This window comes from Vibrio sp. 1CM8B (assembly GCF_023161685.1).
Taxonomy (GTDB): Bacteria; Pseudomonadota; Gammaproteobacteria; order Enterobacterales; family Vibrionaceae; genus Vibrio; species Vibrio coralliirubri.
Genome location: NZ_JALNTU010000018.1, coordinates 1 through 57,671 on the forward strand (window position 1 = coordinate 1; position 57,671 = coordinate 57,671).

The following is a 57,671-nucleotide window of genomic DNA, read 5'->3' on the forward strand; positions in this document are numbered from 1 at the left end:
TGCGCTTAATGTAGGTATTATTTGAAGTAGTCATAATTCGTCCTCAATGTGTAAACACATTTCAGGACGGGACAGAAGTAAGTAAAAAAACACACTACAAATATTGTGGCTAATTTGCATAATGCAAAGCGGAATGCGACTATAATAAGAAATGCAAATTATAAATGGCTAGGATATGCAATCAAAAACGCTAGATAACAAATCGAAGTATTTGTTGATGGTAGAGGATACCGCTTCGGTAGCAGCTTTATATCGCTCGTATCTTACACCGCTCGAAATTGATATCAACATTGTTGGCACTGGCCGCGATGCAATCGAGAGTTTGAATCATCGAATCCCAGACCTTATTTTATTAGATCTACGTCTGCCTGATATGACGGGTATGGACGTGCTATTTGCTGTAAAACAAAAATACCCTGAAGTTCCGGTTATCTTCATGACGGCTCACGGCTCTATCGATACTGCTGTAGAAGCGATGCGTCATGGTTCTCAAGATTTCCTTATCAAACCGTGTGAAGCCGACCGACTCCGTATTACGGTGAACAACGCGATCCGCAAAGCCACCAAGCTTAAAAACAGCTCGGAACACCCGGGAAACCAGAACTACCAAGGCTTTATCGGCAGCAGCCAAACCATGCAGCAGGTTTACCGAACTATCGATTCTGCTGCATCGAGTAAGGCGAGCATTTTCATTACTGGTGAAAGTGGTACCGGTAAAGAGGTATGTGCAGAAGCCATTCATGCGGCGAGTAAGCGTGGCGATAAGCCTTTCATCGCGATTAACTGTGCCGCTATCCCTAAAGATCTGATTGAAAGTGAGCTGTTTGGCCACGTTAAAGGTGCCTTTACCGGTGCTGCGACCGATCGCCAAGGTGCTGCTGAGCTTGCTGATGGTGGAACACTGTTCCTTGATGAGTTGTGCGAAATGGACTTAGAGCTGCAAACTAAGCTGTTGCGCTTTATCCAAACCGGTACCTTCCAAAAAGTGGGCTCTTCGAAGATGAAGAGTGTGGATGTTCGTTTTGTGTGTGCGACCAACCGTGACCCTTGGAAAGAAGTACAAGAAGGTCGCTTTAGAGAAGATTTATACTATCGTTTATACGTGATTCCACTGCACTTGCCGCCATTGCGCGAGCGTGGTGAAGATGTCATCGAAATTGCGTATTCGCTGCTTGGTTACATGTCGGTCGAGGAGGGGAAGGCGTTTGTACGTTTTGCTCAGGAAGTACTTGATCGCTTTAATCAATATGAGTGGCCGGGTAACGTTCGTCAGCTACAAAACGTGTTGCGAAACGTTGTGGTTTTGAATAACGGCAAAGAGATTACTCTCAACATGCTTCCACCACCGTTGAACCAACCGATTGAAAACAGTCTGCGATTGAAAGAGAAGCAGAATGAAGACATCACGGTAAAAGATATTTTCCCATTGTGGATCACTGAGAAAACGGCTATCGAACAAGCCATTAAAGCGTGTGATGGCAACATCCCCCGTGCGGCAGGTTTCTTAGATGTCAGTCCATCGACGATATACCGTAAGTTGCAAACGTGGAATGCGAAGCAGTAATCAACAAACAATAAGAAAATAATAATGACGAAAGTATTAAATCAGCAAAAAGTTGATGAGCTTGCCGGCGAAATTGGGCAAGAGAATGTTCCGGTTTTACTGGAAATCTTTTTAGGTGAGTTGAAAGGCTACTACGAGCACTTAGAGATAAATAAAGAGTCGGATACCTCTAAGTACTTGGCTGATATCAGTCATGCACTTAAGAGCAGCGCAGCAAGCTTTGGTGCGGATTCTTTGTGTAGTTTTGCGATTAGCTTAGACGCAAAAGTGAAGCAAGCGTTGCCGGTGACAGAGGTTGATTTTCAAGATATGCAAGACCTCCTGTTATCGACGTACACTGAATATCAGCAGTTGATGACGGATCTTTAAAACGGCGAGTTATTACTGAGATTAAAAAAGGAGCATGATGCTCCTTTTTTGTTGTCTGTCGCTTGAACCTATGGCTTAAGCCAACTGAGCTTCAATGGCTTGTTGAAGCTTCACACGGTCGTGTCGCCAATCTCGGTTGGCTGATGCAAGATCTGTGGTCACACAATTCCATTGCCCTTCTAATTCAGGGTGTGGTTCATTGCCCAGTACAATGTCTATTTTCCTTGCCTTACAGGTACGTTCACACCACTCCAATTGCTCTTGAAGCGTCATTTTCCCTGCGGGACCGTGCTCTGGAGACAGGTTTTCAACGAAGATAACTTTTGCCTTGGTGTTCTCAGCTATGGCTTTGCCAATCTCTGGAAGGAGAAGAGGGGGCATCACACTGGTTAAAAAGCTTCCTGGGCCAAGGACAATGCAGTCTGCTTGTTCAACGGCAGCAACCGCTTCTTTGGTTGCAGGCACTTCTGGAGACAAGTCCATCATGCGCAGCTTTTCTGTCATGTCATCAACGTTGGTTTCGCCGGTTACCCAGCGGCCGTCCATTGATAGAGCTGTGAGGTCTGAAGGATGCTCTGTCATCGGGACGATATTGACATCGACCTTGAGCATATTTCGAATCAGGTTAATCGCTTCCAATGGGCGAACGGAAAGGTTGTCTAACGCCGTTAGCATTAGGTTACCCAAGTTATGACCATCTAGCTCACCTTGGCCGCGAAAGCGGTATTCGAACATCATCGAACTGATTGAAGGTTCTGTGATTAATTGGTTGATACAGTTGCGTGTATCTCCCCATGCGATGCCACCTTGGCAATCTCGAATACGTCCGGTGGAACCGCCGTTATCTGTCGTTGCAACAATGCCAGTTGCATTGTTACCAAAGTCTTTTAATGCAGCTAACATGCGACCTAAGCCATGGCCACCGCCGATTGCTACGACTTTCTTTGAAGAGTAAATATTCATTTATTGTTCTTGTTAGGTTATTACCAACTATAATTTAGGTTAAATGCTTCTCGCTATATACTCAACAAGAGTTATTTTGAGCGTTTGATACGTTTTTTTTGCCGATGTGACCCGTTTTTTACCATCAGAGCTAGATTCACGTACAAATATTAAGTATTTTATTACTCAGCTACTGCGCGTGTGAATATAACGCTCAGTTGCCATAACTCCGAGCTCTCGCATGCTAAGTCGCACAGTGGTATTTGCTGTACCGATACGCATCAAGAGCCAGTGACATGTTGTCACAAGGGCTTAATTGGAAATGATTATGCCTCCCGTGTTTGGAAAGGTGTTCCGTGGCGCAACAATTCGAAGATAGATTCCATCGCAAGTTTTATTACTTGCGCTTGTCGGTTACAGACGTCTGTAACTTTAAATGTACTTACTGCTTGCCAGATGGTTATAAACCATCAGGGCAAAAAAACTCGTCTTTTTTAAGTGTTCCCGAGATCAAACGCGTTGTTAAAGCGTTTGCAGATTGTGGTACCTCAAAGATCCGCATTACAGGCGGAGAGCCGAGTCTGCGTAAAGACTTTCCTGAAATCATACATACCGTTGCTTCTACTCCAGGCATCGAAAAAGTAGCCACCACAACGAATGGCTACCGCATGGAGAAACAAGTAGGGCAATGGCGTGATGCTGGTTTAACCCATATAAACGTGAGCGTGGATAGTTTAGATTCGCGCATGTTCCATCAGATCACTGGTGAGAATAAGTTTACTGAGGTTATGCGAGGTATTGATAAAGCGTTTGAGGTTGGCTTTGAACAAGTCAAAGTCAACGTTGTATTAATGAAAGACCTCAACAGTCAGGAATTACCAGCCTTCCTTAATTGGATCAAAGACAAACCTATTCAATTGCGTTTTATCGAGCTGATGAAAACCGGCGAAATGGACGAGTTGTTCGATAAACATCATGTGTCTGGCGTTGCGATTCGCAACCAGCTTATTGCTAATGGTTGGCTGCTAAAAGTCAAAGCCGTTAACGATGGCCCGGCGCAAGTGTTTGTCCACCCAGACTACAAGGGTGAAATTGGTTTGATCATGCCTTACGAGAAAGACTTTTGTGAGAGTTGTAACCGTCTGCGCGTTTCTGCGACCGGTAAACTTCACCTATGTCTGTTTGGCGACCATGGTGTTGAACTGAGAGATTTGATTCAAGAAGATCAACAAGAGCAAGAGCTCATTGATCGAATTCAGGCTCAGCTTCAAACCAAGTCCGTTAGCCACTTCTTACACGATGGCAACAGCGGCATGACTCCAAACTTGGCGTCAATCGGCGGTTAATCCGCTACACACTCTAAAGCATTTTATCGCTCAGCTTCTTTAAGCTGGGCGAATCAGTCTAATGAAAAATTTATATAGGTGAACAAATGGGTCACGCAGAAAGCAAATTCCAAGCAGCAAACATCGCAGTACTAACGGTTTCAGATACGCGTACAGAAGAAAATGACACGTCAGGTGGTTACTTAGCTGAGCATGCTAAAGAAGCGGGTCACAACGTTGTTGATAAGCAAATCGTTATTGATGACATGTACAAGATCCGTGCGATCGTATCTAAGTGGATCGCTGATGAGAGCGTACAAGCTATCATGATCACTGGCGGTACGGGTTTTACTTCTCGTGACAGCACGCCAGAAGCACTCAAGCCACTGTTCGACAAAGAAGTAGAAGGCTTTGGTGAGCTATTCCGTCAAGTATCTTACGAAGAGATCGGTACATCGACAATTCAATCGCGTGCGATTGCGGGTTTTGCTAACCACACAGTAATCTTTGCTATGCCAGGCTCTACAGGCGCTTGCCGCACAGGTTGGACTAAGATCATTAAGCAACAGATGGATGCTAGTCACCGTCCTTGTAACTTCATGCCACATCTTTCTGTATAAGGTGGTTTGAGTATGAGCCAATTTACACACATTAACGCGTCTGGCGAAGCAAACATGGTCGATGTATCGGCTAAAGCTGAGACAGTGCGTGAAGCGAGAGCAGAAGCTTTCGTACAAATGTCTGCTGAAACGTTAGAGCTGATTGTCTCTGGTAGCCACCATAAAGGTGATGTTTTCGCAACGGCACGTATTGCGGGTATCCAAGCGGCGAAGAAAACTTGGGATCTGATTCCACTGTGTCATCCTCTACTATTGACGAAAGTAGAAGTGCAGCTTGAAGCTATCGAGTCTGAAAACAAGGTACGTATCGAGTCGGTATGTAAGCTTGCGGGTAAGACAGGTGTAGAAATGGAAGCGCTAACGGCTGCTTCTGTTGCTGCACTGACGATTTACGATATGTGTAAAGCTGTTCAGAAAGACATTGTTATCGAGAACGTACGTCTGTTAGAGAAGACGGGTGGTAAATCAGGACACTTTAAGGTGGAATCATGATTACTGTACTTTTCTTTGCTCAAACTCGTGAACTTGTCGGCGTTGATAGCCTAGAAGTCGACGCGCAATTCAGTACTATCGAAGCGATTCGCAGCCACCTTGTAACACAAGAAGGCAAATGGGATATCGCATTGGAAGAGGGCAAGCTTCTGGCTGCGCTTAACCAATCAATCGTACCTTTGACGACTGAAGTGAAAGACGGCGATGAAGTCGCTTTCTTCCCTCCAGTGACTGGAGGCTAAGCATGGATCCAAGAGTATTAGTGACAGCAGAGGATTTCTCTGTAGGCGACGAATACGACTACTTGGCTCAAGGTACAGCTGCCGGAGCGATTGTGACGTTCGTTGGTAAAGTTCGCGACATGAACCTTGGCGACAACGTGATTGGTTTGTCTCTGGAGCATTATCCGGGTATGACAGAGAAATCGCTGAGCGAGATCTGTGATCAAGCTGAAGCGCGCTGGCCTATTCAGAAGATGCGAGTGATTCACCGCGTGGGTGACCTAGATATCGGTGACCAGATTGTTTACGTTGGTGTTTCCAGTGCGCATCGTGGCGCTGCCTTCGAAGCGTGTGAGTTTGTTATGGACTTTCTGAAAACCAAAGCGCCGTTTTGGAAAAAAGAACGTACTACTGAAACAACTCGCTGGGTTGATTCTCGCGATTCAGATACAAAAGCTGCGGAGCGTTGGGAGAAATAATTCTCGCAATATGATGCTGCTTCAAAAATTCGCTCTGTTGATTGAGACAGTAAAAAGCCGACTATTAAGGTCGGTTTTTTTGTGCGTGCTACAAAGTCATTTATAAATAATTGCTGTATTAATAAATGGTTAGTCATTCATGTTGCATATAAATTCGGAGCGTGATTTTGTCTGTCTTGGTGCATTTCTAAATCTGTTTTGGTGCAGTGCTTTATGCTGTTTTGTATAAAGTGATAATCCTCACAAATAGTAGAGTCTATTTAGGGGATATGTGATGTGCAATTAGATTTCATGTGGCATTAATGTTAATTTGCCGTCTGTGTTCTAGCATAAGATGCTAAAAAAAAGTATCAATACAGATACATCAACACTAAAGGCTGTTTTTTAATTAATCCCTATGTGTAACTCACTATTCATTAGGTTTTTATTAGAGATTTACACTATTACCTTAAGTAATTCGGAGAATTATCCGATTTTTTGCGACTTGTTTATGGCAAATTACTTCAATGGTTGATAGTGTGTGCCTCAATCTTTGTAAGGTTTTAGATTTTTATGCTTAAATTTTGAGCTAAATAAATCTAAATCACTGCCGTTCAGTGAACCTAGCAAAGAAGTCATGGATGCAATACGAAAAACTTGGAGTTTATTAAATGTACAAGAATAAAATCACTCAGGCCCTTCTTCTAGGTGCTGGTTTGGCAGTGGCTGCCACTTCTACTCTTTCTATCGCTGCTGAAGTTCCAGCAGGTACAGAACTAGCAAAAGTTCAGGAACTTGTTCGCGGTAACGGTACTGAAGTTGCGACTATCGACCCACACAAATCTCAAGGTGTACCAGAATCTCACGTAATTCGTGATCTTCTAGAAGGTCTAGTGAACCAAGACGGCGAAGGTAATACTATCCCTGGTGTTGCTGAAAGCTGGGAAACGACAGACAACAAAACATTCACTTTCCACCTACGTAAAGACGCAAAATGGTCTAACGGCGATCCTGTAACAGCTGAAGATTTCGTTTACAGCTGGCAACGTGCAGTTGATCCTGCAACGGCTTCTCCATACGCTTGGTACATGGAATATACCAAGATGGCGAATGCGAAGGACATCGTAGCGGGTAAGAAAGACAAGAGTGAGCTAGGCGTTAAAGCTGTAGATGCAAACACGCTTGTTGTTGAATTAGAAACAGCGGTACCATACTTCGTAATGATGATGGGCCACACAACAATGAAGCCAGTACACAAGGCGACTGTTGAAGAATTCGGTGACCAATGGACTAAGCCTGACCACTTCGTTGGTAACGGTGCATTCTCTGTTGATAAATGGGTTGTTAACGAGCGTTTAGTTCTAAAGCGTAACGACCAATACTGGAACAACGATAAGACGGTTCTAAATAAAGTAACCTTCCTACCAATCGAAAACCAAGTAGCGGAAATGAACCGCTTCCTATCTGGCGAAATCGATTTCACAAACGAACTTCCAACTGAGCACTTCAAGCGTCTTCAAAAAGAGTACGCGGAAGATGTATCTGTAGCGGGTAACCTATGTACTTACTACTACATCTTCAACACGAAGAAAGCACCATTTGATGATGTTCGTGTTCGCCAAGCAATCTCTTACGCAATCGACCGTGATATCGTAACAGGTGCTATCCTAGCGCAAGGTCAAAAACCTGCATACTTCCTAACGCCTGAAATCACAGCTGGCTTCGATCCTGAGCTACCAGCTTACGGCAAGATGTCTCAAAAAGAGCGTAACGCAGAAGCAGAACGTCTTCTTGAAGAAGCAGGTTACGGTAAAGATAACCCACTTAAATTCAACCTACTTTACAACACTTCAGAGAACCACAAGAAGATTGCTGTAGCGCTAGGTTCTATGTGGAAGAAAACACTGGGTCTTTCTGTAACACTTGAGAACCAAGAGTGGAAAACTTACCTATCTTCTAAAGATTCTGGTGACTTCGAAGTAGCACGTGCTGGTTGGTGTGGTGACTACAACGAAGCGTCTTCGTTCCTAACGCTAATGAAGAGTAACAACACTACCGGTGGTGTTCACTACGACAGCGCGGCTTACGATAAAATCATCGATAAAGCACTTAACTCAACTTCAGAAGAAGAGCGCAAAGCACTTTACCTAGAAGCTGAGGCGCTAATGGCAAACGACATGCCAATCGCTCCTATCTACCAATACGTGAAATCACGTCTACTTAACCCGCATGTTGGTGGTTTCCCAATCAACAACGCGGAAGACAAGATCTTCTCGAAAGACCTATACATCAAAGCTCAATAATAAGCTTCGATTCTAAAAAGTTAATATAACTATAACGATACAGACACTACATGCGCAGGGCGCGCGTGTAGCGTCTTTCTAATTTTAATTGTCACAGACTGAAAGAGTGAGTTTATGCTTAAATTCATTATGAAAAGGATATTTGAAGCGATTCCAACCATGTTGGTGTTGATCACTATATCTTTCTTTCTCATGCGTTTCGCACCGGGTAACCCGTTTTCAAGCGAGCGTCCATTACCGCCAGAAGTTATGGCTAACATCGAAGCTAAATACGGCTTGGATAAACCAGTATTTGAACAATACACCACGTATTTGACAAATATCTTACAAGGTGACTTCGGTCCCTCTTTTAAATACCAAGATTACACAGTAAATGAGCTGATCGCGGTTGCACTTCCAGTATCTGCGAAGGTAGGTTTCGTTGCCTTTATCTTCACACTATTGATGGGGGTCACCGTCGGGACGATTGCCGCCTTGAAGCACAATACCTGGGTCGACTACACCATAATGTCGACCGCCATGCTCGGGGTGGTGATGCCATCCTTCGTGTTGGCACCGGCGCTTATTTACCTTTTCTCCCTGCACTGGAACATATTCCCAGCAGGTGGTTGGCATGGCGGTACATTTATGTACATCGTGCTGCCTGTTATCGCGATGTCTCTTCTTTACGTAGCAACCTTTGCTCGTATTACTCGCGGTAGCATGATTGAAACGCTAAACAGTAACTTTATCCGAACTGCTCGTGCAAAAGGTCTAAGCTACCGTTATATCATTCTAAAACATGCACTTAAGCCAGCAATGCTGCCTGTTGTTTCTTACATGGGACCTGCGTTCGTAGGTATCATCACAGGTTCAGTTGTTGTTGAAACCATCTTCGGCCTACCAGGTATCGGTAAGCTGTTTGTTAACGCCGCGTTTAACCGTGACTACTCGCTAGTAATGGGTGTAACCATCTTGATTGGTTTCCTATTCATCTTGTTCAACGCAATCGTTGATATTTTGCTAGCGCTGATTGACCCGAAAATTCGCTACTAACAGGGACGCATGGTTATGTTGAAGAAAAAAGAAAATTTAGAAGCGATCGAAAAGTTCTCTGAGAGCTTAGAGATTGAAGGTCGTAGTTTGTGGCAGGACGCGCGCATTCGTTTCATGCGAAACAAAGCAGCAATGGTGAGCCTGTTCATTCTTACGCTTATGGTACTGGCAGTTATCTTCTTACCGATGCTGGCTCAGTACACTTATGATGATACTGACTGGTACGCAATGCACGTTGGTCCGAATGCGGATCACTGGTTTGGTACAGATAGCTTAGGTCGTGATTTGTACGTTCGTACTCTTGTCGGTGGTCGCATCTCATTGATGGTTGGTGTGATGGGTGCATTCGTAGCGGTACTGATTGGTACGCTTTACGGTGCCGCTTCTGGCTTCATCGGTGGTCGTACTGACCGAGTGATGATGCGTATCCTAGAGATTTTGTACGCAGTACCATTCATGTTCCTAGTTATCGTACTGGTAACGTTCTTTGGTCGTAACATCATCCTGATCTTCGTTGCTATTGGTGCGATTGCTTGGCTAGATATGGCGCGTATTGTACGTGGTCAAACGTTGAGCCTACGCAGTAAAGAGTTCATTGAAGCTGCACACGTATGTGGTGTAAGCAAATGGAAGATCATTACACGCCACATCGTACCGAACGTACTGGGTATCGTAGCGGTTTACTCTACGCTGCTTATTCCAAGCATGATCCTTACAGAGTCATTCTTATCTTTCCTTGGTCTTGGTGTTCAAGAGCCTATGACAAGCTGGGGCGCATTGCTTCAAGAAGGTTCGCAAACAATGGAAGTTGCAATCTGGCAATTAACATTCCCTGCGGCATTCATGGTAGTTACGCTGTTCTGCTTTAACTACGTAGGTGATGGTCTGCGCGACGCGCTTGATCCAAAAGACAGATAAAGAAATAGCAATTAAAAGCTATAAAAGATTAAGGAAGCAATAATGAGCTTATTAGATGTCAAAGATCTGCGCGTCGAATTTACCACGCAAGATGGTATCGTAACCGCAGTAAACGACCTGAACTTCTCACTCAATCAAGGCGAAACGCTGGGTATTGTTGGTGAGTCGGGTTCGGGTAAATCTCAAACGGTATTTGCACTGATGGGACTGCTGGCTAAGAACGGCATCATCTCAGGCAGTGCAAAGTTTGAAGGTAATGAGATTCTCAATCTACCTGAGAAAGCACTGAACAAAGTTCGTGCTGAACAGATCGCGATGATCTTCCAAGATCCAATGACCTCACTGAACCCTTACATGAAAGTAAGTGATCAGTTGATGGAAGTACTTATGCTGCATAAAGGCATGGGTAAAGCAGAAGCGTTTGAAGAATCAGTACGCATGCTTGAAGCGGTGAAAATCCCTGAAGCACGCAAGCGTATCACTATGTACCCGCACGAGTTTTCGGGCGGTATGCGTCAGCGTGTGATGATCGCAATGGCACTGCTGTGTCGTCCTAAATTGCTTATCGCTGATGAACCAACAACGGCACTGGATGTAACCATTCAAGCGCAAATCATGGAATTGCTGAACGAACTTAAAGATGAGTTCAATACGGCAATCATCATGATCACCCATGACTTGGGTGTTGTTGCTGGCTCATGTGACAAAGTACTTGTGATGTACGCGGGTCGTACAATGGAATACGGCACGGTTGATGAAATCTTCTACGAGCCAAGCCATCCATATGCGGAAGGCCTGCTTAAAGCGATTCCTCGTTTGGATACCGAAGGTGAAATTCTACCGACGATTCCAGGTAACCCACCTAACTTACTTCGCCTACCAACAGGTTGTCCTTACCAAGACCGTTGTCACCGCGTAATGGACCGTTGTAAGCAAGAAGCACCGATTTTGCAGCCATTCGCTAAAGACCGTCAGCGTGCTTGTTTTTCAGATTGGGAGACTTGGACAAAATGAGTAAAGAATTACTATTAGATATTAAAGACCTGAAAGTTCACTTTAGCATTGCGGCTAAGTCTGCTTGGCCTTGGGCAAAACCATCAAACCTTAAAGCGGTTGATGGGGTTGATGTTCACCTTTACGAAGGTGAAACACTAGGCGTAGTAGGTGAGTCTGGTTGTGGTAAATCAACTTTTGCTCGTGCGATTATCGGCTTGGTTGAAGCGACTGAAGGGCAAGTGATGTGGTTAGGTCAAGACCTAACTAAGATGCAGGAAGTGAAGCGTCGTGAGACTCGTAAAGAGATTCAGATGATCTTCCAAGACCCGCTAGCGTCGCTTAACCCACGTATGTCAGTAGGCGATATCATTGCTGAGCCTCTAGAGACTTTCTTCCCTGAACTTTCTAAACAAGAAGTAAAGGACAGAGTTAAAGAGATGATGGCAAAGGTTGGTCTACTACCAAACGTAATCAACCGTTACCCACATGAATTCTCTGGTGGTCAGTGTCAGCGTATTGGTATTGCACGTGCGCTTATCTTGAAACCTAAGATGATCATCTGTGATGAACCTGTTTCTGCATTGGATGTATCTATCCAAGCTCAAGTAGTTAACCTTCTGAAAGAGCTACAGAAAGAACTTGGTTTGTCTTTGGTATTCATCGCGCACGACTTGTCAGTGGTTAAACACATCTCTGACCGTGTCTTGGTGATGTACCTAGGTAACGCGGTAGAGCTTGGTGAATCAGATGCCTTATTCTCTGACCCTAAACACCCGTACACCAAAGCGTTGATGTCTGCAGTTCCGATTCCAGACCCTCGTCTAGAGCGCAACAAAACGATTCAGATGTTGGAGGGTGATTTACCATCGCCAATCAATCCACCATCAGGTTGTGTGTTCCGTACGCGTTGCCCACAAGCAACAGAGGCGTGTGCGCAAACTAAGCCAACCATTCAAGGCGATGACGTACACGCAGTATCTTGCTTGCACGTACAAGTCTAGAGCCTATTTAAACCGGTTCAGCCTGTGACAGGCTTAAGCGCAACTTGTTTATGAGTTGCGCTTTTTTTGTGTCAGAACAAGCCTCCTTCAAATAATTCGAACAACTAGGCCAACTTCTTCTAGTTTTGAAAAAGTTGGCTTTTTTTATACTAGGGAAAAGCTTGGATGACAGAGGTTTGGATATGGGTAAGTTAGTTGAAGGTGTTTGGCACGACGTGTGGTACGACACCAAAGAAAGCGGTGGTAAGTTCGTTCGTGAAGATGCGGGCTTTCGTCACTGGGTAGAGAACAAACCGGGCGCGCAGTTTCAGCCGGAAAGCGGCCGTTATCACTTATACGTATCGTTAGCTTGTCCTTGGGCGCACCGCACTCTGATCTTCCGTGAGCTGAAAGACCTAACCGATCATATTGATGTGACGGTTGTTTGCCCTGACATGATGAGTGAAGGTTGGCAAATGGGGTTACCTGAACCTCTATTCGGTCACACGCGCATGCATCAAATCTACACTCAAGCCAAACCGGATTACTCGGGCAGAGTAACGGTGCCTGTGTTGTGGGATAAGAAAACCAACACCATTGTGAGTAACGAGTCGTCTGAAATCATTCGTATGTTTAACTCAGAATTTAATGAGCTAACGGGTAACACCGATGATTACTACCCGTGGGAGTTGTCCAAGAAGATTGATGAGTGGAATGATTATATCTACCCAACTATCAACAACGGCGTTTATCGTACTGGCTTTGCGACAACACAAGAAGCCTACGAAGAAGCTTATGACGCCTTGTTTGAAGCCTTAGACAAAGTAGACGCTCACCTTAGCGAACATCGCTATTTGGCGGGTAGCGAGATTACAGAAGCGGATTGGCGCTTGTTTACCACTCTGGTTCGATTTGATGCGGTGTATGTTGGGCACTTCAAGTGTAACAAGCAGCGAATTGCTGACTACCCACATATTCAAGGTTACTTAAAAGAGTTGTACCAAATAAAGGGTATTAAAGAGACGACCGATTTCTATCATATCAAGCGTCACTACTACTACAGTCATACGGGCATCAATCCAACTCAGGTTGTCCCCAAAGGACCGGCGCTAGATTTAGAATCTCCACATGGCAGAGGCTAGGCTTACCAGCTAGTTCCTTTACTCCAGACATAAAAAAACCCTAGATAAACATCTAGGGTTTTTGCTTTCTACAAAAGAAAAATTAGTTAATTACTTTTTCTTCAGCTTGTGCAGCTTGGTCTGCTTGGATAGCCGTTAGAGCTACTGTGTAAACGATGTCGTCTACTAGAGCGCCACGAGACAAGTCATTTACTGGCTTGCGCATACCTTGAAGCATTGGACCGATAGATACTAGGTCTGCTGAACGCTGTACAGCTTTGTAAGTCGTGTTACCAGTGTTTAGATCTGGGAATACGAATACTGTCGCTTTACCTGCAACTGGAGAGTTAGGCGCTTTAGAAGCGGCTACGTTTTCCATGATTGCTGCATCGTACTGTAGAGGACCGTCGATCACTAGATCAGGACGTTTCTCTTGAGCAAGCTTCGTTGCTTCACGTACTTTATCTACGTCTGCACCCTTACCAGATTCACCAGTAGAGTAAGAGATCATAGCAACGCGTGGGTCGATACCGAATGCCGCAGCAGAATCTGCAGATTGGATAGCGATTTCAGCAAGCTGTTCAGCTGTTGGATCTGGGTTGATCGCACAGTCACCGTATACAAGAACTTGATCAGGCAGAAGCATGAAGAAGATTGAAGATACGATAGAAGCATCAGGAGCAGTCTTGATGATCTGGAACGGAGGAACGATTGTGTTCGCCGTTGTGTGAACAGCACCAGAAACTAGGCCGTCAACTTCGCCAGCTTCAAGCATCATAGTACCTAGGAATACTGAATCTTCTAGCTTCTCACGAGCAACAACTTCAGTCATACCTTTAGCGCCACGAAGTTCTACTAGACGAGCTACGTAGTTTTCGCGAACTGATGCAGAATCGATGATCTCAACGCCAGCGCCAAGCTCAACACCTTGCTGTGCAGCAACGCGACGGATTTCTTCAGGGTTACCTAGAAGTACACACGTTGCGATACCGCGCTCAGCACAGATAGCTGCAGCTTTAACTGTACGTGGCTCATCACCTTCAGGAAGAACGATGCGCTTAGCCGCTTTACGAGCAAATTCAGTTAGCTGGTAACGGAATGCTGGTGGGCTTAGACGACGGATGCCTTGAGTACCTTCAGACAGAGAATCAATCCAAGGGCCATCAATGTGGCTTGCAACGTGATCGTTAACGAACTCGATACGCTCTTTATCGTCTGCAGGAACTTCTAGGTTGAAGCTCTGTAGGTTTAGAGACGTCTGCCAAGTGTTACCTTGAGCCTTGAAGATCGGTAGACCTGAAGCGAATGCAGGTGCGCAAAGGTTAGCAATGCTTTCTGGAATGTCGTAACCGCCAGTCAGTAGGATTGCGCCAATCTCAACACCGTTTTTCGCAGCAAGTGCCGCAGCAACGATAACGTCAGGACGGTCTGCAGAAGTTACTAGCAGTGAACCTGGTTTGAAGTGCTCAATCATGTGCGGTAGAGAACGTGCACAGAAAGTGATGCTCTTAATACGACGAGTTGAGATTTCACCTTCGTTAACGATTTCAGCGTTAAGGTGCTTAGCCATATCAACCGCACGAGTTGCGATTAGATCGATGCTCCATGGCACACAGCCAAGAACACGGATAGGGCTAGAGTTGAAGATTTGCATTACTTCAAGGTTCGCTTGCTGAGCGCTGTCTGCATCATCAAAGATTTCAGATAGGTCAGGGCGAGTACGGCCAGCTTCATCAACAGGAGCGTTAAGCTTGTTGATGATTACGCCTTTGATGTTTTTGTTCTTAGTACCGCCGAAGTTAGAACATGCTACTTCGATACGCTCTTTAAGCTGCGTAGGGTTGTCAGTACCAGGAGTCGCAACGAATACGATCTCTGCACCTAGTGTTTTAGCGATTTCCGCGTTCACTTGGTTAGCAAATGGGTGCTTACGAGTAGGTACTAGACCTTCGATTAGCGTTACTTCTGCGTCTTTGTTGATCTTGTTGTATTGCTCAACAACAGACTCAAGAAGCTCGTCCATTTTTTCGCTACCGATCAAAGCTTCAGCTTTAGTCATTGCGATTGGCTCACCAATCTTAATGTCGCTGTTTGCGCTGATGATAGTAGACGTTAGATCTGGTTGGTTACCACCGCTGCGAGGCTGAGCGATTGGCTTGTAGAAAGAAACACTTACGCCCTTACGCTCCATAGCGCGAAGAACACCCATGCTAACACTAGTAAGACCGACACCAGCGCTTGTAGGGATAAGCATAATAGTACGTGACATTGACGAACACCTTTGACTATTGGAAATAAAAAAAGCTCAACTGCTATTCCCACCGATATTTAAATTGGGGTAGGAATAGAAGTTGAGCCCCATTTTCTTGATATGAAAAACTGACTAGCTTCGAGTGAAGCTAGTCAGGAAAATCAATTAAAGACCTGCTAGTTTCGCAGTGTCTTCAGCAATTACTAGCTCTTCGTTAGTAGAGATAACCATTGCAGGGATACGGCTGTTAGCTGTAGTGATAGTACCTTCGCCGCCGAAACGAGCTTTCAGGTTAGCTTCACCGTCAACTTCGATGCCGAAGATGCCTAGGCGGTTAAGAACCATTTCACGGATTGGGCCAGAGTTCTCGCCGATGCCGCCAGTGAAAGTGATTGCGTCTAGACGACCTTCTAGAGTTGCAGTGTAACCAGCAACGTACTTAGCTAGACGGTGACAGAACACGTCCATTGCACGAGTTGCTTCTTCTTTCTCACCGTAGTTGTCTTCAACGAAACGACAGTCAGAAGTAACTTCAGTTAGACCAGCAAGACCAGACTCTTTAGTTAGCATGTTGTTGATTTCTTCAACAGAGTAACCAAGAGCGTCGTGCAGGTGGAAGATGATCGCAGGATCTAGGTCACCACAACGAGTACCCATTACAAGACCTTCAAGAGGAGTAAGACCCATAGAAGTATCTACAGATTGACCGTTCTTGATAGCACAAACAGAAGCGCCGTTACCTAGGTGACAGTTGATGATGTTAACTTCTTCAACTGGCTTGTTTAGTAGGCCTGCAACTTCACGAGTGATGAATAGGTGAGAAGTACCGTGCATGCCGTAACGACGGATGCCGTGCTCTTTGTACAGGTTGTACGGTAGAGCGTATAGGTAAGACTCAGAAGGCATTGTTTGGTGGAACGCAGTGTCAAATACAGCAACGTTTTGTAGACCAGGGAAGTTCTGTTGAGCCGCTTCGATACCGATAAGGTGAGCAGGGTTGTGAAGAGGTGCGAAAGTCGCAGCGTCTTGAATACCCTTAAGAACTTCATCAGTGATAAGTGCAGAAGAAGTGAACTGCTCGCCACCGTGTACGATACGGTGACCGATAGCGCCAAGGTTAGCTTTAAGCTCAGGCTTAGAAGCAAGAATAGTTTCTACCATGAAAGATAGTGCTTCTACGTGAGCTGCGCCCGCGCCTAGTTGTGCTTCATGCTTGCCATCAAGTTTCCACTTCATACGAGCTTCTGGAAGACCTAGACACTCAGCAAGACCAGTTAGGTGCTCTGCACCTGTTTCTGCATCAACAACAGCGAATTTAAGAGAAGAACTACCACAGTTTAAAACTAAAACTAGCTTAGACATTAATGACTACCTGTTTATTTTTCTGATCGAAATCAGTTAAGGATGAAAATTAATCTCAAGAATAGTCGAAGCACATAGGCTTGCGTACTAACCTTGGTCAAAAAAACGTTAATTTCCGTATAAAGTGAAAGCGCTCTTTATCAAAAAGAGGCTTGTGCATTCCTTGCAGAAGTCTTCTCAAAGTTGCTTAAATTGTAAATAAGGGCAACAATGAGATTGAGGTCTGCAAATAATAGCGATATTGTGCAAATATAACAAAAAAATTTGAAAGAATATTATTTTTCGTCAAATTTTTGTGTTTTTAGTTGATGATTTCAACTTTTTTTTAATGGGAGACTCATATGAGCAATAGAGTTGGTTTAGCTAGTAGTTTAAAAGATGGCCAAAAGTACATGGATCTCTGGCCCGTCCGAAAAGAGTTAAACGCGATCTTCCCAGAACAGCGCATTATTAAAGCGACCCGTTTTGGCGTGAAAGTGATGCCTGCGATTGCCGCTATCAGTGTTCTTACACAAATGGTCTTTAATAATTACCAAGCGATGCCACAGGCCGTGGTTATGGCTTTGTTTGCGATCAGCTTGCCGCTTCAAGGTATGTGGTGGTTGGGCAATCGCTCAAATACACAACTTCCGCCAGCGCTAGTGTCGTGGTACCGCGAACTGCATGAAAAGATCACTGAAACGGGTTTTGCGTTAGAGCCTATGAAGCCGCGACCTCGCTATAAAGAATTGGCAATCATTTTAAATCGTGCGTTTCGTCAGTTAGATAAGTCCTCAATGGAGCGTTGGTTCTAAAGAACCCCAGCTCTCCCTCTTGTCTGAGAACAACTATTCATCTTCTATAGCTTGTTCTCAGATTTGCTCCTCTCTTTGCTACCTCGCTTACTTTCCGTTTAGCTTACCTGTCCTTATTCACTTGGTTTCTTACCTTCCTCCGAAGTCAATATAACCTTTCTCACATAACTCGAGCCTTGTTGTATTTTTGTTAAATATCACTTCAAGTTATCAATAGTTACTGGTAATAATATCAATAATGATTTTGATGTTGTTCTCTTTGAGCGAGTAATGACGGGTAGAGCTTGATTCAGGGAGCGATAATGAGTTCTGTAAGAAAGGTATTGGCAGCGGTTTTAAGTTGCTTGATGTTGCTATGGACTGGCAATGCAATGGCAAACGTTGCCAAAGTGTCGGTTTCACAAGTTGTCGACCATCCAGATTTGAATGCGACACGTTTAGGGCTTCTTGAAGGATTGAGAGCCAAGGGTTATGAACCCGGTAAGAACTTAGAATTCTCCTATGAAATGGCGAATGGTAACCCGGCTCAGGCAGCCAAGATTGCCAGAGAGCTCGTCAGTGAAAATCCACATGTACTTGTTGGTATCGCGACACCGACTTCACAAGCTTTGGTTTCGGCAACCCGTTCGATACCGATTGTGTTTACAGCGGTAACCGATCCCATTGGTGCAAGGCTGGTTAAACAGCTAGAAAAGCCGGGCCGAAATGTCACGGGGCTTTCTGATCTCTCTCCAATCATTCAACATGTCTCTTTGATAAAAGAGCTTCTTCCTAAGGCAAGTTCAATCGGTGTGGTTTATAACCCCGCGGAAGCGAACGCCGTTGCGTTAGTTGGGTTATTGAGAAAGGCGACCCGAGATTTCGGTTATACACTTCACACCGAAAAAGCGCTGACTGTTGACGATGTCGAAGCAAAAGCAGAATCCATTGCTAAGAAGTCTGATGTTATCTATGCCTTGACCGATAACACGGTTGCAAGCGGCATGGAGGGGCTGATAGACGCTGCAAACCAAGCTGGCACACCTGTGGTTGCAGGAGCAACGTCTTATGTCGGGAAGGGAGCGATTGCTGGTTTAGGTCTAGATTATTATGATGTTGGGGTTCAGACTGCGGATTATGTCGCAGCCATTCTGGAAGGACAGAAGCCGGGGAAGTTGAGTGTCAAAACTGCGCAGAGTTCTCAGCTGGTGGTCAACCTAGATGCTGCACGTGAGCTTGGCGTAAAAGTGCCTCAATCTGTGATTGATCGTGCGGTCATTAGCCGCTGATGGCGCAATTCCAAATTTGATATCCCTTTCTCAAATGGGTGACTCAATTGATCATTTTGAGAGAAATCGACTTACTGTATACAAAGTAGATCTACAAAACGTGATCTACTTTAACTGACGTTATTTTTCTCATTGTGGTCAATGAAATTTTTCATATCTTAAGCAAATTGAACATTGCTCGAGAACCGTTATGAAACCATTTATCTTTCATGCTCAAACTTCTGACTACTTCTATGAAAAAGACGGCGTATTAACCGTAACATTATTGTCTGAACGTAATAACTGGAATAAGGTTCAGTTGAGGCATGAGCCAGATAACGAAGAGTATCTGCTCGATATGACAAAGGTGGATACACAAGGTCGGTTGACGCTTTGGCAGGTTTCTTTTCCTGTTAATACAGACAGAAGTGTTACTCACTATGCGTTCAAGCTTGTCGATTCCAAGGGACAATACTGGCTGGATGCGAAAGGCGTTCACAGCCGTGTTTCGAGTCGCGAATTTCACTTTAAATTTAATAGCCAACATCAACCACCATCCTGGGTGTCAGAGCAAGTCTTCTATCAAATCTTCCCAGAACGTTTTTGTAACGGAAACCCGAGCATTAGTGTCAAAGCTGGGGAATATCGCTTAAAAGAAAACACCTTAGATGTTGTGGTGAAAGAGTGGGGCGACTCTGTAGAAGGACACAATGGAACGGGGGCTGCAGAGTTCTTCGGTGGTGACCTCGCAGGCATTCATAGCAAGTTAGATTATCTACAAGCTCTAGGCATCACCGCGCTGTATCTCAATCCAATTTTTCAGTCGCCTAGTAATCATAAATACGACACAACGGATTACTACAATATCGACTCACATTTTGGAACCAATGACGAGTTCGCTGCACTTTCAAATGACATCCACAAGCGTGATATGAGAGTCGTTCTGGATGCTGTGTTTAATCACACCTCTGTGGAGCATCCTTGGTTTGATAAGCTGAAAGTGACAGGCTCGGGTGCCTATGACCACCCAGGCTCGGCATTTCACGACTACTACTTTTTCGACCCTGACAACCCTCAGCAATATGTCGGTTGGAAAGGGATCAGTTCGCTTCCAGTCTTAAACTTTTCTAACGCTTCCGTACGAGATTACATATATCAGTCGCCAGACTCTGTGATAAAGCATTGGTTGAAAGCGCCTTATAATGTCGATGGTTGGCGCTTCGATGTGATTCACATGTTAGGCGAGGGTGAGGGTGCTTATAACAATGCGCATTATGTAAAGGCATTTCGGAATTCAGCGAAAGCAGAGAACCCTGAGGTCTACATCTTGGGAGAGCATTTCTTTGAGGCCACATCATGGCTACAGGGCGCACAAGAAGATGGGTCTATGAACTATTATGGTTTCGCTCACCCAGTTCGTGCGTTATTGGCGAAACAAGACATCGCGTACGAGCCGATTGACATTGATATGTTCGCTTTCTCTGATTGGTTAGCTGAAGCGAGAGCGAAGGTTCCTTGGTTGAACCAATTATCGCAGCTGAATCAATTGGACAGCCATGATACGGCTCGCCTACTGACGCTGCTAGGCGGCGACCAAGCTAAGCAAAAACTGGCTTTGACGTTACTGTTTACCTATGTTGGAACTCCGTGTTTATACTACGGAACAGAAGTCGGTTTAGAAGGGGGGCAAGACCCAGATAACCGCAGATGTTTCCCATGGGGAGAGGAAGAGTCTTCGTCTTGGTTCCCATTCCATCAAGCGTTGATAAAACTGAGAACAGAACGTCGCAGCTTACAAAGTGGTGCGTACCTCGAGTTGTATTGTGACGCTGAGACGTTAGTGTTCGCCCGCAGCCTCAACGGTGAAAAAACACTGGTTGTGCTCAACCTATCCCAAGACGAAAAGGCATTGTCTTTGCCTGTGTGGATGCTTGGACAAGAGCAAGGAGAGTTGTTCAATTTGCAAGGCAAGGAGAAGAGCTTGCCGATTGCTTACGGTGCCGTTGACATTCTTGTTCCAGCGATGCAAGCGAAGATTTTTGATGTGGTAAATTGTTGAATTTTAAAATGACTTAAACAATCTCATCTAACCCTGCTTCATGCAGGGTTAGTTTTATAAAAGGAATTGTCTGTTCAATACTTAGGCTCGATTCATATCAATTTACACTCTTTTACCTCGAGGAAAATGGCAATTAATGTAATAATATTAATGGGGTAAATGAAAATAGCTGAACGCTAAGAGCACATTATATGAAAGTAAATAGGCACTTTAGCCTAACCTTTGTCTTCGGGTTTCCCGCTGTGATCGCCGCAATGTTACTTGGCCTAATAGGAAAGAATCATTTTGATTTGGTGAAGAAAGACATTGGCAGCGAATTCCAACGTATTGAAGAGGTGTTCAAACGAACCACAAAGGTGGTGACAGCCCTAGACTACAGCTTCTCCAACTATTACAAATCAGGAAACCCTCTCTTTCTTGATCACAACAAACAAGTTGTGGATGGCCTTTGCCAAATTTGGCCGATCGACGTGTTACTTCTCGCTGATGGTAAAACCTCAGACATCCCTTCCGTCGATATCGACTATATGTTGGTCGGTGAAGAGTCCCTTTGTTCCGAAACCAGTGACAGCTACAAAAGTGCATCTGAGAAGATTGCTCTTGCGCCAATTCTTTCATTCTTATCCCAACTTGATGAGTTCCATAACGGTGTGCACTTTATTGATACGCGTGGTTATGTGATCTCGTCGCCTGAAGGCTTTGCTAAGAAACTGAGTAAGGAATTGCTTTCAACCATAAAAAGTCGTCCCTATTGGCAAAAAACAGCCAACAATCCAGAACAGTTAACACTAACAGGTCCTGCTTATCGATTTGAGTCTCTAGACCGAATGATCAGTATGACGATCCCAGTGTTCCACCAAGGTGTGCATCAAGGGATGCTTTCGGTTGATATTGATGCTGACAAGTTGCTTGCAAACTCGAATGAGCATCTTGCAGGTCGGATCGATATCATTGATACCACTTTAGCGACCCCGGTAGATTCTGCGGCTTTTTATCACGAGATCAAACTGGATGGTGTCGCGTCTCACCATGCGATGTATTACGAATTAGACATCGCGAAAGAGGTTGAGCACTTTTTCGTCTACGAGAAAGACAGCCTTATTGTTGCCATCATTGTGTATTTGTTCTCAGTAACCATCTTCTTCTACGTCAATTCCAATATTGAACGTGGTTACTTCAAAGATCTCGCAGCCAAAGACCCTATGACAGGGTTATTGAATCGTCGTGGCTTAGAAGCGTTCTGGCGCAGCGTAGAGCACGATCAACTGTTTGCCTTAACCGTCTTCGATATTGATGATTTTAAGTCAATCAACGACACCTATGGCCACGATAAGGGGGATGATGTGATTCGTTATATGTCGCGTCAGATCAGTAACAGTATTCGAAGCAGTGACGTTGCAGCACGGTTTGGCGGTGAAGAGTTTGTCGTTTATATGAAAGGCGAAGATCGTGAAACTCTGATGAGAACATTAGAGCGAGTGAAGAATGCGATTTGTTCCACTTCAGCTGACATTATTCCAAATGGATTTACGGTATCTGGCGGTGTCTGCATTGTTGAAACTGAGCAAAGTAAACTTAACTTCGATGAGATATTTAAGTACGCCGATGAAAAGCTGTACGTGGCTAAGACGACGGGTAAAGACCGTCTTGAATTTTAGCTACGTTATTGAATCGATGCTTTGTATGAAAATGAAATGAAAGAGGGAAGAGCCAACGTGTCTACCAAGCAAAGTTTATTTGCACCAGTAAACACGTTTGTATCGTTAGGGGCTTAACCCTAAACATAATCTTAAACAGGTTGGCGGCGTTCTTCTTGATAACGCTGAAGGCGTTCTACAATCGGTGGCGCCTTTTTGAAAGTACGAATTTCTTTAAACAGTTCGTTCGCTTCAGGGTAGCCTTTACTTAGATAAACAAACCACTGCTTCACTCTATTGGGGTAGTACATGCCTTTGTCCCCTTTAATTTGAAACTCTGAATAGCGCAGCAAAAGTTCAATGACTTTATCCCACGGCATTTTCTGGTGGTTGTGCTTAACGACGTTACCAAGGTTTGGAATATTGAAAGCACCACGGCAGACCATCAATGAATCGACGCCTGTTGCTTCTATGCAATCTTGACCATCTTGATAGTTCCAGATCTCCCCATTAGCAATCAACGGCAGAGATGTTTTTTCTCTTATTTGATTGATGAAATCCCATTTGATTTCGCTGGCTTTATAGCCGCCAACTTTGGTTCTTGCATGCACGGTGAGTTCGTCAGCTTTGGCTTGTTCGATGGCATCGACGATTTCAAAGCACTCTTCCGGATGCTCCCAACCTAATCGAATCTTTGCTGATACAGGAATGTGTGCAGGTACTGCTTCTCGACAGGCGTTCACCACTTGATAGATGAGCTCTGGTTCTTTTAGCAGTGAAGCCCCACCATTACTTTTGTTGACCGCCTTTGCTGGGCAGCCAAAATTAAGATCAATCCCTTTAGCTCCTAAGCTAGCAGCTTGAAAAGCATTCTCGGCCATCCAATTTGGGTGTTGACCTAAAAGCTGGAGATGGATTGGCACACCAGCCATGGTCTGAGAGCCTTGATGTAGCTCAGGGCAAATACGGTGGAACACATGCGGGGGAAGAAGTTGATCCACGACGCGCACAAACTCTGTCACACAGAGATCGTAATCATTGATCTCTGTGAGAATTTCACGCATTAGGTGGTCTAGAACGCCCTCCATAGGGCCAAGTATTACGCGCATGCTGCTTTACCAAAACTGAATGAACCGAAAAATTCGAGGCGTGATTGTAAAGCGTGCTTACAGAATTGTCACTATGAGTGTGGTGTACCCGTTGTGATTTCAATTTCACCAGTGTTTGTGTTGTAGTTTAACCTTGGTAGTGGTTCACCTTGAGAGTAGCCAGTTGTGTAGTAATAGAAGCAGGTAGATGTACCTTGGTACCATGAAACAATATCGGTGTTTGAAGGGAAAACATCACTTGTATAAGAGCGAATCGTAAGGTCAGTATTCATGAGAGCTGCCCAGATTTTTTCGCACTGTTCACCGACAAGAATAGGACTTGTTGGCGGTGTAGCAAGAACAGATATCGGGAAACCGGTTTCTGACGGGTAGACATCGCCTTCGCCGTAATTCACCACTTGATCGAAGTCGGGTTCTCCATCGACAAGCCATTGAGAATGGTACATATCAATGCTGTTTCTGAACGCAGCAAATGCGCCTTGTGCTAATGCTTCATGAGCATCCCTTTGAACACCAAGAAAACGAGGCGCAGCGGTTACCGCTAATACACCCAGAATAACGACCACCACAATAAGCTCGAGTAATGTAAAACCTTGGGATTTTGATTTCATGATGAATGCGCCTATATGTAACTGAATGTTTAAGTCAGCGTTTTACACCCAAGGTTATGATTATCAAAGCGAAATAAGTTAAATTTCGATAATATTTGAATAGCAATGGTTTGCGTAAGGTAATTGGCGATAAAATAGAGAAAAGTGCTTGGCGACATCTTGGGGAGGATGGCGTTATAATATCGAAAATGCCCAATATCCAGAGCTTTCATGACATATCAATTATTAAGCCTACCAGAATCAATCACTGACATTACTCCGCAGTTTATGGAAGGTGCAATCCTTGCCTCTAATTTAGCGACCAAACCACTCGATCCAGAAGAGTGGCTAGCTATCGTTGCGCCTGAAGCGGGTAAAGAGCTGGTAACAACGGTGACAGAACAGATTAACCGCCAACACAACCTGATTCAGCGTAATGAATACCTACTGACAGACGTACTGGCTGACGGTGATTTTAACGAGCAGTTCGCCGATTTTTCTGAAGGCTTCATGATGGTTTGGCCAACAGTCGAAGAGCAGTGGCAGAGCGTGACAGTCGCGGATGGTACTCTACGCATGTTGCAAGCGCTCCTAACAACCTTGATGCTTGCGATTGATGAAGAGCAAACTCAACAGCAAATGATCGCTGCAGGGCTTACTAACCCACCATCGCTTGCCGATTTAGCGGGTCAAGTCGATCTGATGATCTCAGAAGTGGCAATGGCAGCTGATGAGGCGATGCTAGGTAATAAATCGCAGAGCGTGAACCCGTTTAAAGATATTGGTCGAAACGATCTTTGCCCTTGTGAAAGCGGCAAGAAGTTTAAACAATGCTGCGGTAAAAACAACTAATCACGGCTTGTTGAGCAACTTAGCTTGAGTGAGTAACAGACTTTCTTAAGTGATAAAAAGTTTAAGTAATAAAAAAGTCGACCTTTGGGTCGACTTTTTCGTTTCCGGACATGATGAGCTAATTGTTAGTCATTCTTTGATTTTACAAATTGAGAAATCACGATAAAACCGAAAGCAACTAAGTTGCCCGCGAAGATAATCACCAGCCACTGTGGCATTGAAAGTTCTAAGAACTGCCACACAACTTTGCTGCAGTCGCCGTAAGCCTCAAACATCCACGGAGCCCATTGGTTTAAAGGCGCCCAGCTTGGGAAGGTCACGAACAGGTCACAAGTAGCAAAAGGAGACGGATTAAACTGGTAGTCAACGTGCTCTAAAGCCAGCGTCAAACCTTTGTATGCGCCAAATCCCCAGCCAGCAAGGCCTAACCAACGTGATATTGGGTTATGAGGGGCAATAGCACCAATGATTGCTGCAACACCGATAGCAAGCATAGCAACGCGCTCATAGATACACATTACGCAAGGGCCAAGCATCATCACGTGTTGAAAGAAGAGAGCGCATGCCTCAAAAAAGACAATAAAAGCCAGCAGTAAAAGCCAAGATAAACGTCCCTTAGAGAAGTCTTTAAGCATTGCAAAAAAGTTCACGAATTTAATCCCGTCTATAAAATGAAAAAGCCCTGATTACTCAGAGCTTTTTATCTTGGATAAGTTTCCTAATCAACTAATATTTTTGATTAGTTAGTTATACTTAATGTCGTTTGCGACACCGTGTTTAGCTTAGTGACCACCAGAGACAACTGGAGCAACAGCTTCACCAGTGCGTTGAATGATCCAACCTGCATCATAGAACCATGCTGTCATTGGCTCTACGAAGAACACAATGCCTGCTAGGCCAACCAGTGCCAATACGATGGTGTATGGCAACGCCATGATAACCATGCGGCCGTAAGACAATCTAATTAACGGAGCAAGTGCTGATGTTAATAGGAATAGGAATGCAGCCTGGCCGTTTGGCGTAGCAACAGAAGGTAGGTTAGTACCCGTGTTGATAGCAACAGCAAGTAGGTCGAACTGATCACGAGTAATGATGCCTTCAACCAGTGCAGTTTTCACTTCGTTGATGTAAACCGTACCGACGAACACGTTATCTGAAACCATCGATAGAATACCGTTGGCAACATAGAAGAGTGCAAGTTGCGCGCCTTTATCTTCAACGTGAAGTACTGCATCGATCACTGGCTTAAATAGCCCTTGATCAATGATTACCGCAACGACAGCGAAAAAGACAGCAAGAAGTGCAGTAAATGGCAGTGCTTCTTCAAAGGCTTTACCCATCGAGTGCTCTTCAATTACACCAGTAAATGCCGTTGCTAAGATGATCACTGAAAGGCCAATCAAACCCACTTCAGCGACGTGAAGCGCAAGGCCAACAATCAGCCAAACTGCGATTGCACTTTGAACCCATAGTTTTGCTACGTCTTGCTTGGTGCGGTTTGCACGTTCTTTGTTGTCAAACTCAACCAAGATTTGGCGAACATTCATCGGCAGCTCAGCACCGTAACCAAACACTTTGAATTTCTCGACAAGTGCACAAGTTAAAATACCGCAGAAGAAAACAGGCAGTGTTACTGGCAGCATACGGATGATAAATTCACCGAACTCCCAGCCCGCTTGCTTAGCAATTACCAAGTTTTGTGGTTCACCTACCATGGTCATTACACCACCCAGTGCTGTACCCACACCAGCGTGCATTAGCAGTGAACGTAGGAAAGCACGGTAGTTTTCTAGGTCATCACGAGTTAGCTCTGAGATCTCTTCATCATGAGTATGATCGTGCGAAGACGTTGTGCCCTTGCCTGATGCAACCTTGTGGTAGATAGAGTAGAAGCCGACCGCAACGCTAATAACTACGGCGATTACTGTAAGTGCATCTAGGAATGCTGATAAGAAAGCGGCAGCAACACAGAAGGCAACAGAGAGTAAAATTTTAGATTGGATGCCAAGCAAGATCTTCGTGAAAATGAACAAAAGCAGTTCTTTCATGAAGTAAATGCCAGCAACCATGAATACGAGCAAGAGTAATACAGGAAGGTTTGCTTGCAGCTCGTGATAAACCATTTCTGGTTTGGTCATGCCAATGGCGACTGCTTGAATAGCTAATAGACCACCCGGTTGAAGCGGGTAGCATTTGAGAGCCATAGCTAGAGTGAAAATAAACTCAACCACCAATAGCCAGCCCGCAACAAATGGGTCAACTAGGAAGAAAACAAACGGGTTGATGATTAAAAAGGAAATGATGGCAAGTTTATACCAATCAGGAGCTTTACCAAGGAAGTTCTTGATAAAAGCGTTTCCGAGAGACATCGGCATGTTAATACTCTTTTATGTTGATTATGAATAGACAAGCAATACAACATTTTGAGAATCGAGCTATAGAAATTGTTAAAAACTATAACTAACAGTGACTTAGAAAAACTACATTCCATGTAATGTTCTGTGGTCTTGCCAAGTCACTCCCTTAGAAACTCAAGCACTGCTTATTTTTGAGCGCAACTCTACTCTTAGATAACATTTAGTCAACAGGAAAAGCCCTGTAGCACTAAAAATACCTCTTTTTTGTTGAGAAACGCGATCAAAGTAGCGCAAGCATACCACTTAAAATGTGATAAAAACCGACTAGAATCAATATTTCAGCGAAATGATTGAAAATTACAGAATAACGACGACTTATATATGATTATTACAACTTAATATTGCAAATTAATAGCTTTAAAAATATGACCAATCTCATTGATTTTAAAGAAAATTTGTTGTGTTAACGGTTTGTTGAAATGGTGGTTTAGAGTCGCTTGCTTTACAAACCTGAGGTGCAAACGTGTGCTGAACTTTAGAGTTATAACTCTAATGGTATTTAGGGTGAGTAAAATTTTTGAGGGTGTTTCCGCTAGGTGTGAACTAGTGGTATGATGAGTAAATTAGAACAGAATAATTAAATTGGATTGAAGTGTAGATGGTCATTAAGGCGAAGAGCCCGGCAGGATTTGCAGAGAAGTATATCATTGAAAGTATTTGGAATGGCCGTTTCCCTCCAGGTTCTATCTTGCCCGCAGAGCGTGAGCTTTCTGAGCTGATTGGTGTTACACGTACTACGCTTCGTGAAGTACTACAACGTCTTGCTCGTGATGGTTGGTTGACAATCCAACACGGCAAACCCACTAAAGTTAACCAGTTTATGGAAACCTCAGGTCTTCATATCCTTGATACGCTAATGACGTTGGACGTTGATAACGCAAGCAAAATGGTAGAAGACCTGCTTGCTGCTCGTACTAATATCAGCCCGATCTTTATGCGTTATGCATTCAAAGCAAACAAAGAAGCTTCAGAGCGTACTATCAGTAACGTGATTGAATCTTGTGAAGCGCTACTTGCGGCACCAACTTGGGATGAGTTCCTAGAATCGTCGCCATACGCTGACAAGATCAAACAAGCGGTAAAAGAAGATTCAGAAAAAGATGAAGCGAAACGTCAGACGATCTTAATCGCGAAGACTTTCAACTTCTATGATTACATGCTTTTCCAACGTTTGGCATTCCACTCAGGTAACCAGATTTACGGCCTGATCTTTAACGGTGTGCGTAAGCTGTATGACCGTATCGGTAGCTACTACTTCTCTAACCCAGAAGCACGACGTTTAGCGATGGACTTTTATAAAGAGCTGTTCATTATCTGTGAAAGTGGCGAGCGCGAAACGTTGCCATTAGTGATTCGTAACTACGGTATCGCTAGTGCACAAGTTTGGAATGAAATGAAAACGACATTGCCAACGAACTTCACTGAAGACGACAGCTAAGCCATAGGTTTACTGTTGTTGTTCCTGTTTAGTCAGTGACGTAAAGAAAACGAAGAAGCGGCGAGATAATTCAATTATCTCGCCGCTTTTTATTTATCTGTCGTCACTAGAAAATTATCCGTGGGTCAGTTACTTACCTATGGCGAGTAATTTATCTATGTGCAGCAACTTAAAATTTATCTAGGAGCAGCAACTTAACCCGCAAACTCTTCTGAATCTGGGCGGTTGGTAAATTGCACGCCGTTTAGAAAATCGCAAAGTAGCTGGTCTTCACACACTTTGTAGTTTTTGTTTTCTGGCTTGCGGAAGTAAGCGCCGATTTCGTACTTGCTCAAGCTAATGCCAACCACTTCTAGTACGTCCAAAACATCTTCTGCTTTCATGTTTAATGCAATACGAAGCTTCATGAAGATCATGTTGTTCGTCAGTGCAACTTCAGGTTTAGGTTGCTCGCCTTCTTTTTTGCCACGCTTAAGGTTGATGAAACCATTTAGGAATACCGCTAACTCTTTATCTTTCATCTTAGAGCATGACTTGTCGTTGTCGTCTTTTAGCCAGTTAATCACTTGGTCATGAGCAACGGTCACATCAGCTTGTTCGATAGCTTTGATGATTTGTGCATTTTTAAGGTTTAGTGCGTGTTGAATACGACGCAAGATTTCGTTGTTAGTCACTGGGGATTCCTAAAAAGGGTTTTAGAGTAAAGAGGTGTTGGTTTCGCCTATTTTTGTCGACGAACCAATTTCTACTCTACATAGCATAGTTGACGGCGACTCTAACAGAGAACGCTAATTTTCGGTAGATATAAAAAATCCCCAATGCTGATTCACTCTTTCAAGTCAAAAAATGCATTAGGGATTTAGTGATGGGTGCTTGTTATCTGACTGGAGTCAGAATTACATTACACGCATACCAGGTTGAGCACCTTCGTGTGGCTCAAGGATCCATAGGTCGCTGCCGCCAGGGCCCGCTGCTAGGATCATGCCTTCAGACATACCAAACTTCATCTTACGAGGTTTTAGGTTGGCTACCATTACAGTTAGCTTGCCTTCTAGCTCTTCAGGTTTGTATGCTGATTTGATACCAGAGAATACTTGGCGAGTCTCACCACCGATGTCTAGTTGGAACTTCAGTAGTTTGTTCGCTTTTGGTACTTCTTCACAAGAGATGATACGAGCGATACGCATGTCTACTGCTGCAAAGGCATCGAACTCAATCTCGTCTGCGATTGGCTCTTTGTCTAGCTCAGTTTGGCTTGCTTGCTCTTTTTCAGCTTCTGCTTTTTCTTTCGCTGCTGCTTCAGCGGCTGCATCTTCTTTAGAAGACTCAACCATTGCTTCCACTTTCTTAGGATCAATACGGTTGAATAGCGCTTTGAACTTAGTGATCTCGTGATCAGTTAGCGGAGTCGCAATCGCTTCCCACGTTAGCTCTTCGTTTAGGAAAGCTTCAGTGCGAGCTGCAAGCTCTGGCATCACTGGTTTCAGGTAAGCCATCAGTACGCGGAATAGGTTAATACCTACAGAAGAAACTTGTTGAAGCTCAGCTTCTTTTCCTTCATCTTTTGCAAGAACCCAAGGTGCTTTTTCGTCGATGTACTGGTTAGCTTTATCCGCTAGTGCAGTGATTTCACGGATAGCACGGCTGAATTCACGAGTTTCGTATAGCTCACCGATACGCTCAGCAGCAGCAACGAATTCGTTGTATAGCTCAGGTTCTGCAAATTCAGCAGCTAGCTTGCCTTCAAAACGCTTAGTAATGAAGCCAGCGTTACGAGAAGCTAGGTTAACAATCTTGTTTACTACGTCAGCGTTTACACGTTGGGTGAAGTCTTCAAGGTTAAGATCTAAGTCATCGATGCGGCTGTTTAGTTTCGCAGCGTAGTAGTAACGTAGACACTCAGGGTCTAGGTGGTTTAGGTACGTGCTTGCCTTGATGAATGTGCCTTTCGACTTAGACATCTTCGCACCGTTCACTGTTACGTAGCCGTGTACGAATACGTTGTTTGGCTTACGGAAACCTGCGCCGTCTAGCATTGCTGGCCAGAATAGGCTGTGGAAGTAAACGATGTCTTTACCGATGAAGTGGTAAAGCTCAGTTGTGCTGTCTTTCTTCCAGTATTCATCGAAGTTTAGATCGTCACGCTTGTCACATAGGTTCTTGAAAGAAGCCATGTAGCCAACAGGTGCGTCTAGCCATACGTAGAAGAACTTGTCTTTTTCGCCTGGGATTTCAAAGCCAAAGTAAGGTGCATCACGTGAGATATCCCACTGTTGCAGACCAGACTCAAACCATTCCTGCATTTTGTTTGCAGTTTCATTCTGTAGAGAGCCAGAACGAGTCCACTCTTTAAGCATGCTTTCGAACTGAGGTAGGTCGAAGAAGAAGTGCTCAGAGTCTTTCATTACTGGAGTTGCGCCAGAAACCGCTGATTTAGGGTTAATTAGCTCAGTTGGGCTGTATGTCTCACCACAGTTATCACAGTTATCACCGTACTGGTCTTCTGACTTACACTTAGGGCAAGTACCTTTTACGAAGCGGTCTGGTAAGAACATCTCTTTCTCAGGATCGAAAAGCTGAGAAATAGTACGGCTAGAAATGAAGCCGTTCTTTTTAAGTTCTAGGTAGATGTGAGAAGCCAGTTCACGGTTCTCTTCGCTGTGTGTGCTGTGGTAGTTATCAAAGCTGATATCAAAGCCAGCGAAGTCTTTTTGGTGCTCTTCACTAACAGCAGCGATCATCTCTTCTGGCGTGATACCCATCTGTTGAGCTTTAAGCATAATTGGCGTGCCGTGAGCATCGTCAGCACAGATGAAGTTTACAGTGTTGCCACGTAGACGCTGGTATCGAACCCAGATATCAGCTTGGATATGCTCAAGCATATGGCCAAGGTGAATAGAGCCGTTAGCGTACGGAAGCGCACAAGTTACCAAAAGTTGTCTTGGATCAGTTGCCATACTTAATAATTCGCTTTTTTGATAGGTATAAATTTGAGAGGTAATACTACTTTATAACGTGTGATACGCCAAGGTATCAGACAAAGGATTCCCCTAGTTTTTTAGGGGTTCAGTCTTCATCTCGTGGGTGATAGCATAAATAAAAAAAGGAGCCCCAATGCGTAACTTTACTTCTAAGCAAGATTTCTGTTCATGGTTGAATGAGTTCGAGTCACCAATCCTCATCCCAGAGTGGGCGCTACACCAAAATATTGTATCGGTTGATCCGCGTGGATCATTTGTTATCACCTTGCCTTTTGCTGCTAATCAGCTTGCGGTTGAATTGGAACAGTGGATCGACTCTCAGATTGAACAACAGCTTGTTAGCGCTTTTCAGTTTGAAGTAAAAGTGAAGCCATCTGCGCTGGAAACCACTGTCGCGACGCCATTGAAGGGTGTTAAGAATATTATCGCTGTGACGTCAGCAAAGGGTGGGGTGGGTAAATCAACGACTTCAGTAAACCTTGCGCTCGCGTTATCTAAGTCAGGTTCAAAAGTGGGTTTGTTGGATGCGGATATCTACGGTCCATCAGTGCCTATGATGCTCGGCCAACTAGACGCGAAACCAGAAGTACAGAACAACAAATGGATGATGCCAATCGAGGCACATGGCATTTTCACTCACTCTATTGGCTATCTTGTGTCGAAAGACGATGCGGCAATCTGGCGTGGCCCTATGGCAGCGAAGGCTTTGGGGCAGTTAGTTAATGAAACTGTATGGCCAGAGTTGGATTACCTTGTTATCGACATGCCACCGGGCACCGGTGATATTCAGCTGACGTTATCGCAACAGATCCCCGTGACGGGCGCAGTAGTGGTGACCACTCCTCAAGATTTGGCACTAGCGGATGCGCGTAAAGGTGTAGCAATGTTCGATAAGGTAAGCGTGCCAGTGGCAGGCTTAGTTGAAAACATGAGCTATCATATTTGTAGCCACTGTGGTGAGAAAGAGCATATCTTTGGTGCTGGTGGTGCTGAAGCCATGTCAGAAGAGTTTTACCTCGATATTTTGGCACAGATCCCTCTTCATATTGATGTGCGAGAAGACATCGATGCAGGTTGTCCGACGGTGATTCGTCGTCCAGACAGTGAACATACACGTCACTATTTAGAGCTTGCTGAGAATGTGGCTGCGAAGATGTTCTGGACCGGCAAGGCGAGACCAGAGGCGATTAACTTTTCTTTGGTTGAATAGCGAAAGATAATCAAAAAGTTGTGTTAATCATGTTGGATTAGATAAACAACGCTTGGATTTAGGCTCATAGCCATTGGGGTTGTGCAAATAGTTGTAGGCAAGTTATTTGAAAGCAAACGATTGTATTCATTAAATGCATTGATATCATCAATTTGACTGCAATTAGCTAAAATGGCGACTAGAATCTATGTTGTTTAGCCCCTATAATCAGGCGGTTTATCTCTTCCCACCACCAAACCATATCGGGTGCAAAATTAATGTCTGATAATAATCAATGTGTCATCGTAGGTATCGCTGGCGCTTCAGCTTCAGGAAAAAGTCTGATTGCTAGTACAATTTATAATGAATTGCGCGAAAAAGTAGGCGACCATCAAATTGGTGTTATCACGGAAGATTGCTATTACAGCGACCAAAGCCACTTGAGTATGGAAGAGCGTGTTAAAACTAACTACGATCACCCAAATGCACTAGATCATGATCTTTTATGTGAACATCTACAGCAGCTAATGAGTGGCAACGCCGTAGAAGTTCCTGAATACAGCTACACAGAGCACACACGTACTTCTGAAACGACTACACTTACTCCAAAGAAAGTGATCATTTTAGAGGGTATTCTGCTTCTAACAGACCCGCGTCTTCGTAAACTAATGCACGCAAGTGTGTTTATGGATACACCATTAGACATCTGTCTACTACGCCGTGTTAAGCGTGATGTAGAAGAGCGTGGTCGTACAATGGACACTGTACTTAAGCAATACCAAGAAACAGTACGTCCAATGTTCATGCAGTTTATCGAGCCTTCAAAACAACATGCAGACATCATCGTTCCTCGTGGTGGTAAAAACCGTATTGCGATTGATGTGCTAAAAGCGCACATTGCGAAGTTGTTGAAGTCTTAATCGAATAAAATTTTGCCTAAGTGACTCACTTAGCTTTATTTTTTACCGAATCAGTGGCACTTTTATAGTGCCACTTTCTTTTGGAATCTAAGCAAGGAATATGCGGATGAAGAAACTACTCATTTTCATAGCTGTACCAGTGTTTGTTGTCGTTGCAGCAATTCTGGCACTAGTGCTGTTAGTGAATCCCAACCAATTTAAGCCATTAATTGTCGAACAAGCCCAAAAACACACAGGCCTAGAGCTCGTGATCGAAGGTGATATCAGCTGGCAATTCTTCCCATCCATTGGCTTTGAACTTGGTCAAACTGAATTACGTAACCCTGAAGGGTTCACCCAACCGAACTTATTTAAGGTTGATACGGTTGGTGTTGATGTTTCGGTTACTCCGCTATTTAGCAACCAATTAGAGATCGGCAACATTACTCTAGATGGTGCAGAATTCTATTTAGAAACGCTTAAAGATGGTCGCAAGAACATTGATGCACTAACGCAAGCGTCAGCGTCTCAAGAGTCTGAGCCTGCAGCAGACACAAGTTCTGAATCAGCGCCCGCACCTCAAGAGCAAACTACCACAGACGCATCGGGTTGGACGATCAACCTTGCAGGCGTAACTGTATCAAACGCATTGTTTGAAATGGACGACAAGCAAGCGGGTTCATTCACTAAGCTATACGATGTGTCTTTGAATCTTTCTGAGTTTGCCGTTGATACATGGACAACCGCGACATTTGCGGCTTCTGGTGAAAACAATCAACAGAAGTTCTCTGCACAAGGTAGCGCAGAGTTCAAATTAGCTGAAGGCTTCGCAAGTTACGCACTTCGTAATATCGACTTAAACGCTAAGTTCAATGATCCAGCGACGTCGATTGAGTCAGCAAAAATTGGCTTGAATACGTTTGAGTTCGATAAGGTAAACCAACTGACTTACGCTGTAATCGGTAACGCGGCTGGCCTTGACCTTGATCTTAAAGGCGGCGGTGAACTTACTGTTGATAGCGCGATTTCAAAAGTAACGCTGAACAAATTAACGTTAGATTCAACATTCAAAGGCGACACGCTTCCTCAGTCTCCAATGAAAGTCGACATGTTGTCTGACTTAAGCTTCGATCTTAACAAGAGCCACCTGAGCTTTGTGTTAGAGAAGCTACAAGCTAACGCTATTGCATTAGACGGTAAAGCAGATGTAACCCTATCTGAAATACCAAAGGTTCGTTTCTCTCTTCATAGCCCGAATATCGATTTGGACGAGTTCCTAGGCTTAGGCAATACAACAGAAACAGCGAGCACTGCTCCTTCTGGTTCTGCTGGTGGCTCAACGTCAAACTCAGGTAGTTTAGCTCCAGCTAAAGAAGTGGAACCTGACCTGTCGGCTCTGAAAACGTTAGACGTGAAAGGTGACATCACGATTGATAAGTTCAAGGCGAACAACGCGAAGATGCAGAATGTTAAAACGGCATTTTCGGTTAACCGTGGTATCGCAGAGCTAACCTCATTCACCTCGAATCTTTACCAAGGTTCTATTTCAGCTACGGCTAAGCTAGACGCTCGTAAAACACCAGCGACTTACACGGCTAAGAAGAAAATCAAAGGCGTGAAAGTACAACCGTTACTGGTTGATGTTGCAGATAACGATATGCTGGAAGGTACCGGTAATATTGATGTTAACGTGAAAGGTAAGAGTCTGACTCCGACGGGCATCAAGCAAAATCTAGTCGGTACTATCGCGATTAACTTTGAAGATGGTGCAGTTAACGGCATCAACGTAGCTCAACTGATTCGAGAAAACTACGCTAAGATCAAAGGCGAGAAAGTTGAAAGCACAAATGAAGCTCAAAAAACGGACTTCAGTGCGATGAAAGCGACACTGAAAGTGGATAAAGGTTGGGTTTCAACGAACGACTTGTCGGCACAATCACCACTACTGCGCGTTACTGGCCAAGGTAAAGCGAACTTCATTAATGAAACGGTAGACTTCCTTGTTCGTACATCGATTGTGGGTTCACTTGAAGGTCAAGGCGGTAAGAGCATCGACGACCTGAAAGATGTAACTATCCCAATTAAGGTAACTGGTCAGTGGGCAGCCCCGAAATTTGCACTTGTTTTTGATGATGTATTGAAACAGAAAGCACAGAAAGAAATTGACCGTGGTGTGAACAAGCTAACGGACAAGATCAAAGACGAGAAAACCAAAGAAGCCGTTGATGGTTTATTGAAAGGTTTCTTTAACTAAACGTTTCTAACTCGTATATAAAAGAAGCGCCATTCCTGTAGTAGGAGTGGCGCTTTTGTTTGGATGCTTATAATACTTTAGAGAGATTCCCTATGACACGCGTCACTCGTTCTAGGGGATGACGACAGGTCTTGTCCTTTGTTCAAGGGCGTGACAGTTTAGTGGTCGTCATCCTAAAGAGGGAAGAATGACCGGGTCGGGGAGCTCTGGTTGAATGCGATTACCAATCCACGCCTTGTAGCGCTTTTACACCAGATTCGAAAGCGTGTTTAACGTTACGAACTTCAGACACGGTATCGGCCATGTCCGTTAAAGTGCGGTGCGCGCCACGGCCAGTAATGATCACGGACTGCATTTTCGGACGGTTGTTTAGAGCTTCTACCACTTCATCCAGTTCAATGTAGCCGTAACTCACCATGTAAGTCAGCTCATCAAACAGAATCACATCAATCGACTCATCGGCTAGCATGCGTTGACACTCTTTCCACACGCGCTGTGCTGCTTCGATATCTTGAGCCTTGTTTTGAGTTTCCCAAGTAAAGCCAGTACCCATCACTTGGAACTCTACATCGAGCTTTTGGAGAACGTTCTTTTCGCCGTTATCCCATGTTCCTTTTACAAACTGAGCGACGGCACACTTCTTACCATGACCGACTGCACGTGTAATCGTACCAAAACCGGATGTTGATTTACCTTTACCGTTGCCAGTGATAACCAGCAATAGGCCTTTTACTTCTTGCGCTGCAGCGACACGAGCATCGACTTGTTCTTTTACTTTCTGTTGTCTTGCTTTGTGGCGTTGTTCTTTGTTGTCTTCAGTCGACATAACAAATCCTTTTAAGTTGTGATTGCGCCTATCATAGCCTAACTTAACGATAGCAAAAACCATCGGAAGAACAGGTGATTAGGGATGAAAAAGATACTCGTAGTTTGTATGGGGAATATTTGCCGTTCGCCAACAGGTGAAGCGGTGCTAAGGAAGAAAGCGCAACAGCTGGATATTGACGTTGTGGTCGACTCTGCGGGGACGATTGGTTTTCATCAAGGCAACCCGCCAGACTCGCGATCCAAATCAGCAGGAGAGAAGCGAGGCTACAGCTTTAAGAGGATTACTTCTCGTAAAGTGGTAGATAATGACTTCGAAGAATTTGACCTGATACTCGCGGCAGATAGGGCGAATTTAGACGACTTAATGAGCCAATGCCCAGTTCACCTCCAATACAAGATCGCATTATTTTTGAGCTTTGGAGAGTCACAATATCAAGAGATCCCCGATCCATATTATGGTGAGGGAAATGGATTTGAATTGGTGTTGGATTTAATCGAAGAGTCTAGCGAAGCGATACTGCGTTCAATGTAGTGTGGAAGCAATGTACGTGTGTTTTGTGATCAGCGTAAGGGCTGACCGATAGGTATAAAAAAGGCCGACATTGAATGTCGGCCTCTCTAAATCTAACTTAAAGCTACAGCTAAGATTACTTAGACATTACTTTGTAGATTGGGTCTTCTGCAACGTTCGCTTCAACTAAGCTACCTGCTTTGTGCAGCATAGCAACACAGTCTTGGCTTAGGTGGCGAAGGTGAAGTGTTTTACCTAGCGCCGCGTAACGGTCAGCAATCGTGTCGATCGCTTCAATTGCAGAGTGGTCAGTCACGCGTGAGTTTGCGAAATCAACGATCACATCTTGTGGATCGTTGTAAGCGTCAAACAACTCTAGGAAGTTAGCCGTCGAACCAAAGAATATTGGACCGTTAACTTTGTACTCTTTTGAGCCTTCAGCGTTTACTGATGTATCTGCGTAGATGTGTTTAGCATGTTGCCAAGCAAACATTAGCGCTGAAGCAACAACACCAACACCTACCGCTACAGCAAGGTCAGTCAGTACGGTTACTACGGTAACAAGAACGATAACGAAGAAGTCTTGCTTAGGAACGCGACGCGCAAGCTTGAAAGTAGCCCACTCAAATGTGCCAATAACAACCATGAACATTACGCCCACAAGTGCTGCTAGAGGAATCATTTCAATCAGTGCAGAACCGAACAGGATAAACATCAGTAGTGCAACTGCCGCTACAATACCTGAAAGACGACCACGACCACCTGAGTTCACGTTGATCATCGATTGACCGATCATCGCACAACCACCCATCGCACCGAATACAGAACACGTTACGTTAGCCATACCTTGACCAACACATTCACGGTTTGATTGACCACGAGTGTTTGTCATTTCGTCTAGTACTGTCAGTGTCAGCAGAGATTCAATCAGGCCGATAGCCGCAAGGATAATTGCGTAAGGCAGGATGATCTGTAGTGTCTCTAAAGAAAACGGAACAGCAGGAATTGAGAATGTTGGTAGAGAGCCCGCTAGCGTAGCAGCTTCGTCACCAGACATGGTACGTAGGAAGTCGACAACAGTGCGAGTTTCAAGGTCAAGACCCACAACCAAAGCCGTTACTGTAACAATAGCAACCAATGAAGATGGTACTGCTGTTGTTAGCTTAGGTAGGAAGTGGATGATAGCCATTGTAAGGGCTACTAGACCTAGCATTAGTGTCATTTGACCGCTTGGTAACCAAGTCAACGCACCTGTTACGTCTGGCGCTTTAAATTGACCAAGTTGAGCTAGGAAGATAACAATTGCCAAACCGTTCACGAAACCAATCATTACTGGATGTGGAACGATACGGATAAATTTACCTAGTTTAAATACACCCGCTGCAATTTGCAGAAGGCCAGCCAGCATAACGGCTGCGAATAGGTATTGAACGCCATGGGTTGCCACTAGGCTCACCATTACAACGGCCATTGCGCCAGTTGCACCAGAAATCATACCTGGACGGCCGCCAAAGACAGAAGTGATTAAACCTACGATGAATGCTGCGTAAAGACCAACCATTGGGTCAACGCCAGCAACAAAGGCGAATGCTACAGCTTCAGGTACCAGAGCTAGGGCTACTGTAAGACCTGAAAGCACGTCATTCTTTACAGAGTGCTTTGAAAATTGTGGGAATTCGAACATGTTTGCTCAGCTATGCTTAAGATGGATTTACCGACACGGGTGTATTGCGTAGCCAAACAGTGATGGAAAAGAGCGGCAATAGCTAAGTGTCGAAAAGATAAGTGCGCGAATGCTACCCAAAAATGTGATTAAGTTCAAGGTTGAACCTAACTTTGAGTAATATATCTGTTAATTTTTATTCGATTAGTAGATATGAAAAAGGCTGCTTTAATAAGCAGCCTTTGATTCTATTTACTTGCGATTATCTATCAGTAATCGCTAGTAGTTTGGCTTAGTCATCGCCGCGCCAGCTTTGTTCGACGCTGCCTGACTGCCTGCACCTTTCGATACAAAACGTTCAGTGCGGAACGGAGCTGCAATCACTTCAATCTCTTTGATCTCTTGAGGACCAGGAGCTTTAGTCATTGGTGAGCCAGCTTGCTTCTTAGCAACTGCGGCCTTTGGTGCCGCTTTAGGAGCTTCTGTTTTTACAACAGGTGCTTCTTCAACTTTTGCACTTTCAGCTTTAGGCGCTTCAGCTTCAACAACTGGTGTTGCTTCTGCTACAACAGGCGCTTCAACTTTCGTCGCGTCTGCAATCACTGGAGTTTCAACTTTCGCAGTTTCAACGACCACTGGTGCTTCTTCAACGACTGCAGGAGTCTCAGCTACTTGAGCTTCAACAGCAGCATCTTCACGACGGATGATAACTTTACCCATTGCAAGCTCTGGACATGCGAAGCCGCCAGCCATTGCTACATTGCTTTGTGGTACCGTCTCTAGAGCAACATTCTGCTCTTGAACAGATGTTTGAGCTTCAGCTGCTACTTGAACTTCAGCCACTTCAGGTTTTGCCTGCTTGTGGTGAGGTTTTGGAATGAAGCGAGGCATCACTTTACCCATAGCCATCTCTGGAGAAGCTACACCACCTTTACGTAGGCGGAATGGGTTAGGGCGACGATCACGACCGCGACGACGACGTTGACCACTTGCACGTAGGTGACGTGGAGAACGACGGTTACGACGTTGTTTCGGCTCTTCCTGTTCAGTTTGCTCTGCATTCGCTTGAGTTGCTTCTACTTGTTCCGCAACTTTTTGCTCTTGAGCTACTGACTGTTCTTTTGAAACAGATAGTTCTTTAGCAGCAACCTGCTCTTTTGAAGCGTTATCTTCAGCTTGAGCTTGTTGGTCTTTAACACGAACTTGCTTGTTCAGTTTACGACGCTGACGACGCTCTTTAATCTTAGCTGCTTTCGCTTCAGGTTTAGCCTTAGGCGCTTCCGGTTTACCAGCTTGTGCTTCTGCTGCTAGCTGTAGACCTTCTTCTGCTAATTTAGATGGTGCTTGCTCTTCGCGTTGCTTCTGCTCATCACGTGGCTTGTTGCGACGGTCTTGCTTAGGCTTGCGAGGCTGACGAGTTTGCTGTGGAGCTGCTTCTTTTTGCTCTTCAGGCTTCTCATCACGAGCTGGCTTACGACGGCGTTTGTTGTCACGGTTTTCGTTACGATTGTCGCCACGTTCACCACGTTCACCACGGTCGTTACGCTGTTCGCCACGCTCACCACGTTGGTTACGACGACGGTTATCGTTACGATCACGGCGTTGACGGTTGCCGTTGTTGCGATTGTTTTTAGGTTTCTCTTCTTCTTTCTTCTCTTCTTCTTTTTTCTCTTCTTGAGTTGAAGAGCCAAATAAGAAGCTACCGATAGCTTTGAAGAAACGACCAATTAGGCCTGGTTCTTGAGTCGCTGCTGGTTCAGCTTTCTTCTCTTCTACAGCTTTAGGTGCTGGAGCAGGAGTTGGTGCTGATTGAGCAGGAGCTGCAAAGCCTTTCAGAGCAGGTTCTTCGATCTTCTTAGGACGAATAGTCTGTTCAGCAGGCTCTTTGCTTTCCGCTTCTTTTAGAGCTTCTAGCTTGTTAGGCAGCAAGTAAGACAGTAGATCGAACTCTTCACCTTCACGAACACGGATAACCTCAAAGTGCGGCGTTTCCATGTCTGAGTTAGGAACAACAGTGATCTTAACTTCTTGGTTCTTCTCGATGTGGTTTACTGAGCGACGTTTTTCGTTCAGAAGGTAAGAAGCGATTGGAACAGGCACAACAGCAAGTACTTGTGCTGTGTTGTCTTTTAGAGCTTCTTCTTCAATCAAACGTAGAACAGAAAGTGCTAGAGATTCGTTATCACGAACAACACCAGTACCTGTACAACGAGGACAAATGTGGTGGCTTGCTTCTGCTAGTGATGGGCTCAAACGTTGACGAGACATCTCTAGAAGACCAAAGCGAGAAATACGACCGATCTGAACACGTGCGCGATCTAAACGAACGGCATCACGTAGACGGCTTTCTACTTCGCGTTGGTGGCGAACCGGAGTCATATCGATAAAGTCGATTACAACAAGACCACCTAGATCACGTAGACGTAATTGACGTGCAATTTCATCGGCAGCTTCTAGGTTAGTGTTAAGTGCTGTTTCTTCAATATCGCCGCCCTTTGTTGCACGAGCCGAGTTGATATCGATAGAAGTCAGTGCTTCTGTTGGGTCGATTACGATAGAACCACCAGATGGAAGACGAACTTCACGTTGGAAAGCAGATTCGATCTGGCTTTCAATCTGGTAATGACTGAATAGTGGCACTTCACCATCGTATTTCTTAACGCGATTCATGAAATCTGGGCGTATTAATTGAATGTGCGCTTGAGCACGTTCAAAAATAGTATTGCTGTCGATTAGAATCTCGCCAATATCACGACGTAGGTAGTCACGAATTGCGCGAACAATAACGTTACTCTCTTGGTGAATCAGGAAAGGAGCTGCATTTGAATCAGAAGCTTGCTTGATAGCGCCCCAATGGTTCAATAGAACATTCAGGTCCCACTCTAGCTCTTCTGCGCTTTTGCCAACACCCGCTGTCCGCACGATTAAGCCCATACCTTGAGGAAGCTCAAGAGTGCTTAATGCTGCTTTCAGTTGAGTGCGTTCATCACCTTCGATACGACGAGAAATACCGCCAGCACGAGGGTTATTAGGCATAAGAACTAAGTAACTACCAGCCAAAGAGATGAAAGTTGTCAGTGCAGCACCTTTGCTACCACGTTCTTCTTTCTCTACTTGTACGATTACTTCTTGGCCTTCTTTTAGCACTTCTTTAATGCTAGGACGGCCTTGGTATGTATAACCTTCAGGGAAGTATTCGCGGGCAATTTCTTTAAGAGGGAGGAAACCGTGACGTTCTGCGCCGTAATCAACGAATGCCGCTTCTAGGCTTGGTTCAATACGGGTAATACGTCCTTTGTAGATATTCGCTTTCTTTGACTCGTGACCTGGACTTTCGATATCTAGATCGAACAGTCGTTGGCCATCAACCAAAGCGACACGCAACTCTTCTTTTTGAGTTGCGTTAATTAACATTCTTTTCATTTAGAAATTCTCATTGTCTTTTCTTATTTTCATCATTGTTCTTATCGCTTTATTTCGTTTCTCATGGTGCCAGATCCCATGGCTTTATCGGTGCAGCCTCCCGGCTGGAGAGGGATGCTCTGGGGCACGTCAGTCATCATAGGGAGTTAGCCTATGATCCGCGATGTGGCGGTGAATACTCAACATGAGTGTACGTGAGTAGAGCGATAAGGAACTCAGTTGACCGTGTCTTACGCCGATTGCAGCACTGTCTAATCTGAGTTATCTACTCATTTACTTGCTTATGAATGGTTAGCTGTTTAAATAATAGTCAAACCACTGATAGCAGCTGTGAACTATAGCAGCGGTCGGTAAACACAGCAATCTGCTTTGTCGGAATGCTGTAAAAAAAACAGTTTTTGTTTGGGTTTTGATAGCTCTAACTCACTGTCTATAAATAATTTATCAATTGATATTTTAATTTGCAGGAATCTTGGTGCTTTTTTGTTCGAAGAATCAAAGAAATATAGAACTTCAATGACCATTTTGGGATAGATCGGTAAGGATTAGGGATAAATAAGTTCGGAATAGGGCTAAGAAAATCTCAATTATCAAAAGTGACAGTGATACAATAGCGCAATGAGCGAAATTAGAACCCAAGTCCAATTCGTCGACATTGACGAAGATATGGCTGGTCAGCGTATTGATAACTTCTTACGCAACCAATTAAAAAACATCCCGAAAAGCATGATTTACCGAATCGTGCGTAAAGGCGAAGTCCGCGTAAATAAAAAACGCATTAAGGCTGAGTACAAACTAAAAGCTGGCGATTTAGTTCGTATCCCTCCGGTTACTATTGAAGAGAAAACAGAAGAGAACGTGCCGAGCACGAAACTCAACAAGGTTTCAGAATTAGAACAGTGCATCATTTATGAAGATGATCACATGCTAATTCTTAACAAACCGTCTGGCACTGCTGTTCATGGTGGTAGCGGATTAAAGTTTGGTGCGATTGAAGCATTACGTGCTCTTCGCCCTGATGCTCGTTTTCTTGAATTAGTGCACCGTATCGATAGAGATACGTCTGGCATTTTGCTTGTTGCTAAGAAGCGCTCGGCGCTAAGACACCTTCAAGCACAGTTCCGTGAAAAAACGGTTCAAAAATACTACTTCGCTTTAGTTATGGGCGAATGGAAGAACAGCTGCAAAGTCGTCAACGCACCTTTGTTGAAAAATGAAGTGAACAGCATTGTTCGAGTTAACCCGAATGGTAAAGCTTCTGAAACCCGTTTTAAGGTTTTAGAAAAATTCCAAGAGGCGACGTTGATTCAAGCTAGCCCAATTACAGGCCGTACACACCAAATTCGTGTGCACGCTCAGTATACTGGTCACCCAATTGCTTGGGATGATCGCTACGGTGATCGTCGTTTTGATGCTTACACGGGCAAGGTTGGTCTTGATCGTCTGTTCTTACATGCCGCAAACATCAAGTTTACGCACCCAGGTAGTGAAGAGAAGATGGATATCTCGGCGCCAATGGAAAGAAGGCTAGAGAAAGCCTTAACTGGTTTACGTAAGCTTTAAGAAGATACGAGATATTTCGTTAATTGAGTATCAGATATATCTGATGTATCAAATGAAAAAGGTTGACGAATATCGTCAACCTTTTTTGTTTTATCTGTTGTAGAAGATCCCCAACTCGTTCGTTCCTCGCTCTTGAGGATGACGACTTTTTAAAATCACGTTCTATATCATTAGCTGGTTAGATAAAATTGCGTGTTCCGTCATTCCCTAGAGTGACGAAGGAAGGAGTAGAGAACCTCTAACAAAGAGATCGTATCCGTTACAGTACACTCATTCCTTGTGCTTCTAACATATCGACCAGATCGATCAGCGGTAAGCCGATCAAAGTATTCGGATCTTTACCTTCCATCTTTTTAAACAACGCGATGCCTAACCCTTCACACATAAAACTGCCCGCGCAGTAATAAGGTTGTTCTTTCTCGACATAACTAATGATTTGCTGCTCGGTTAAATCGCGGAAATGCACAACAAAGGTGTCGAGACGCGTGTCAGCTTGATTGGTTTCGTTGTTCCAAACCGAAAGCCCAGTATAAAAAGTAATGCTCTTGCCGCTTTGACGAGATAGCTGCTCGATCGCTTTTTCTCGAGTGTGAGGCTTACCAATGATCTCTCCATCAATTACGCAAATCTGATCAGAACCAATGACTAAGCTAGGTTGCTCCACAGCACAAGACTTAGCTTTGGTCTCAGCAAGGCGCATCACCAACTGTTGTGGCGTCTCTTCTGGAAGCTGCGTTTCATCGCAGTATGGCTTGGCTGTAATGAAGCTTAACTGTAGTTTTTTGAGGATCTCTTGCCTAAATGGTGATGTAGAGGCTAAAACTAGTTGGTAATTTCTCATTTTAATTTACAATTCAAGGAAGCATTTATCTCAGGATAACGTAACTTGTCCTGCTATTCATAATGCTCTGAATAGGAAAGGCAGGAAAGTACATTTTTTTTGCCATTTCCTTTGACTAAACACGATTTGGAAGATAAGATTCGCGCCCTATGCAAAAGGAAAAAATACCGCGTACAGTTGATCCGGCAAGAACGGCTCAAAAACGACTCGATATGGATGGTATCATTCAGGTCAGTCTTTTGAAGCGTTTAACTGAAGCAACTGAAGGCGTAAAACGTGACGCGCAAGTCTCAATGTCATTTGGGCTTGATGAACAACGATTAGTCGTTATCTCTGGTAAAGCTAACGTCGAAGTCGATTTAGAGTGTCAACGTTGTAATGAGGTTTTCGCACATGAGTGCGATGTCCAATTTACTTATACTCCTGTTTACAGTGAGAAAAGTGAAGAGGAAGCACCGGAAGAGTACGATTTGGTAGATCTGAACGAGTACGGTGAGTTAGACCTGATTCAATTAGTTGAAGACGAGTTCATCCTTGGATTGCCACAAATAGCAATGCACGACGATGCGAAATGTAGCGTTAACTCAAATAACTTGGTGTTTGGTGAACTTCCTGAAGAAATTGAGGAAGACAAAAAGCCGAATCCATTTGATGTTTTAAAAAGCTTAAAGAAGTAATTGCTTTTTTAAGAATTTACATAGGAGTAGGGTCAATGGCCGTACAAAAGAGCAAGAAATCACGTTCAATGCGTGGCATGCGTCGTTCACACGATGCGCTAACTACAGCTGCACTTTCTGTAGACGCAACTTCAGGTGAAACTCACCTACGTCACAACGTGACTGCCGAAGGTTTCTACCGCGGCAAAAAGGTTATCAACAAGTAAGGTTGACCTTTGCAAAATCTAACCGTTGCGCTTGATGCAATGGGCGGGGACTTCGGTCCTCGTGTAACAGTGCCTGCCGCCGTGCAGGCACTGTCGTATTTCCCAGAGCTAAAAGTCATTCTAATAGGTGATCGAAACGCGATCACATCTCAATTATCTTCATTAGGTCGAATGCCTGATTCTCGTTTGAGTATCCAGCATTGTGATCGAGTCATTTCCAATTCTGAAAAACCTTCACTAGCCTTACGTAATAGTCAGGGTAGCTCTATGCGTGCCGCTATCGATCTGGTTGCTGAATCACAGGCTGATGCTTGTGTTAGTGGTGGTAACACGGGCGCACTGATGGCTTTATCCCGTTTCAGACTTAAGCTTCTTCCCGGTATTGATAGGCCTGCATTGGTTTCAGCTTTGCCTACTGCATCCGGAAATCGCACATGGATGCTTGATTTAGGGGCGAACGTTTCTAGTGACGCAGATTCACTCTTTCAGTTTGCTGTCATGGGCAGTGCATTAGCAGAGCAACATTTAGGTCGCGCACCACGTGTCGCTATCTTGAATATCGGTGCAGAAGAAATTAAAGGCAATGACCTTGTAAAACGATGCGCTGAAATGTTGTCTAATACTCAGTCTGTGAACTTCATAGGCTATATTGAAGGTAATCAATTACTTCAAGATGCTGCTGATGTCGTCGTATGTGATGGTTTTGTGGGCAATGTCTGCTTAAAAACGTGCGAAGGTACGGCTCAGCTCTTTATTGATAAGCTAAAAACGCGCATGATGGCTTCAACAATAAAGGGTTGGATAGCCAGAATGCTGTTTTCTGAGCTATTTACTGAATTAAAAACCTTGAACCCCGACCAGTATAACGGCGCAAGTTTGTTAGGATTGCGCGGCATTGTCATTAAAAGTCATGGAAGTGCTGATGTGTCTGCAGTCGTCAACGCGATTGGTGAAGCAGTACACGAGGTCAAACGACAAGTCCCCAGCCGCATTAGCGATCGTTTGGAAGCGGTTTTACTCGAGAGGCATTATTAGTCTTCATGTATAGCAAAATTTTAGGTACTGGCAGCTACTTGCCATCTCAGGTGCGTACTAACGCAGACTTAGAGAAAATGGTAGAGACTAGCGATGAGTGGATCGTTGCTAGAACTGGTATTAAAGAGCGTCGTATTTCAGCGGAAAATGAAACCGTTGCGGATATGGCCTTTTACGCTGCTGAAAATGCCATTGAAATGGCAGGTATCGACAAAGAAGAGATTGATTTAATCATCGTTGCGACAACCAGCAGTAGCCACACATTCCCGTCTTCGGCATGTCAGGTACAAGGCAAGCTTGGTATCAAAGGCTGCCCTGCGTTTGATTTGGCTGCGGCGTGTTCTGGTTTTGTCTACGCACTGTCTGTTGCTGATCAACACATCAAGACTGGCATGTGTAAGAACGTTTTGGTAATTGGTGCGGATGCACTGTCAAAAACCTGTGATCCGACTGACCGCTCTACTATCATCCTATTTGGTGATGCAGCAGGCGCGGTGGTTGTAGGCGCAAGCGAAGAGCCAGGTATTTTGTCTACTCATATTTACTCTGACGGTAAATACGGTGAGCTTCTAAGCTTAGAAGTACCAGAGCGTGGCGGTGATGCAGACAAATGGCTGCATATGGCGGGCAACGAAGTATTTAAAGTGGCGGTAACTCAGCTTTCTAAGCTAGTTAAAGACACTTTAGCGGCGAACAATATGGATAAGTCAGAGCTTGATTGGTTAGTTCCACATCAAGCGAACTACCGTATTATCTCGGCAACCGCTAAAAAGCTGACGATGTCGCTTGATCAAGTAGTGATTACTCTTGATAAGCACGGCAACACGTCAGCAGCTACCGTACCAACGGCTCTAGATGAGGCTGTACGCGACGGGCGAATTAAACGTGGTCAAACGCTTCTACTTGAAGCATTTGGCGGCGGCTTCACTTGGGGTTCTGCGTTAGTTAAATTCTAACCCCAAGCGATAATCAACAAACAAGGCACATAACTTATGTGCCTTATTCAATTTTTTGCTTTGCTTAAAGGAAAATTACAATGAGCAAGTTTGCTATCGTATTCCCAGGCCAAGGCTCTCAAGCTATCGGTATGCTTGCTGACCTAGGCGAACAGTATGATGTTGTAAAACAGACATTTGCTGAAGCTTCAGAAGCACTTGGTTACGATCTATGGGCATTGGTTCAAGATGGTCCAGTAGAAAATCTAAATGAAACTTTTCGTACTCAACCGGCTCTATTAACAGCGTCTGTTGCAATTTGGCGTGTATGGCAAGAGCTTGGCCTAGAGCAACCTGTCAATCTAGCAGGTCACAGCCTAGGTGAATACTCTGCACTTGTATGTGCTGGCGTTATCGACTTTAAAGAAGCGATCAAACTGGTTGAATTGCGTGGTCAATTGATGCAAGAAGCCGTTCCTGCAGGCGTTGGCGCAATGTACGCAATCATCGGTCTAGACGATGAAGCGATTGCTAAAGCGTGTGAAGAAGCTGCGCAAGACGAAGTTGTGTCTCCAGTTAACTTTAACTCACCTGGCCAAGTTGTTATCGCGGGTAACAAAGCGGCAGTAGAGCGTGCTGGTGCACTGTGTAAAGAAGCGGGCGCTAAGCGTGCACTTCCGTTACCTGTTTCTGTGCCGTCTCACTGTGCACTGATGAAGCCAGCAGCAGACAAGCTAGCGGTGGCTCTAGAAGCTCTAGAGTTCAACACGCCAGCATTGCCTGTTATCAATAACGTTGATGTTATTGCTGAAACAGATCCTGCAAAAATTAAAGACGCACTTGTTCGTCAGCTATACAGCCCAGTTCGTTGGACTGAAGGCGTACAAGCGATGAATGAGCAAGGCGTTGAGAAGCTACTTGAATTAGGCCCTGGTAAAGTTCTTACTGGTCTAACAAAACGAATCGTAAAAACTATGACAGCTGCTGCAGTTAATGATACTGCATCACTAGAAGCTGCTAAGTAATAACCACTTAATAGAGAAGTTATGATGAATTTAGAAGGCAAAGTTGCACTAGTTACAGGCGCAAGCCGTGGCATCGGTCGTGCAATCGCTGAACTTTTAGTTGAGCGTGGTGCTAAAGTTATCGGTACTGCGACATCTGAAGGCGGCGCAGCTGCAATCAGCGAGTACCTTGGTGAGAACGGTAAAGGTCTTGCTCTTAATGTAACGGATACTGACTCAATTGCTGCTACACTGAAAACCATCAACGATGAATTCGGTGCGATTGACATTCTAGTTAACAACGCAGGTATCACTCGTGATAACCTACTGATGCGTATGAAAGACGACGAATGGAATGACATCATCGATACTAACCTAACGCCTATCTTCCGCATGTCTAAAGCTGTATTGCGTGGCATGATGAAGAAGCGTCAAGGCCGTATCGTAAACGTCGGTTCTGTAGTAGGTACTATGGGTAACGCTGGTCAAGCTAACTACGCAGCTGCAAAAGCAGGCGTAATTGGTTTTACTAAATCAATGGCTCGTGAAGTTGCGTCTCGTGGCGTTACAGTGAACACTGTAGCTCCTGGTTTCATCGAAACTGACATGACTAAAGCGCTAAATGATGACCAACGTGCAGCAACTTTGGCGAATGTACCAGCAGGTCGACTAGGTGACCCTCGCGAAATCGCTGAAGCTGTGGTATTTTTGGCGTCACCTGCGGCAGCTTATATCACAGGTGAAACACTTCACGTCAATGGCGGTATGTACATGGTGTAAATTATGTGCAACATTTGTGCATGATTTAAGTCAAGATCATACGTAATTTCGGTTAAAATCGTGAAAATTGTGGTTTGACCAGAAAAGTTGACCTTGCAACTTTCAATAGATTGAATAAACTACGGAAAACATCGCATAAAGCGAACTCTGTAAAGGAAAAGAAAAATGAGCAACCTCGAAGAACGCGTAAAGAAAATCATTGTTGAACAGCTAGGTGTAGACGAAGCTGAAGTTAAAAACGAAGCTTCTTTCGTTGATGACCTAGGTGCAGATTCTCTAGACACAGTTGAGCTAGTAATGGCTCTAGAAGAAGAATTCGACACTGAAATCCCAGATGAAGAAGCTGAGAAAATTACTACTGTTCAAGCAGCTATCGATTACGTAACTAGCGCTCAGTAATAATCTCTCCCAGGCGGTCACCTCGACCGCCTGTGTTTTATCTAACTCATCTATCCTCATCTTAAATCACCTCAATCCCCGGAGTGTAAAATCGTGTCCAAGCGTCGTGTAGTTGTCACTGGCATGGGTATGTTGTCACCGGTAGGCAACACTGTAGAATCTTCTTGGAAAGCCCTGCTAGCTGGTCAAAGTGGTATCGTTAATATCGATCATTTTGATGCAACCAATTTCTCAACTCGTTTTGCAGGTCTAGTTAAAGACTTTAACTGCGAAGAGTATATGACTAAAAAAGATGCTCGTAAGATGGACTTGTTCATCCAGTACGGCGTCGCAGCAGGTATTCAAGCTTTAGATGATTCAGCCCTAACTATTACTGAAGAAAACGCTCCACGTGTGGGTGTTGCTATCGGTTCTGGTATTGGTGGTCTTGGTTTGATCGAAGCCGGTCACCAAGCTCTAACTGAAAAAGGCCCTCGTAAGATCAGCCCGTTCTTCGTACCGTCGACGATCGTGAATATGATTGCTGGTCACATGTCTATCATGCGAGGCCTACGCGGTCCAAACATCGCGATTTCTACTGCATGTACGACTGGCCTACATAACATTGGTCACGCGGCTCGTATGATTGCATACGGCGATGCTGACGCAATGCTAGCGGGTGGTGCTGAAAAAGCATCAACTCCACTAGGTATGGGCGGTTTTGGTGCGGCTAAAGCACTGTCTACTCGTAACGATGAGCCTCAAAAAGCTTCTCGTCCATGGGACAAAGGCCGTGATGGCTTCGTTCTTGGTGACGGTGCAGGCATGATGGTTCTTGAAGAGTACGAACATGCGAAAGCTCGTGGCGCTAAGATTTACTGTGAGCTAGTAGGCTTCGGTATGTCGGGTGACGCTTACCACATGACATCTCCAAGTGAAGATGGCTCAGGTGGCGCACTAGCAATGGAAGCGGCTATGCGTGATGCTGGCATTACTGGTGAACAAATCGGTTATGTAAACGCACACGGTACTTCGACTCCTGCAGGTGACGTAGCGGAAGTTAAGGGCATCAAGCGTGCTCTTGGCGAAGCAGGCAGCAAGCAAGTATTGGTTTCTTCTACGAAATCAATGACAGGCCACCTTCTAGGTGCTGCTGGTTCTGCTGAAGCTATCATCACGGCAATGTCTCTGGTTGACCAAATTGTTCCACCAACAATCAACCTAGATGATCCTGAAGAAGGCTTAGATATTGACTTAGTACCTCACACTGCGCGTGAAGTTAGCAACATGGAATATGCTGCATGTAACTCATTCGGTTTCGGTGGTACAAACGGCTGTTTGATCTTCAAAAAGATTTAATCATCTTATTATAGACGTAAACACTCGTAGATAGTCACAATTAGACTTGTTTTTAAACGGCTTGATGCTTTAGCATTGAGCCGTTTCTTTTTATGGGGAAAAACATGTTTTGGGTTGATGGAGAAAGCCAGCAAACTGTCGATATTTTGGATCGCTCGTTTCAGTACGGAGACGGCTGTTTTACGACGATGCTCGTGAGTGATGGTGAGATACAACATTTTCACGATCATCAGCACCGTGTCGACGAATGCCTTAAAGCGCTGCGCATTTCTGCTCTTGATTGGGATGTGGTTAGTCTTTGGCTCGGTACTGCGCTTCAACATATCCAAGATAACGATCTTCATGGCACAAAGGGCCTTGATGGTTCAAACAAGCTCCATAATCAAAAAGCAGGGATCAAGCTGCACGTTAGCCGTGGCGCTGGTGGACGTGGCTACAGTACCAAGAATATCGCCAAGCCGACAATCACCATCAGTACCTTTGATTACCCAAGTCATTATTCAGCGTGGCAAGACTCCGGTGTTGAACTCGGTATCTGTCATCAAGCGCTAGGTTTGAGCCCGCTACTGGCTGGCCATAAGCACAATAATCGTCTTGAGCAGATTTTGATGAAAGATGAAATGGACCAGGCTAATGAAGTGGATGGTGTGGTTCTTGATATATCGGGCAATGTGATTGAAACCACCATGGCCAATCTGTTTTGGCGCAAAGGTCAGTCGATATACACACCTCAACTTACTCAAAGTGGTGTTGCGGGGGTTATGCGTAAGCAAGTGTTAACCGCGCTGAATCAGGCTGAACTTTCCGTTACAATTAGTGACTACTGCTTATCTCAACTCATGCAAGCTGATGAGGTTTTCATGACCAACTCCATCTTAGGGGTTGCCCCAGTTACCCGTATTAGTGATACCCAATTTAACATTGGAACCGTTACTCGTAGCCTTCAAGGACAACTAAACTCGTGATCAAAAAGTTATTTATTTTTATTATCTTGTGCTTAATCGCAGCCGGTGCTGCTGGTTTTTATGTTTACAACCAAGCACAAGATAACCTGAAACAAGTTATTCAATTAGAAAAACCACAAGTCGTGACTGTTGCTTCAGGTAGCAGCTTTAACCGCGTTCTAGCCCAGTTGATTAACGAGGGGCTGTTTGAGGCTTCTCCTTACGAGAAATTAATCCGTAAGTTACATCCTGAGCTTGTAGACGTAAAAGCGGGTACATTCCTGCTTGAACCGGGTTTAACCTTAGAGCAGGCGCTACAGGTGCTTGTAGAAGGGAAAGAACACCAGTTTACCATTACCTTTGTTGAAGGCAGTCGTTTTGACGAATGGCTTGTTCAACTAAAAGACAACGAATTCATTCAACAGACGTTGGACGGTGTTTCTGAAAAAGAGATCGCTGAAAAGTTGGGTATTGAAAACGAAAAGCTAGAAGGTCTCTTCTTAGCAGAAACGTATCACTACACCTACGGCACTACTGATTTAGATTTGTTGAAGCGCGCGCATCGAGACCTAATGAGCGTGGTGAATGAAGAGTGGGAAAATCGAGCGGATAAGCTGCCTCTTAAATCGCCTTATGAAGCGTTAATTCTTGCGTCTATCATTGAGAAAGAGACCGCTGTTGCGTCAGAACGTGAGCGTGTCTCTTCTGTGTTCGTTAACCGTCTAAACAAGCGTATGCGTTTGCAAACTGACCCAACAGTTATCTATGGCATGGGTGACAGCTACGATGGCAACATCCGTAAGAAAGACTTACGCACGCCAACGCCATACAACACCTATACAATGAGTGGCTTGCCACCGACACCTATCGCTATGGCAGGCAAAGCGTCTATCAACGCGGCGTTGAATCCAGAGAAGAGCAACTACTTGTATTTCGTTGCGAGTGGAACAGGCGGTCACGTATTTTCAAAGAGTTTGACTGAGCATAACCGTGCAGTGCGAGCTTACTTAAAGCAATTAAGAAAAAACAGATAAAGAAATAATTATGAATCAGTCGAAATTTATCGTGGTTGAAGGCCTTGAAGGCGCTGGCAAAAGCACAGCAATCAATGCCATCGTTGAGACATTAAAAGCATCGGGTGTTGAGGATATTGTTAATACTCGCGAGCCGGGTGGTACGGTCTTAGCTGAAAAGATGCGCTCATTGGTTAAAGAAGAGCACGAAGGCGAGAAGCTTCAAGATATGACTGAATTGCTGCTGATGTACGCAGCACGTGTTCAATTAGTAGAAAACGTTATCAAGCCTGCACTAGACAGTGGTCAATGGGTATTGGGTGATCGTCATGATATGTCTTCACAGGCATACCAAGGTGGTGGTCGCCAGATTGCACGCACTACTATGGAATCACTGAAAGCAACCACGCTAGGCGGCTTTAAACCCGATCTAACGCTATATTTGGACCTAGACCCTAGAGTAGGGCTAGAGCGTGCTAGAGGTCGTGGTGAGCTAGATAGAATTGAAAAGATGGATATCTCGTTTTTTGACCGTACGCGTGAGCGCTATCTAGAAATTGCAGAACAAGATGATTCTGTACTTGTGATTAACGCGCAGCAAGAAATTGAGCAAGTAGCCGCTGATATTAAAGTCGCGCTAACTGCTTGGCTCGATAAACAGTAGGTAGTCATGGCTGAAGTGTATTCTTGGCTCACACCGGTATGGAGTGAGTGGAAAAAAAGTCTCGATGCGGAGCGTTTTCCTAACTCTGTAATTGTTAATGTGCCGGAAGGGCTAGGCGTTGATGCGTTGATTAGCCAACTTACCGACGCATTGATGTGTACGAACTATGAAAGCGAGTCGTGCGGGTTTTGCCACAGCTGTGAATTAATGAAGTCGGGCAGCCATCCTGATTTTCATGTGATCTCACCAGAGAAAGAAGGTAAGTCGATCACGGTTGATCAAGTGCGTGCCAGTAACCGTTGGGCTCAAGAGTCTTCTCAGTTAGGTGGTTTGCGCGTTATCTTGCTTAACCCTGCTGAAGCAATGAACGAATCGGCTTCCAACGCACTACTGAAAACTCTGGAAGAGCCATCAAGCAAATGTATCTTCATTCTTTCTACTCGTAATAGTAACCGTTTGATGCCGACTATCATTAGCCGTTGCCAACAATTTAATGTGGTAAGCCCACAGTTGGAGGTGGGGTCTGCTTGGTTAGATGGTGAAGTTGGTAAGGCTGTCCCACAATATATTTTAGCGCTTAATGACAACGCGCCTTTAAAAGCGAAGGCGATGTTCGAGCAGGGTGGAGTAGAGGCTTCGACCAAAGCGCTCGATGGCTTTGTTAATGTCATCAAGGGCACTCAACCTGACATGCTAAAATTCTCGACAGAGCTTAGCAAAGACCCTTTGATTCAATTGGGTTGGCTATGGCACTTATTGTCTGACGTACAGAAGCTGCATTTTGGCTTGTCGAATCAGGCTATCACTCCTAGCGCGAAAGCACTGGTTGAGGTGATGTCTTATCAAAGTGCTTACGCAGCATCGAATAAGCTGCTCACATTGATTGAGCAGTTAAAGCAACACCCTGGGCTCAATACGGAGCTACTCATAATGAATTGGCTGATAGCCACTTGCGAGGAAACATGTTCGTAGATTCCCACTGTCATTTAGACAAATTGGATTACCAAGATTTACACACAAACGTAGAAGACGTTGTGAACAAGGCGAAAGCAGCAAACGTAGACCAGCTGTTGTCTGTCGGTGTGACACTAGATTCGTTTGAAAATATGCTCGAGATGATCTCGCCGTTTGATAACGTTAAAGCATCTTGTGGCGTTCATCCTCTCGATGTAGAGAGTGACTTCTGTTTAGAGAGAATGCGTGATTACGCGAGCAACCCAAAAGTCGTTGCGATTGGTGAGACAGGCTTAGATTACCATTACCAACCTGAGACGGCTGAGTTGCAACAACTGCGATTCAAGCAACATGTCGCGTTGGCCGTAGAGCTGAACAAGCCTTTGATCATCCATACTCGTAACGCGCGTGAAGATACTCTCGCGATTCTACGTGATGGCGGAGCGGAGAAGTGTGGTGGTGTGATTCACTGCTTTACTGAAGATCAAGCGTTCGCTGAAGCGGCAATGGAATTAGGTTTCTACATCTCAATTTCAGGTATTGTGACCTTTAAGCAGGCTACAGAACTTAAAGAAGTTGTTAAGAATCTACCGTTAGATAGGTTACTGATCGAGACGGATTCTCCATACTTGGCACCAATCCCATATCGTGGGAAGCAGAATCAACCTGCATATGTCGTGGAAGTGGCGGCCTATATTGCGCAATTAAAAGGTATGTCGATGAAAGAGGTTGCTGAACAAACGACCAAAAATTACCAGAAACTTTTTTTGCGATAAAAATCTAACTAAACAAATAAAAGGGAGCGAAAGCTCCCTTTTTGTGTTTTTGATCACCAAAAATGCGTTTTTTTTTAATGTTTACGAATTATGTTGAACTTGAGAGCGCTAATTATAACATTTGTAATTTTGTTACTAAAAATAACATTCGCTCCTATTTTATTTACCCAGTAAAATAATAGGGCTCTTGAAAAATATCTATGTATTTCAGTTAATTAAATGATTGTAAAGCATTGCATTTCTAGATTTGACATGTGATCCAAGACGTGTTTTGAAACTAAATTTCGTAAGTGACTAGAAAGTTAGTTCCCCATCAATATATATTTAGCGGCAGAAAATATAATGCAATACATGGTTACATTTTCGCAGGGTGCTAACATATAGGCTACGGGGGTGTGCCGTTAGAACCCAATATAATTATTTTATCTTTATCAGGAGCATAAACATGTTTAAGAACCTTTTTGCTAGCCTGCAGAAAGTTGGTAAGTCTCTGATGCTTCCAGTATCAGTTTTACCAGTTGCGGGTATTTTGCTAGGTGTCGGTGCAGCAGATCTTCCTTTCATTCCAGAAATCGTTTCAAACTTAATGGAACAAGCTGGTGGTTCAGTATTTGGTCAAATGGCACTACTGTTCGCAGTAGGTGTTGCACTTGGCTTTACTAACAACGATGGTGTAGCGGGTCTAGCTGCTATCGTTGGTTACGGCATCATGACTGCTACACTTGGCGTAATGGCTGGTGTAATGGGCGTTGATAAAATCGATACTGGTGTACTAGGTGGTATCCTAGTCGGTGGTGTTGCTGCTTGGGCATTCAACCGTTTCTTCCGTATTCAACTACCAGAGTACCTTGGCTTCTTCGCTGGTAAGCGTGCTGTGCCAATCATCACAGGTTTCTCTGCGATTGGTCTAGCAATCCTACTATCTGTAGTATGGCCACCAGTTGGCGGCGCTATCTCTGCGTTCTCTGATTGGGCTGCTCACCAAAACCCACAAGTGGCGTTTGGTATCTACGGTATCGTTGAGCGTTCTCTAATTCCATTTGGTCTTCACCACGTTTGGAACGTACCTTTCTTCTTTGAAGCTGGTACTTGTGTAAACGCTGCTGGCGAAACTCAAAACGGTGTTCTTACTTGTTACCTAGTTGCTGATGACGCATCTCGTGCAGCGGGCAATGGCTTCGGTCAGCTAGCTGGTGGTTACATGTTCAAGATGTTCGGTCTACCTGCTGCTGCAATCGCGATTGCACACTCAGCTAAGCCTGAAAACCGCGCTAAAGTAATGGGCATCATGGCTTCTGCTGCGTTGACTTCATTCCTAACGGGTATCACTGAACCAATCGAATTCTCTTTCCTATTCGTTGCTCCAGTACTGTACGCAATCCACGCTCTACTAGCTGGTTCTGCATACGTTCTTGCGAACACTCTAGGTTTTGTACACGGTACATCTTTCTCACACGGTCTAATCGACTTCCTAGTTCTATCTGGCAACGCGTCTAAGATGGGCCTAATGGTTGTATGTGGTATTGCTTACGCTGCAATTTACTACATCGTATTCCGCACTGTGATTAAAGCTCTAGACCTTAAAACTCCAGGCCGTGAAGACGAGACTGAAGAAGAGTCAGTTGCGACTGGTTCTGAACTTGCTGGTGAGCTAGTTGCTGCATTCGGTGGCAAAGCGAACATCACTGGTCTTG

Annotated in this window: 51 protein-coding genes and 1 riboswitch (1 of these 52 running past the window's edge); of the genes, 38 read left to right on the forward strand and 13 right to left on the reverse strand. The window is 44.5% G+C overall.

The features are described 5' to 3' along the window. Positions 1-175 precede the first annotated feature (175 nt). Entirely contained in the window at positions 176-1,564 is a 1,389-nt protein-coding gene (gene luxO / locus MSG36_RS21850) for a quorum-sensing sigma-54 dependent transcriptional regulator LuxO (RefSeq protein WP_004734031.1), read from the forward strand. A 24-nt stretch (positions 1,565-1,588) separates the two neighbouring features. Next, positions 1,589-1,933 (forward strand): quorum-sensing phosphorelay protein LuxU, encoded by a 345-nt coding sequence (gene luxU / locus MSG36_RS21855; RefSeq protein ID WP_017066591.1) that lies wholly within the window; start codon positions 1,589-1,591, stop codon positions 1,931-1,933. Positions 1,934-2,008: 75 nt separating this feature from the next. Here luxU and MSG36_RS21860 read toward each other — a convergent pair whose 3' ends face one another. Next, positions 2,009-2,896, reverse strand: a complete 888-nt coding sequence (locus MSG36_RS21860; protein ID WP_048611585.1) for a YvcK family protein — start codon at positions 2,894-2,896, stop codon at positions 2,009-2,011. 194 nt (positions 2,897-3,090) lie between these two features. Then, positions 3,091-3,243, forward strand: a riboswitch (molybdenum cofactor riboswitch). Here MSG36_RS21860 and moaA point away from each other — a divergent pair. From moaA to MSG36_RS21915, 11 genes are all read left to right on the forward strand, one after another. Then, positions 3,232-4,221 carry a GTP 3',8-cyclase MoaA gene (gene moaA / locus MSG36_RS21865; protein WP_009848642.1) on the forward strand — a complete coding sequence of 330 codons (990 nt, stop codon included), beginning with the start codon at positions 3,232-3,234 and terminating at the stop codon, positions 4,219-4,221. It overlaps the preceding riboswitch by 12 nt. Before the next feature lie 86 nt (positions 4,222-4,307). Continuing rightward, positions 4,308-4,820, forward strand: coding sequence for a molybdenum cofactor biosynthesis protein B (gene moaB, locus MSG36_RS21870; protein WP_004734027.1), 513 nt, complete (start codon positions 4,308-4,310; stop codon positions 4,818-4,820). Positions 4,821-4,832: 12 nt separating this feature from the next. After that, on the forward strand, positions 4,833-5,312 hold the full coding sequence (gene moaC / locus MSG36_RS21875) for a cyclic pyranopterin monophosphate synthase MoaC (protein WP_004734026.1): 480 nt from the start codon (positions 4,833-4,835) through the stop codon (positions 5,310-5,312). Beyond that, the gene (gene moaD, locus MSG36_RS21880; protein ID WP_019823606.1) at positions 5,309-5,554 is read left to right on the forward strand and encodes a molybdopterin synthase sulfur carrier subunit; all 246 of its coding nucleotides are present in this window, start codon (positions 5,309-5,311) and stop codon (positions 5,552-5,554) included. The genes moaC and moaD overlap by 4 nt, the downstream gene beginning before the upstream one ends. Before the next feature lie 2 nt (positions 5,555-5,556). Beyond that, complete coding sequence (moaE, locus tag MSG36_RS21885; protein WP_017062176.1) at positions 5,557-6,012, forward strand: molybdopterin synthase catalytic subunit MoaE; 456 nt, start codon at positions 5,557-5,559, stop codon at positions 6,010-6,012. A gap of 650 nt (positions 6,013-6,662) precedes the next feature. Further along, entirely contained in the window at positions 6,663-8,294 is a 1,632-nt protein-coding gene (locus MSG36_RS21890) for an ABC transporter substrate-binding protein (protein WP_048610543.1), read from the forward strand. 114 nt (positions 8,295-8,408) lie between these two features. Then, positions 8,409-9,329: an oligopeptide ABC transporter permease OppB gene (oppB, locus tag MSG36_RS21895; protein WP_017062174.1), complete on the forward strand. Its 921-nt coding sequence runs from the start codon at positions 8,409-8,411 to the stop codon at positions 9,327-9,329. Positions 9,330-9,344: 15 nt separating this feature from the next. Next, positions 9,345-10,247 (forward strand): oligopeptide ABC transporter permease OppC, encoded by a 903-nt coding sequence (oppC, locus tag MSG36_RS21900; protein ID WP_065676819.1) that lies wholly within the window; start codon positions 9,345-9,347, stop codon positions 10,245-10,247. 42 nt (positions 10,248-10,289) lie between these two features. Beyond that, positions 10,290-11,261, forward strand: coding sequence for an ABC transporter ATP-binding protein (locus tag MSG36_RS21905; protein ID WP_012603544.1), 972 nt, complete (start codon positions 10,290-10,292; stop codon positions 11,259-11,261). Next, complete coding sequence (gene oppF / locus MSG36_RS21910; protein ID WP_009848634.1) at positions 11,258-12,244, forward strand: murein tripeptide/oligopeptide ABC transporter ATP binding protein OppF; 987 nt, start codon at positions 11,258-11,260, stop codon at positions 12,242-12,244. Before MSG36_RS21905 ends, oppF begins: the two co-directional genes overlap by 4 nt. A 182-nt stretch (positions 12,245-12,426) precedes the next feature. Beyond that, complete coding sequence (locus MSG36_RS21915; protein WP_122081794.1) at positions 12,427-13,365, forward strand: glutathione S-transferase family protein; 939 nt, start codon at positions 12,427-12,429, stop codon at positions 13,363-13,365. Positions 13,366-13,447: 82 nt separating this feature from the next. On the opposite strand, the gene pta is transcribed toward MSG36_RS21915, so the two are convergent. Both pta and MSG36_RS21925 read right to left on the reverse strand, forming a co-directional pair. Further along, entirely contained in the window at positions 13,448-15,613 is a 2,166-nt protein-coding gene (pta, locus tag MSG36_RS21920; RefSeq protein ID WP_017069189.1) for a phosphate acetyltransferase, read from the reverse strand. 147 nt (positions 15,614-15,760) lie between these two features. Continuing rightward, positions 15,761-16,957: an acetate kinase gene (locus MSG36_RS21925; RefSeq protein ID WP_017107306.1), complete on the reverse strand. Its 1,197-nt coding sequence runs from the start codon at positions 16,955-16,957 to the stop codon at positions 15,761-15,763. Positions 16,958-17,298: 341 nt separating this feature from the next. On the opposite strand from MSG36_RS21925, the gene yfbV reads away from it, so the two are divergent. From yfbV to MSG36_RS21945, 4 genes are all read left to right on the forward strand, one after another. Continuing rightward, positions 17,299-17,751: a terminus macrodomain insulation protein YfbV gene (yfbV, locus tag MSG36_RS21930; RefSeq protein ID WP_017062168.1), complete on the forward strand. Its 453-nt coding sequence runs from the start codon at positions 17,299-17,301 to the stop codon at positions 17,749-17,751. A gap of 302 nt (positions 17,752-18,053) precedes the next feature. Continuing rightward, a complete protein-coding gene (locus MSG36_RS21935; RefSeq protein ID WP_248369689.1) occupies positions 18,054-19,019 on the forward strand; it encodes an ABC transporter substrate-binding protein in 966 nt (321 codons plus the stop codon). Positions 19,020-19,209: 190 nt separating this feature from the next. Continuing rightward, positions 19,210-21,057 (forward strand): maltodextrin glucosidase, encoded by a 1,848-nt coding sequence (gene malZ, locus MSG36_RS21940; protein ID WP_248369691.1) that lies wholly within the window; start codon positions 19,210-19,212, stop codon positions 21,055-21,057. Positions 21,058-21,248: 191 nt separating this feature from the next. Continuing rightward, the gene (locus tag MSG36_RS21945) at positions 21,249-22,715 is read left to right on the forward strand and encodes a sensor domain-containing diguanylate cyclase (RefSeq protein ID WP_050651561.1); all 1,467 of its coding nucleotides are present in this window, start codon (positions 21,249-21,251) and stop codon (positions 22,713-22,715) included. 131 nt (positions 22,716-22,846) lie between these two features. Here MSG36_RS21945 and dusC read toward each other — a convergent pair whose 3' ends face one another. Together dusC and MSG36_RS21955 are read right to left on the reverse strand one after the other, a co-directional pair. Next, a complete protein-coding gene (gene dusC, locus MSG36_RS21950; RefSeq protein WP_017069187.1) occupies positions 22,847-23,803 on the reverse strand; it encodes a tRNA dihydrouridine(16) synthase DusC in 957 nt (318 codons plus the stop codon). Between the two features lie 71 nt (positions 23,804-23,874). After that, positions 23,875-24,414, reverse strand: coding sequence for a prepilin-type N-terminal cleavage/methylation domain-containing protein (locus tag MSG36_RS21955; protein ID WP_050651560.1), 540 nt, complete (start codon positions 24,412-24,414; stop codon positions 23,875-23,877). 210 nt (positions 24,415-24,624) lie between these two features. Between MSG36_RS21955 and MSG36_RS21960 the strand changes: the two genes are divergently transcribed. Continuing rightward, positions 24,625-25,245, forward strand: a complete 621-nt coding sequence (locus MSG36_RS21960) for an SEC-C metal-binding domain-containing protein (RefSeq protein ID WP_248369693.1) — start codon at positions 24,625-24,627, stop codon at positions 25,243-25,245. Positions 25,246-25,370: 125 nt separating this feature from the next. Here the strand turns inward: MSG36_RS21960 and dsbB are convergent, their stop codons facing one another. Both dsbB and nhaB read right to left on the reverse strand, forming a co-directional pair. Beyond that, positions 25,371-25,880 (reverse strand): disulfide bond formation protein DsbB, encoded by a 510-nt coding sequence (gene dsbB / locus MSG36_RS21965; protein ID WP_048610606.1) that lies wholly within the window; start codon positions 25,878-25,880, stop codon positions 25,371-25,373. A 147-nt stretch (positions 25,881-26,027) separates the two neighbouring features. Next, positions 26,028-27,620 carry a Na(+)/H(+) antiporter NhaB gene (gene nhaB, locus MSG36_RS21970; protein WP_048610560.1) on the reverse strand — a complete coding sequence of 531 codons (1,593 nt, stop codon included), beginning with the start codon at positions 27,618-27,620 and terminating at the stop codon, positions 26,028-26,030. 640 nt (positions 27,621-28,260) lie between these two features. Here nhaB and fadR point away from each other — a divergent pair. Then, positions 28,261-29,100 (forward strand): fatty acid metabolism transcriptional regulator FadR, encoded by an 840-nt coding sequence (gene fadR / locus MSG36_RS21975; RefSeq protein WP_017062161.1) that lies wholly within the window; start codon positions 28,261-28,263, stop codon positions 29,098-29,100. 194 nt (positions 29,101-29,294) lie between these two features. On the opposite strand, the gene MSG36_RS21980 is transcribed toward fadR, so the two are convergent. Next, positions 29,295-29,774, reverse strand: coding sequence for a DUF1456 family protein (locus MSG36_RS21980; RefSeq protein WP_010437231.1), 480 nt, complete (start codon positions 29,772-29,774; stop codon positions 29,295-29,297). A 222-nt stretch (positions 29,775-29,996) separates the two neighbouring features. Then, positions 29,997-32,057 (reverse strand): methionine--tRNA ligase, encoded by a 2,061-nt coding sequence (gene metG, locus MSG36_RS21985; protein WP_248369695.1) that lies wholly within the window; start codon positions 32,055-32,057, stop codon positions 29,997-29,999. Between the two features lie 157 nt (positions 32,058-32,214). Between metG and apbC the strand changes: the two genes are divergently transcribed. From apbC to MSG36_RS22000, 3 genes are all read left to right on the forward strand, one after another. After that, entirely contained in the window at positions 32,215-33,291 is a 1,077-nt protein-coding gene (gene apbC / locus MSG36_RS21990) for an iron-sulfur cluster carrier protein ApbC (protein ID WP_050620872.1), read from the forward strand. Between the two features lie 257 nt (positions 33,292-33,548). Then, positions 33,549-34,190 (forward strand): uridine kinase, encoded by a 642-nt coding sequence (gene udk, locus MSG36_RS21995; protein WP_004734002.1) that lies wholly within the window; start codon positions 33,549-33,551, stop codon positions 34,188-34,190. A 106-nt stretch (positions 34,191-34,296) separates the two neighbouring features. Continuing rightward, a complete protein-coding gene (locus MSG36_RS22000) occupies positions 34,297-36,423 on the forward strand; it encodes an AsmA family protein (protein WP_248369697.1) in 2,127 nt (708 codons plus the stop codon). A gap of 220 nt (positions 36,424-36,643) precedes the next feature. On the opposite strand, the gene cobO is transcribed toward MSG36_RS22000, so the two are convergent. Beyond that, a complete protein-coding gene (cobO, locus tag MSG36_RS22005) occupies positions 36,644-37,249 on the reverse strand; it encodes a cob(I)yrinic acid a,c-diamide adenosyltransferase (protein WP_048610567.1) in 606 nt (201 codons plus the stop codon). Positions 37,250-37,333: 84 nt separating this feature from the next. Between cobO and MSG36_RS22010 the strand changes: the two genes are divergently transcribed. Next, complete coding sequence (locus MSG36_RS22010; RefSeq protein WP_248369699.1) at positions 37,334-37,783, forward strand: low molecular weight protein-tyrosine-phosphatase; 450 nt, start codon at positions 37,334-37,336, stop codon at positions 37,781-37,783. A gap of 115 nt (positions 37,784-37,898) precedes the next feature. Here the strand turns inward: MSG36_RS22010 and MSG36_RS22015 are convergent, their stop codons facing one another. Both MSG36_RS22015 and rne read right to left on the reverse strand, forming a co-directional pair. After that, positions 37,899-39,446 carry a SulP family inorganic anion transporter gene (locus tag MSG36_RS22015; protein WP_019823563.1) on the reverse strand — a complete coding sequence of 516 codons (1,548 nt, stop codon included), beginning with the start codon at positions 39,444-39,446 and terminating at the stop codon, positions 37,899-37,901. Positions 39,447-39,704: 258 nt separating this feature from the next. Continuing rightward, positions 39,705-42,848, reverse strand: coding sequence for a ribonuclease E (gene rne / locus MSG36_RS22020; RefSeq protein WP_248369701.1), 3,144 nt, complete (start codon positions 42,846-42,848; stop codon positions 39,705-39,707). A gap of 618 nt (positions 42,849-43,466) precedes the next feature. On the opposite strand from rne, the gene rluC reads away from it, so the two are divergent. Beyond that, a complete protein-coding gene (rluC, locus tag MSG36_RS22025) occupies positions 43,467-44,411 on the forward strand; it encodes a 23S rRNA pseudouridine(955/2504/2580) synthase RluC (protein WP_017054981.1) in 945 nt (314 codons plus the stop codon). Positions 44,412-44,670: 259 nt separating this feature from the next. On the opposite strand, the gene MSG36_RS22030 is transcribed toward rluC, so the two are convergent. After that, positions 44,671-45,252: a nucleoside triphosphate pyrophosphatase gene (locus tag MSG36_RS22030; RefSeq protein WP_248369703.1), complete on the reverse strand. Its 582-nt coding sequence runs from the start codon at positions 45,250-45,252 to the stop codon at positions 44,671-44,673. 149 nt (positions 45,253-45,401) lie between these two features. On the opposite strand from MSG36_RS22030, the gene yceD reads away from it, so the two are divergent. The 14 genes from yceD to ptsG all read left to right on the forward strand — a co-directional run. Next, positions 45,402-45,929 carry a 23S rRNA accumulation protein YceD gene (gene yceD / locus MSG36_RS22035; protein WP_017062153.1) on the forward strand — a complete coding sequence of 176 codons (528 nt, stop codon included), beginning with the start codon at positions 45,402-45,404 and terminating at the stop codon, positions 45,927-45,929. Between the two features lie 35 nt (positions 45,930-45,964). Beyond that, positions 45,965-46,135, forward strand: coding sequence for a 50S ribosomal protein L32 (gene rpmF / locus MSG36_RS22040; RefSeq protein ID WP_004737376.1), 171 nt, complete (start codon positions 45,965-45,967; stop codon positions 46,133-46,135). Positions 46,136-46,144: 9 nt separating this feature from the next. Next, complete coding sequence (gene plsX, locus MSG36_RS22045; protein WP_017062152.1) at positions 46,145-47,170, forward strand: phosphate acyltransferase PlsX; 1,026 nt, start codon at positions 46,145-46,147, stop codon at positions 47,168-47,170. 5 nt (positions 47,171-47,175) lie between these two features. Then, positions 47,176-48,126, forward strand: a complete 951-nt coding sequence (locus MSG36_RS22050) for a beta-ketoacyl-ACP synthase III (protein ID WP_017054985.1) — start codon at positions 47,176-47,178, stop codon at positions 48,124-48,126. Between the two features lie 80 nt (positions 48,127-48,206). Next, positions 48,207-49,130, forward strand: a complete 924-nt coding sequence (gene fabD, locus MSG36_RS22055; protein WP_017630537.1) for an ACP S-malonyltransferase — start codon at positions 48,207-48,209, stop codon at positions 49,128-49,130. A gap of 24 nt (positions 49,131-49,154) precedes the next feature. Next, complete coding sequence (fabG, locus tag MSG36_RS22060) at positions 49,155-49,889, forward strand: 3-oxoacyl-ACP reductase FabG (RefSeq protein ID WP_029235138.1); 735 nt, start codon at positions 49,155-49,157, stop codon at positions 49,887-49,889. Between the two features lie 165 nt (positions 49,890-50,054). Further along, the gene (gene acpP / locus MSG36_RS22065; protein ID WP_004737381.1) at positions 50,055-50,288 is read left to right on the forward strand and encodes an acyl carrier protein; all 234 of its coding nucleotides are present in this window, start codon (positions 50,055-50,057) and stop codon (positions 50,286-50,288) included. A gap of 93 nt (positions 50,289-50,381) precedes the next feature. Next, positions 50,382-51,626: a beta-ketoacyl-ACP synthase II gene (fabF, locus tag MSG36_RS22070; RefSeq protein ID WP_010437291.1), complete on the forward strand. Its 1,245-nt coding sequence runs from the start codon at positions 50,382-50,384 to the stop codon at positions 51,624-51,626. Between the two features lie 104 nt (positions 51,627-51,730). Then, the gene (gene pabC / locus MSG36_RS22075; RefSeq protein WP_248369705.1) at positions 51,731-52,591 is read left to right on the forward strand and encodes an aminodeoxychorismate lyase; all 861 of its coding nucleotides are present in this window, start codon (positions 51,731-51,733) and stop codon (positions 52,589-52,591) included. Beyond that, positions 52,588-53,604, forward strand: a complete 1,017-nt coding sequence (mltG, locus tag MSG36_RS22080) for an endolytic transglycosylase MltG (RefSeq protein ID WP_017062149.1) — start codon at positions 52,588-52,590, stop codon at positions 53,602-53,604. Before pabC ends, mltG begins: the two co-directional genes overlap by 4 nt. A gap of 10 nt (positions 53,605-53,614) precedes the next feature. Then, positions 53,615-54,247 carry a dTMP kinase gene (gene tmk, locus MSG36_RS22085; RefSeq protein WP_048610583.1) on the forward strand — a complete coding sequence of 211 codons (633 nt, stop codon included), beginning with the start codon at positions 53,615-53,617 and terminating at the stop codon, positions 54,245-54,247. Between the two features lie 6 nt (positions 54,248-54,253). Next, the gene (locus tag MSG36_RS22090; RefSeq protein ID WP_248369707.1) at positions 54,254-55,219 is read left to right on the forward strand and encodes a DNA polymerase III subunit delta'; all 966 of its coding nucleotides are present in this window, start codon (positions 54,254-54,256) and stop codon (positions 55,217-55,219) included. Then, positions 55,210-55,977, forward strand: a complete 768-nt coding sequence (locus MSG36_RS22095; protein WP_107898510.1) for a YchF/TatD family DNA exonuclease — start codon at positions 55,210-55,212, stop codon at positions 55,975-55,977. The genes MSG36_RS22090 and MSG36_RS22095 overlap by 10 nt, the downstream gene beginning before the upstream one ends. A 445-nt stretch (positions 55,978-56,422) precedes the next feature. Continuing rightward, positions 56,423-57,671, forward strand: the 5' portion of a protein-coding gene (gene ptsG, locus MSG36_RS22100) for a PTS glucose transporter subunit IIBC (protein WP_048610590.1). Its footprint extends 182 nt past the window's final position; 1,249 of the gene's 1,431 nt are visible here — the first part of the coding sequence; its start codon is at positions 56,423-56,425; its stop codon lies off the right edge, out of view.

Bases quoted from the DNA above. Each gene is read 5' to 3' on its own strand.
- luxO (WP_004734031.1), top strand. From the start codon at position 176: ATGCAATCAAAAACGCTAGATAACAAATCGAAGTATTTGTTGATGGTA.
- luxU (WP_017066591.1), top strand. From the start codon at position 1,589: ATGACGAAAGTATTAAATCAGCAAAAAGTTGATGAGCTTGCCGGCGAA.
- MSG36_RS21860 (WP_048611585.1), bottom strand. From the start codon at position 2,896: ATGAATATTTACTCTTCAAAGAAAGTCGTAGCAATCGGCGGTGGCCAT.
- moaB (WP_004734027.1), top strand. From the start codon at position 4,308: ATGGGTCACGCAGAAAGCAAATTCCAAGCAGCAAACATCGCAGTACTA.
- moaC (WP_004734026.1), top strand. From the start codon at position 4,833: ATGAGCCAATTTACACACATTAACGCGTCTGGCGAAGCAAACATGGTC.
- moaD (WP_019823606.1), top strand. From the start codon at position 5,309: ATGATTACTGTACTTTTCTTTGCTCAAACTCGTGAACTTGTCGGCGTT.
- moaE (WP_017062176.1), top strand. From the start codon at position 5,557: ATGGATCCAAGAGTATTAGTGACAGCAGAGGATTTCTCTGTAGGCGAC.
- MSG36_RS21890 (WP_048610543.1), top strand. From the start codon at position 6,663: ATGTACAAGAATAAAATCACTCAGGCCCTTCTTCTAGGTGCTGGTTTG.
- oppB (WP_017062174.1), top strand. From the start codon at position 8,409: ATGCTTAAATTCATTATGAAAAGGATATTTGAAGCGATTCCAACCATG.
- oppC (WP_065676819.1), top strand. From the start codon at position 9,345: ATGTTGAAGAAAAAAGAAAATTTAGAAGCGATCGAAAAGTTCTCTGAG.
- MSG36_RS21905 (WP_012603544.1), top strand. From the start codon at position 10,290: ATGAGCTTATTAGATGTCAAAGATCTGCGCGTCGAATTTACCACGCAA.
- oppF (WP_009848634.1), top strand. From the start codon at position 11,258: ATGAGTAAAGAATTACTATTAGATATTAAAGACCTGAAAGTTCACTTT.
- MSG36_RS21915 (WP_122081794.1), top strand. From the start codon at position 12,427: ATGGGTAAGTTAGTTGAAGGTGTTTGGCACGACGTGTGGTACGACACC.
- pta (WP_017069189.1), bottom strand. From the start codon at position 15,613: ATGTCACGTACTATTATGCTTATCCCTACAAGCGCTGGTGTCGGTCTT.
- MSG36_RS21925 (WP_017107306.1), bottom strand. From the start codon at position 16,957: ATGTCTAAGCTAGTTTTAGTTTTAAACTGTGGTAGTTCTTCTCTTAAA.
- yfbV (WP_017062168.1), top strand. From the start codon at position 17,299: ATGAGCAATAGAGTTGGTTTAGCTAGTAGTTTAAAAGATGGCCAAAAG.
- MSG36_RS21935 (WP_248369689.1), top strand. From the start codon at position 18,054: ATGAGTTCTGTAAGAAAGGTATTGGCAGCGGTTTTAAGTTGCTTGATG.
- malZ (WP_248369691.1), top strand. From the start codon at position 19,210: ATGAAACCATTTATCTTTCATGCTCAAACTTCTGACTACTTCTATGAA.
- MSG36_RS21945 (WP_050651561.1), top strand. From the start codon at position 21,249: ATGAAAGTAAATAGGCACTTTAGCCTAACCTTTGTCTTCGGGTTTCCC.
- dusC (WP_017069187.1), bottom strand. From the start codon at position 23,803: ATGCGCGTAATACTTGGCCCTATGGAGGGCGTTCTAGACCACCTAATG.
- MSG36_RS21955 (WP_050651560.1), bottom strand. From the start codon at position 24,414: ATGAAATCAAAATCCCAAGGTTTTACATTACTCGAGCTTATTGTGGTG.
- MSG36_RS21960 (WP_248369693.1), top strand. From the start codon at position 24,625: ATGACATATCAATTATTAAGCCTACCAGAATCAATCACTGACATTACT.
- dsbB (WP_048610606.1), bottom strand. From the start codon at position 25,880: ATGCTTAAAGACTTCTCTAAGGGACGTTTATCTTGGCTTTTACTGCTG.
- nhaB (WP_048610560.1), bottom strand. From the start codon at position 27,620: ATGCCGATGTCTCTCGGAAACGCTTTTATCAAGAACTTCCTTGGTAAA.
- fadR (WP_017062161.1), top strand. From the start codon at position 28,261: ATGGTCATTAAGGCGAAGAGCCCGGCAGGATTTGCAGAGAAGTATATC.
- metG (WP_248369695.1), bottom strand. From the start codon at position 32,057: ATGGCAACTGATCCAAGACAACTTTTGGTAACTTGTGCGCTTCCGTAC.
- apbC (WP_050620872.1), top strand. From the start codon at position 32,215: ATGCGTAACTTTACTTCTAAGCAAGATTTCTGTTCATGGTTGAATGAG.
- udk (WP_004734002.1), top strand. From the start codon at position 33,549: ATGTCTGATAATAATCAATGTGTCATCGTAGGTATCGCTGGCGCTTCA.
- MSG36_RS22000 (WP_248369697.1), top strand. From the start codon at position 34,297: ATGAAGAAACTACTCATTTTCATAGCTGTACCAGTGTTTGTTGTCGTT.
- cobO (WP_048610567.1), bottom strand. From the start codon at position 37,249: ATGTCGACTGAAGACAACAAAGAACAACGCCACAAAGCAAGACAACAG.
- MSG36_RS22010 (WP_248369699.1), top strand. From the start codon at position 37,334: ATGAAAAAGATACTCGTAGTTTGTATGGGGAATATTTGCCGTTCGCCA.
- MSG36_RS22015 (WP_019823563.1), bottom strand. From the start codon at position 39,446: ATGTTCGAATTCCCACAATTTTCAAAGCACTCTGTAAAGAATGACGTG.
- rne (WP_248369701.1), bottom strand. From the start codon at position 42,848: ATGAAAAGAATGTTAATTAACGCAACTCAAAAAGAAGAGTTGCGTGTC.
- rluC (WP_017054981.1), top strand. From the start codon at position 43,467: ATGAGCGAAATTAGAACCCAAGTCCAATTCGTCGACATTGACGAAGAT.
- MSG36_RS22030 (WP_248369703.1), bottom strand. From the start codon at position 45,252: ATGAGAAATTACCAACTAGTTTTAGCCTCTACATCACCATTTAGGCAA.
- yceD (WP_017062153.1), top strand. From the start codon at position 45,402: ATGCAAAAGGAAAAAATACCGCGTACAGTTGATCCGGCAAGAACGGCT.
- rpmF (WP_004737376.1), top strand. From the start codon at position 45,965: ATGGCCGTACAAAAGAGCAAGAAATCACGTTCAATGCGTGGCATGCGT.
- MSG36_RS22050 (WP_017054985.1), top strand. From the start codon at position 47,176: ATGTATAGCAAAATTTTAGGTACTGGCAGCTACTTGCCATCTCAGGTG.
- fabD (WP_017630537.1), top strand. From the start codon at position 48,207: ATGAGCAAGTTTGCTATCGTATTCCCAGGCCAAGGCTCTCAAGCTATC.
- fabG (WP_029235138.1), top strand. From the start codon at position 49,155: ATGAATTTAGAAGGCAAAGTTGCACTAGTTACAGGCGCAAGCCGTGGC.
- acpP (WP_004737381.1), top strand. From the start codon at position 50,055: ATGAGCAACCTCGAAGAACGCGTAAAGAAAATCATTGTTGAACAGCTA.
- pabC (WP_248369705.1), top strand. From the start codon at position 51,731: ATGTTTTGGGTTGATGGAGAAAGCCAGCAAACTGTCGATATTTTGGAT.
- tmk (WP_048610583.1), top strand. From the start codon at position 53,615: ATGAATCAGTCGAAATTTATCGTGGTTGAAGGCCTTGAAGGCGCTGGC.
- MSG36_RS22090 (WP_248369707.1), top strand. From the start codon at position 54,254: ATGGCTGAAGTGTATTCTTGGCTCACACCGGTATGGAGTGAGTGGAAA.
- MSG36_RS22095 (WP_107898510.1), top strand. From the start codon at position 55,210: ATGTTCGTAGATTCCCACTGTCATTTAGACAAATTGGATTACCAAGAT.